The following is a 57671-nucleotide window of genomic DNA, read 5'->3' on the forward strand; positions in this document are numbered from 1 at the left end:
GTTATATCCGAGTTTTACCAATATCTGTTCTAAAAAATTTACTTCTTCTCCTCTTGATCTATACCGTAGTGTTTTCATGTGTAATTAATTTTAAATTGGTTTTGAATACTAACTCATATATCCTACTTTTTCTTATAAACTACTTTTGTACCATCATTCGTTTTTTCGAAACCAAGTTTTTTAACAAGCGCTTCGTAATCTGTATCTTCTCCGAATCCTCCCCAGTCTTTTCCATCAATCATATACTGCATTTTCAGGAACTGACCAGGCACATCTTTGATGTCTTTACTAATTTCTGAGCGCAGCGCTTTGGTCAATCGTTGTTCTGCATCATCAATTAATTTGTTATCCAATAGTTTTATATCTTTATCAGCACGAGTATCTTTTCCAAATTCTTTTTTTAATAACGCTTCCAGGTTTTTAGCATTCTGGATTTCTTCATCAATGTGCGCCGTAACGTTCATTTTGTATCTATGATCTTCTCCTAGTGGAGCAAGAAATTCAGCCATTTTATCCTCTTTACCCAGCATAAAACTTTGCCCTACATTATATTTTTCTGAAGATGGGTAAATATTCAAAGCTTCGTTACGCCCGGATCCTCCAAAGCGATCTCCTATTAAATGTGCATTATGAAATCCTGATACCGCAGAATCCGTTTGCCCTCTTACGTTTCCTTCGGGTTTAAATTTTAAGCCTTCAGCTTTTACAGTTCTTTTTTGTACCTTATTAGGTATGCCTTCCAGTGCTTCTGTGAATGACATCGCGACTTCTAAATCAGGACCTGCTTGCCCATCGTGAGTTTTTGTTTTATAAGTAGCAATATAATTTCCATCACTGTTTTGGGCAATGGTTAATTCTGAAGGAACATAATTTTTGTGATCAGGGACATATTCTCTTTCTTTTCCCATTTCTAAAACTCCATCATTGATGAATAACTGGGGAGCATTTTTTTTTACAGCCTCTGAGGTTCTTTGTATAATAAAAGTTGTGGGTTTAGCATCATTGTCTTTATTTCTTACCACGGCAGTATAATCCGTTCCCGAGGTATCTGATTTAAAACCTGCCAGGAATCTGGGATCTCCGGTTTTGGCAACAACACGTTGACTAATGTGTTTTCTAACTTTTTGAGGAATTTCGAATAGGTTATCTAATTCATCAAGTAATTGGATTAAGATTCGTTTAAGTTTATCTTGTTTACTTTCTAAAGCATCATCTCCTTTTTCAGCATCCTTAATCACTTTTTGACTCTCTGGTTTCTTTTGCGCTTGTTCTAAGATTTTTTCTACTTTTTCTCCATCTCTATCCAGCTCTCCTCGTAAGGTTTCGACCTTGGTTATTAAACCTAATTTTTCATTCTTTTTGGCTACATCATCAATTTTAGCTGTTTTTTTCTTCCAGCTATCGATCTTTTTGTCCAGAGGACCAGGTGTGCTTGCCATCATTACCTCTACGCCTTTCCCCGAAGTATCAATCCATTGCTTGTGGCTCTCTTTTCCACTTTTGAAGGTAACTACTTTACCAACTTCAGTGTCTTTCAACTTACCCGACGCAATGTCTTTGTTTTTCTGCTTTTTATTTTTCTTTCCTTTTTTCTTAGAGAACAGTTTTTTACCCCATTTTTTAGCTTTACTAATAAGCTTATCAATTGCTTTATCAATCCTCTTACGAATCTTTTTAATGATTTTTTGTACTTTTCCTGTCAGTCCGGTTATACCCGATAAAGAGGCTAAGAAACCAATCATTACAGGTAATGCCTTGGCAAGTGCCATTTCGATACCTTTGGCTACTCCCGCGACATTTCCTGCAGCAAGCTGTTTGATACTATTGGTAAAGGCAGTGACCAATTCAAAGATCTGAGAGGCACGCTCCACAAAAAACTTAACAATATCAATGATCATCATAGCAGCTTTTACAAACGCTCCTGCCGGACTCATTAATCCTAAAACCCATTTGATACCTGCCTCAACCACTTTAGTAATGATCATATCTCTAATGCCATCCATCACAGTTTCTTTAAGATCTGTAAAAGATTCTTTGATATAATCCCAGAGCCCGTTAATTCCTTTTTCTCTAATTATCTGAAACATCTCAAATCCGGTTTCTAATGCCTGTACAACGGGTTCTCCTATATGTTTTACTGCCTTTGCTCTAAAATAATCCCAGGTTAATCCCATGATCTGCATAGAAAGATCGAATATGCCACTCAGGCTAAATAAATTTTCCGGGAGTGTTATCCCAACTCCTCCCAGAGAACCGGTAAGCCATTCGATCAACCCTGTGATTAAATGTTTTTTGATGTTGGCACCAAAGTTTTCAAAGCCTTGTTTAATGCCCGAAATAAGATTGCTTAAAAAACCGATTGGATCTTGTATAATGGCACCGATAGCTTCAACCACGGCGACTAGTAAATTCACAAATAGATTTTTTATAGCGATGATTGCTTCTACCACAGCTTTTAAGGCATTAAGAGCGGCTTCTATCCAGGTGGCACTTACACTTTCTTTGATGCTATCAAAAGATTCTCTAAGAGAATCTACATTTTCTTTATAAGATGTTGCTAATTCTTTGGCGAGTTCTTGCTCTTTTTCGCGAACGGTTTCTTCCAGTGAATCATATTGCCCTTTAAATTGATCCAAGGCATCGGTCGCCAATTTTTTCTGGTCTTCACTTAGGGTATTAAAAAAGTCTTCACTATCTTTTCTTCCTTTGTTGATTAATGCGATGGCAGCATTCAATTCTTTAGCAATCAAGGTCGCAATCTTATCAAGAACGCTGTCCATTTTAGTGATGAAACGCTTCTTCTCCTCTTGGAATACTTTTTCGATCGCTTCTGTATCTTCTCCAAAAATTTTATCATCTATCGTAAAGAACCCATAAATATCACCTAATTTTTTCTCTACATTTTTCTCGAATGTTTTTTTAGCACTTTCAGCTTCAGTACTAAAATATGTGTCTACACCATCAGAAAGATCTTTTAGTTTGGTTTCTACATCAGTTTTGGTTTTGTTGTAGATACCTTCTAATTTTTTGTAGATTACTTTTTGCTGTTGTTCGTCACTCAGCTCTTTACTTACCTGATTTACTGCAACCGTAACAAAAGACCCAACTCTTCCTGTATACATTCCCTGAAGACCTTTACTACCCTGATTCGCCGCTTTTCCCTGGGCATTATTTAGGATAGCTCGTTCCTTTCCCCGGTATTTCTTAGGCGCTTCGGCGGCTTTTTGCTTTGCTTCATTAGAAGTTTGTAATGCAGTTGTAAATTTAGGTTCATTACTTTTGACTAATTGTTCATCTGTTATCTCATTTTCTGCTTTGTAATCATCTATAGACGCACTCTCGTCCTCCATAGATATTTCTGAACTATGTTTTTTCTTAGGAACAGCAGCTTTGGCATTTATTGCTTTTGGTACTTTACCAATGGGATCAAATGGAAGTTTTTCTTCTTTCTCTGTTGGCAGACCACTGGAAGGAGGGTCTTTTTTCTTGATCTCTGCTGCCATAGGTCCAGACAATTTTTTATTTTCGTCTTTTACCTGTCCGGATATATTTTCTTTGATCTTATCGATCGGTTTATCTCGCTTAAAATCTTCTGCACTATCTTCATCCCTGGGCAGGTCATTTTCCAGCTGGGTAAGGTTTTCTTTTAGTAGTGCTTTAAAGGTGCTTGCTGTAAACGGTTTTTCTTTACTTTTTTCTGCTACGGCATCCATAGCTCCTATATGTTGCCGCTGATCATTTTTCTTAGTTTGATCACTTTCGGGGAGTTTTGCTGCCTTTTCTACTTCGGTTACCTTATCGCTTGCAGGTTTGTGTGTTTGCTGTTCTGTAGCACTTTTTTTTACGTGGTTTAGGGTTGCCAGAAATTTTTTATCTTTCTTTGGATTGGTATTCGTTCGGGTAATTTTCCTAGGTGTTTTTTCTTTTTCTCCTTCAGCGTCTTTCTTTTTCTTTTCTTTTGGAGGAGCTACGTTTGGAGTAGAAGCGTGAGAAGCACTTCTAGGTACCGTATTTAATTGAATTACTTTACTACTGCCAGCACTTTTTTCCTTTATAGAAGTATCTATGGTTTTGCTTTGCTTTTTAGCTTCTTTTTGTGGAATTGTATTTTTACGGTTCTTTTTCTGCGTTTCTTTAAGTTCAGGTTTAGGCTCTTTATTGAATATTTGTTTTTTAGGAATAAAAGGATCTTCAGTTTTCTTTTTCTCTGTTTGACTTTGTTTCGTTCTTTTTTTAGCAGGAATAAAAGTCCCTTCTTTCTTAGAAGATTTAGCAACAGTTGTTGTATTTGTACGAGCGGCATTCATGATTTCCAGGTGATTTGAAAGATTCTTTTACTCCACGGCAATACTATCATACCTAATCCCCAGGGTAATTTTTTTAATAAAATATCTTGTGCCAGATGTGTTGCTTCAATACGAATACTTTTTTCTTTGAGTACAATGGTTCCTTCTCGTACTAAAAACATAGAGCGTAGCGTATCGATTCCACTTTTTTCCAGTACGATCCAATGTTTTAGAACAGCTTTTAATAATACATCACAGCACTTTTTTTCTTCATTTGATAAAGGTGCTTCTATAAAAATAGTTTGTTGAATGGGTATGCCTACTATTATTTTTTCTGTGAGGACAGATATATCCTTACACGCATCACTGCCAGTTGCCAGATAGTGTAATAATTGCACTCCTTTATTGGGGTCAATAATTTTGCTGGATTTTAACACTCTCGTTTCGGTAAAAAATTCCTTTAGGAAAGGATGTAAAATAAACAAGCCTATATTATCAGAAATAAGAGAGGCATCAATAGTTTTTACATCTTTATATATGGATTGTGGGTTTAGCATATCCTCAGAAGTAGTATCTAGTTGTTTTTTTAAGGATATTGTTTGATTTTCTTCTTCCTTATTGTCGTTTAGAGATGTATTTTTTAGAGGATGCAGTTCTTCTTGTTTTTTCCTGATTTTTTCCTCAATAGTTTTGATAGAAGAATCCAGACTTTCTTGTTTTTTTATTGTTTTAATATCACCTAAGGCATCCTTATTTTTAGAAGAAGTATCTATATTTTTACCATTAGGACTATTAGGAGGATTAAAAATATTTTTTATTGAATGAGTAATGTTCAAGTACTTTTTAGAATCTAATTGACATTTTGTATATAATAGTAATGCTGCTAATAAAAAAATGGTTTCTCTTGTATTATATCGAAAACTAACAATGGGTTGGAATATCGTATACAAGGTTTGAATACATCGTTCTAAAGAAGGACTTGATATTAAAACGGTTTTCCATATTTCTATTTGTGTATCCATAGGTTTTTCGGGAAATATAGTACGCGTAATTGCCTGAAGCAGGATAACAACAAATTCAGAACTTTTATAAAATCCTGTCTTCTTGAAGAGTAATTCATCAATTGCTTCAATTTTAGTGAATATTGAAACAAATCGTATAGAGGCAATAGGATCTGCACTTATTATATGAATACTCTTTGAAATAAAATCGTCATCTATTTTAGTTGGAGTATTTACCCATTCCTTTATCTCTTTGGTTTCATTAGTATTGGATGTATATCCTTTCTGGAGATATTGTAGAATAAAATCTTTAACAGTTGGAGATTTTAGAATTAAAACAGTAGAATTATTAGTATTGGTTTTGTTTTTCTGAGCATTTTTGGTTTTCTCTTCCAAAAGGTAATTAAATTGTCTTAGAAATAAATGTTCAATGATTTCTGTCGAAAATTCGGTACATAGTATGTTAATATTAATTTCAGGGATGATACATTTCATTCCGGGATTTCGAGAATTCCAAGCATCCAATTGCATTTCCATTTTAGGGAACAAACGATCCTGAATAATACGATTACATTTAGTTTCGATGTTTTCTTGCACCCTAATATTAGTAAGTTTCCAATTGACCGTTATGTTCTCAATAGTATGCATTAGCTAAAATTAAATATGTTTATTAATACATTTCGTAAGTCTTCAGAATTGGCATTGTACGTATCAAAAAAACCTTGAGTAATATGAGCATATTCAATACCATTTTCTTTAAAAAATGCGTGCTCTCCTTTTAGAACTCTTTGGAATCTATCAATTTGTTCTGTAAAAATTATAATATCAGTTTGTTCACAACACCTGGTTAGCTCCAAAAATAGAATAGTTAATACTTCATGAATTAATAAGAATTGAGGTAGAAATTCTTTTCTATCGGGATTTAGAGTATATGCCTCTGATAGAAAAGAGAGTAAACCTGCTATTTGATCCAAGGTAGTTTTAAGGGTATCCTTATCCTTAAAATCCTCTTCGGTAAGAATAAGTATTTCCTGAAAGAGATTGAAAGCAGGTTGAATTATTTCTATATCCAGTTTAGCACCAAATTCTGTATTTGCGGTACCTTCCTGTGCCTTTTTTAAATCATCATTAATTGGATATGTTCTTATTCGCGTTTCGAAATCGGTAAAACAAGTGCGTTCTGATAGGATTTCTATAGGTTGCTCAATTGTTATCTCATATTTACCATCACAGTTTGCTGATGCATTGTTAACTCCCATAAATAGCAGAAGTTTTTTTGTAATGGTAGTATTAACAATAGGAATATCAATTGTGAGCGTAGGTTTCCCTGGCTCTCCTATGTCATTTCCAGCTTCATCGGTCCACTGGTATAAGAGATATCCTTGACCATCATACGGAGTCAATGGAGTGATAGAGACGTTTGCACTTTCGTTTCCATCGTTTATTCCAAGAATCTGAATTTTGACATTGTTAGTATTACTAAAATGATTATTTGCAGGAAGTTTATATACCAGTGCTGTTTGTGAAACATTTTGTGCATTGACCTTGAATTTTAATGTGGTTCCTAATAATGTATCAGGAACTTTATTAGGATTAAATAGATTACCGCTTTCTATAAAAACAGATCCCTGATTTGAAGTAACGGTTCCGTTTGCTGGTGTTACTGTAAATCCAATAACATCAACGGTCGTCCCTTCTTCAAAACAATAGACATCAGGAATTAATTCTAAACCAACTTCTTCCGGAATGATATTTATTTCCTGATCAATAAGAATTTCTATGGTTGTAGTACAGCTTGCATCTGTATCATTAACTCCCATGATTAAACTAAAGTTCTGGAATATGCGCCCATCTACAATGGGCAAATTAGTATCTAATGTAGCTGCGGCATCTATTTCTACTCCAATATCATTGATCCAGCTATAGGTTAGATATCCTTTGGTGTCGTAGGGAGTTTTTGGGATGATTACAATATTTACAGATTCATTATCCGTATTGATGGTTGGTATAATTTCCAAATTTAAAGGATCATTAAAATGGTCTGTATTAGGAAGTTTATATACTATGGCAGTTTCTGCTACTTCTTTTTCATTTACTTTAAATGTGATTGGCAGACCTACTAAAGTATCAGGAATTTTATTGGGATTAAATAGATCATTGTTTTCTATAAAATCCGTCCCTTGTGGCGATGTAATAGTTCCAGCATCAGGAGTAGGAGTAAAGGTTCCTTTAGGGATTTCTTTTCCATCAATGATGCAGTATATGTTAGGTTCTAAAAATAAGTCTTCTAAAACAGCTACTTCTTGTTTTATGACTACAACATCGGGAGGGCAATCACTACAACACATATACGGCAATGCAAAATCTGCAATGACTTTATTAGAATATGCTCCAGAATTTTTATCTAATCCTCCATATACTATAATAAAGGTACCGCCTTTAGGTACGCCTGCCATGTGTTCTATACCAGGATTTTCTTTTACTAAATTGGATAAGGTAAGTGTATCAAAGATTTTCTTTTTTCGGATTTCCATTTCTTTCAGAAGCCATTCGATTTTAGATTTAAAACAACATAGCTTAGAAAGGTCGTATATCATAAACTCATACATAGAATCTCTCTTTTTACCTCCAAAAGCTTGATTGGTTCTGGCAGTTACAATATCTTCTTTGGCTTTGTTTAGATCAAAACAAAGTTTGTTTAAGAATGCTTTGAACTTATCAAGCCCTCCAGGTTTTGTATATATCTGTAAATCATCTACAAATTCTTTACCTACAGCGTACAAATCTGTCGTAATTTTGGTAGGATAGTCTACATATACAAAAGCTTCTTCTTCATTATCATAACCTCCCACTTCTCTAACCATATATTCTGTTGCTACTTTATAAAGTACATCGGGGTCTGTAGAACTTGTTTCCTGAATAGCATAATCTGTAGCTTCGCTAATTAATGATTCTACCTGATGAGGAACTAGAGCTTTAGATTTTATTGACCTAAAACCGGCAATAGATTTTTTTCTTCTTATAGAATCCAAATAACTAGTACTGGTAGCATTATCGCCAAGTGTTTTGAAACTGTATTTTTTAAAGAATTCATATCCATTTTTTACTAAACATTCGAATTCATCCCTCCATGCTTTTAGCAAGGTTTTTAGATCTTCGAACTGACAGGAATATTCACTCAGATTGATCTGTTCTAGTGCATCCCCAATACTTATAGCCTTTATGTCAAAAGCTAGATTAAAATCAGTTTTGAGCTGTGTTAGTTTAGAGAGTACTCCTGTGTATGATTTCCCTAAGTGACCTTCGATTCTATAAAAATCATACCCCAGATGATTATATTTTAAGGGACTTTGGATCGAATCAATGTTTAATAATTGTTGCTTATGATAGCTTAATTGTGCCGTTGCCCTTCTATTAACGATATCATTAAAATTCCAGTTTTTTACAAGATTGCTTAATCCTCTATAGTAGTAAGGAATACTTCTATTACTTAAAGCATGTGCATAATCTTTTGATGGAGTTATCTTTATACTCACATTTTTAAATGCATTTGTATTAATTCTTTTGTTTACTAAAAATTGTCCGCTGGCAGGGATTTGGTATTGATCTAATTGATTATAAAATCGTATCACAAGACTTAACACGTGTAATAAATGTTCATCATCTGTATCTACTATATGAGAAGGATAGAAGTTGTGTCGGGTAAATTCTCTATTGTCTGGATTTATAGCTCCCAGCAGTAAGTGTTTTGGGAATGCAGTAGTATTAGGTACGCAATCTGCATTGATGTGTAATAATAAAGATCGGATTTCATCATAAGTTTCGATCAGATCTTTTAGATGATCGTATCTGTACTGAATATCAAGAATGGGGAAATTTCCGATATTAATAAGTGAATCAAAACGCGCTTCTATGTTTTCTGGAGTAATACTAAATCGTTTAACATTTAGCCTGTTGTCCAGTTTATCTATGATTTTTATGTAATTGTCCTGTAACTGCTTAACGATGGTATTACTCTCGATACCACTTTTATACAAGGTGTAGATACTATTCTGATTTTTTGTATTTGAAGTTTTCAGGATAGGTCTTGTAACCGATAATTCTGGTAATGAATCATAGAAAGAACGCATTTTCTTATAATAGTAAATGCTGTCCATGTCTTCTGCTGTCAGCACGTCAAATCCTTCTTTATCGGTAAGTAAGAATTTTAGATTAGCATAGATATGCTCACCAGTATCATCACATCCACTACCACTACAGATACCAGGATTTTCATTATAATTTTCTACATAGATCAATAAATAATGGCTTCCTAAATTAGAGAAAGAGGAGAGCGGCTGTTCCCCATTTAGAAGTTCCGCTCCCTCTTGTGTATGAATTTCGACTATGTTTAACCCATCAAATCTTGCGTAATCCGCCCGATTAAAAAATGGATTCGTAAAATAGCGAAACTCATATGCTGTCTGCCCTGATTTAGAGGTGTCTACTACGACGAGATCACCATCTGTGGTAATACCAACTCCAGAATTTACTTTAATTATTGTATTATTTTGTTCGTCTGTTTCTACAAAGAAATCTAATCCGCAACCAATGCCTACACCAATGGTATGTACACGTGATAATCTATCCTGATCCTCAAAATAATCTATAATTTTATTGAGGTTATGGTGTGTAAGTACCTGATCCGGTACGAAACGGTCATAAACATTGTTGCTAATATTCAATGTCTTTAGGTATGGTGTTTCAAAAGAAGTATCGTTCATCACGGTATATTTTTAATTTATTGATATGAATTATAATGTACCAAGCGTGCTTCGGTTTAGTATAATTCTGTTTTTATTTTCTTCGGTTTCTTCGTTTTCGCAATCATGTAAGGTGCCACTGCCATAAATAGTATTAAGATGACTCATCGTACACCAAAGGTTTTTAGTAGCAGTAGTGGATGCCATATAATTCGTATTCTTTTTATTTTTGGAGAGCAGGAATTTTTTCCAATATTCTTGTAAGTTTTCCATATCATTTTCTGGGGCTGGTTCGCCTTCTATTTCATCCAGCATTCCTTCTATATGACCGATCCAACAGATTTTTGGTAGTATATGTGCTGGTAATTCCCGTCTGATTAATGCTTCCATATAATTTCTAAAATCAATATTAGAAAAACGAGAAGTCCAACCTGTAAATACAATGGTAACCTGATACGAGAAAGGGTCTAATGGCCCGCAACTGTTGCAATTCTCGTCTATACATAAGGGCAAGCAATCATTTAGATTATTCGGAATATTTTCTAGGTGATGTGGTAGTGTTAGTATGTTTTCTATAAGGTAAAAGCCTTCATCACTTTGTATGGTTGCTATGAATTCTAAAACCTTTTTGATTTCAGCTTGTGCATTATCTTGATTTGTAAAATATCGATTATATTGTCTCCCGATAATATATTTTTCATCGGGATCTGCATGATATTCCGGAGCGGTAAGTGCTACAAAAGTTTTGGTACCGGTAGTGGTAGGTAACAATCTAAAATTTGTAGGATCATATGCATATCTCAATGTAGTTAAGAGACTGTCAACAGCTTTTTGCTTGGTTAGGAAGTCCTGTCTTGAGGAAAGATAGGTCTGATTACTATCTATGATTAACCATCGATACTCTATATCTCCATTAGGTCTTGTATATTCTTCGATTCTAAGGTGTGTATTAAAAAGATCTTTTCGTTTATAATTAGACATTCCGGATAATAAAGCAATACGTTTCTGAAATCCCGAAACGTTATTAGTATCCCATACATCCGGATTATTATTTTTATCTTTTAATCTATAATTGAACCCCAATCCACGCTGAGAACTACTACTATCATATTGATTTAAGAAGTTGTTTTTTGTTTTGATAATATCATCATCTACATTTTTTCCAAAAAGCTTATACATCACACTGGTGTAATCTTCAAAAACTTCTGCAAAACGACTTAGCAAGTGATCCAGTAAAAGATTACGTCTTGTATTAAAATCTTCCAGATCATTAATAAGCGATAAAGTAGTTCCATCTATATTTAATGCTAAAGGAATAGTAGGATCATTTTCATAAATACTTGTATCACTGACTAATGTTTCGATATTATCAATATCATTGACAGCTTTTAAGACATAGAATCTTTTAAGATTATTATCACCTGATAGTAATGATTTGATCTGTCCAAGATGTGCAAAATAAACACTTAGAATCTGATCAAAGAATAGTAAATAGCCTTGTAATTGTTTTGCTTGAGCTTTTCTTAATTCCGATACTTTATCAGATAAGCCGTAGGTAGAAACCCCATAGTTTTCTGGAAGCTCATGCTGCATGGTTTGATACTGGGTAATTCCTGTAAAAGAACCTACGGGCATTGGCAGGTCTTCGTACGTTTTTTTTTGTGAAGACTTAAATGCTGCTTCCAATTCTGATAGATAGTCAGCAGATTTTTCTGTATCAATTCCTACCGGAAGAAATCCTTTTTTATATTTCCAGGTACTTTTATCGCAAATAGCAGGTTTGTGGTTCTCTTCTATGCAGATGATCCAGGGATCGCTTTTTGCAGTTTTTGGAGGGACACAATCAGAAGGTTCATCCTCTTTATCAGGAGGGCAATTATCCATACTGATTTCTTCAATTAAGGATATGCCTTCTATTTTCATTATAATATTGATCAGGTCACTTAAGCGAACTTCTTTGCGCAGGTTTGTGTTATCCAGATCTTCATTCGTAATAAATCCATTGGTCAATACGGGGCCATCAAAAATCTGATCTGTAGTCCATCCTTTGTCTAATAACTCTTTTAATGTATAGGTAGGCAATGAAGGAGAGAAGTACTGTTCAATTTCGAACTGTATTTTAGCATGAACTAACTCTTCATCTGCACCGTTTTCTAGTTGGATCTGAGTACAAATACGGATACATTGTTGAGGTACTTTTTTTATTTCAATTAAGTCTTCGCATAGGTTTCTATGCTTGTGATAGATTTTAAATATTTCTTTATTAATTGCTTGTTCATCAACACCTTTATCATAATCTACAAGTAGGCAATACAGTCCTTTAGCATTGAAATCAGTAGTCTTAAATATAGTGTTAAGAATAGGCTTGAAATCTATTTTGGGTGCATTGGGATTATACTCCATATACATTGTTAAGGAATAAGGAATAAGCCAGGTGTTTTTGATACCTTCTATATCGATAAACAGTTTGCGATAATCGTTTTGAGTTACGGGTTCGCAAGTCAGAATCTTTGCAGCACTTTTAAACTGTTGATGCATTTTATCTTCATCATTATCAGGAGATGCTACTAAATCTTCTATTGGTTGATTGATGCGTAATCCTAGATCAGTGATGGCATAACAGAGTAGTTCCATGATTGTAATTCCGGGATCATGGATGTTATAATCTGTCCATAATTTTCTTCCCAGATCTTCTATATGTTGTTGTCCCTGCGCTCTTAACCAGGAAAAATCAAGATCATTCTGATAATTAATGTCTTTTGGAATTTCGCTATGTTCATCTATATTGTACATATACTGGCTGTTATATATTCTATTTTATGTTCTGATGCTGGTACCGAGGTCAAAATGCTTTTTTCATCGGTCGGTGTTACTTGTTGTCTGGGAATTCCGTTATGGGTAAGGGCGAATTCTTTTATATAGTCTACATAGTTTAGGTTTTCGATGTAAAAGATCATTTCTGAAGCATATAGTGTATTATTAAATGATATCGATGCTTCAGTGTCAAATGCCCAGGGTGCCAGGAATTTTGCAATATCTTCTTTTAATATTTTGGTATATAGGTTGTTATCGTATTCTGGGTGAAATTTTGCGTATAGAGAAACGATGACAGGTTCATACACGGGAGATACAACTTTAGCATTTACCAGAGACGTGTTTAGACCGTTAATATACTCTTCAATCTCAGTAAGTTTATTAGCACTTACCTGTGGTTCATATACATTAAATACATTCTGGTTTTTAATACCCGGAACCACGACCAGAAGTATCTCTCCCGGACTTTGATTAGTGTCATATGTGCTATGATTCAGGCATTTTACTTTATGGAGATACTTAAATTTCTGTAGCATTAGATGTTCATAATCCCATAAAGTAATCGCTCTGTTTTTGTGACGAAGACGTTCACTTATTCTTCTGTAAAAGTTAGTGTCGTCTTCTTCGGGAGCACCATCAAAACTAGCAAAAGGTTGTGTAATCTTTTTTACTGTAGCAATACGATTGATTAGTTTAGATATTGTATTTGCAGGAATCCCATTTTGTAAATGTTCCAGGCTATTTTCCTGATTCAGAAATTCTGCCTTTAATGCTTGTGGATGAATTTCTATAAACCTACTTACCGTATCCGGTAAGTTGTTTCCTGTTGTTTTAGATTTTTGAGAAGCTCGCACCCAGAATAAATTGTCTGGGAGTAATGTGTTGCAGGTATCAAAGTTCTTAGGAATCTGAAATTTTACTAAACCTGTTTTCAGGAAGTTGTTTGTTTCATCTTTTAGTAGTTGTTCTTTATTGAATTTAACCCATACATTATCTTGCAAGTAATGCCATTCGATTTCTGAATACCCTTCAGAAACTATAGAGTCAGGGTTTTCTGTTCCTTCTTCTAATTGAAAAAGGAATTGGACGTTTTCGCCTTCAATACAGTTCTCTAATCCCAGAAATAATTCTCCTTTGGGGATATAATTCAGAACAATATTTGCTTCTGTAGAGGGATCTATTTTGATTTGACCATAAGGATAATTGTGAAATAACTCAATATGTTTGTCTAAAGTGTTTAAATGCTCTTTAGTGGTTATGGTTACAGATATATTTTCTGCGTATGGAGTATATGGTGCGTTCGGAGCGGCTTGTTTTGCGATAGCTTGAGCAGTAAGAACTCTCCCAAATACATCATGGAAAAAATCTTCTTCTAATTCTAATTGCAATAGATACTCATCCGATGTCAATGGGATATAACCGTTTGCGTTTTCGGCAAAGAATGAAAACTCACTATGCTCTGGAGATTTAAATAATGCATTTTCTGCTATTGTAGTATCTTGCTTAATTAATTCCAGATTACCTTGAGAAATAATCTGATTTGTAAGTTCTTCTGTATTTTGATTTAATAATGCTACTAATTGATTTTGTCTATCCACCCAAAAAGTCTGCTGCTCTCCTAAAATTTGGGTAGGTGTTTTAAGATCAGATTGTGTATTTCTATTTTCACTAATGATTGATTTTTGTACTGTAAAGCGATCGTCTCCCATCGTTTTTTTTACTATGGTGGAAGAATTATTACTATTAATTCCTTTATAAACAGTGTCTTCTGTATACAAGTCATAATAGGCAGCAAAACTATCCGGAAGATCTTTCCAATCCATTTTTAATACGGCTTGTATGATATTTTTACCAGTCCATTCATCTGCTCTGATTTTTAGTTTAGCATTCTTTTTTGCTAATGGGCCAAAAGGAAAGAATGCACTTTCTGTATTTACAGTTCCTGTATCATTTTGGACAAGAAGACTTTTATTATATAAACTAGTAGTGGTTATAATAATATCATTGATCGTAAGATTAATTAGTTTTTTGTATAATTTAAAACTGGTATTAGCTATAGTTTTAGTAACATTATCAAAGCTAATTTTTAATAGAGGGTGAGTAGCATTATAGTTACCCAGGTGTAGGGTAGTATCGTAGTTAATAATTTGATCATCGGTTTCGGATAGTTCTAATTTAAACTCTATTTCTCCATTAGAAACACTTATTTTTTCTTTTGTTATAGGTAGGGGTATCCAATCGGATTTACCTGTAATGCTAAAAACCAGGCTTTCTGTAAACTCTTCTGGTGTTGCAATCAATCCATTTTTTCCTGCAAGTTTTAGGAGTACAGTAATACTTCGGGGGCCATCGCCCATTTTTAAAGAAGGAGCACTTATGGTAAAACCAAAATTAGCATTCGTATAGTCAGAGTTCCCAAAAGGCATCCAGCTATTACTTTCATTTTTGAAATCACCACCTTGCCCATCTCCGGAGTTAGGTATTGGTGCTTCATACCAACCCTGATTATCAAGATATGTGGCTTTAAGCTGGGCAATAGCACATTTATTGACTACCAATTCTTCAATTATGGCATAATTTCTGGTTTGCCCATTTGTATCTTTTGCACCATCCAGAAGAGCGTTTTTAGCTAGCTGTTGATTATCTACATTTTTTGCGAGCTCAAATAGAGAATATACTTTATCAGGAGTAAATGGTTGCTTTTTTAATTGTAGCACTTCATAATAATAGAAGTCCAGGTGTCTTTTAGTGATCCCATCAAATTGCTTTTTAGAAGTTTCTAATAATTTAAGGAAACAAATAAATAACGTGAGATGTGGATCAATATCCCCTGTTGTATATTCCTTAGCCATAGATTTTATTTCATTGGCTTTTTCAAAAAACGATTTCCAGGACGTTGTTGTGTTGTCTGGATTATCTTTATAAAAGCTTACTTTTTCTGAAAATTTATAGGCAAAATCCATCCACTCCTCTACAGAGAAACCCATCAATTCAATACTATCAGGGTCTAATGCATCCAGATATCGTTGAAGTTGAGTAGTTCCTTCAGAGCTGTTTATTGAGTTGTTATTAGTACAATTAGTTCCCATACATTATAGATCTGTTCCTTCGTTTATATAAAATGGAAATACAATATTCCTTCTTGAGTTTGTTGCTCTTATTTTATAATCGATATGTACATAAAAAATACCTTCAAAAGCATTGTTTGTGTTTATATAGACTTTTTCTGCATCTATTCTTGGTTCGTATAATAGTATGCATTCTTCGACCATATTCTTGATCATATTCACCTGTGTAGCATTCATAGTTTCAAACACCTTACTGGTTAGATCACAACCAAAAAGCGGGCGTAAAAGTCGTTCTCCTAGTTTGGTAGTCAATATGATCTCCAGAGAACCTTTAATATCATCATTTTCTGTGGTCATCTCTACCTGATTAGCATACTGATTAAAAGCAGGAGGGAAGCTCCATCCAATTCCTATATATGGTGTTTCGTTTTTCACGTTTTTTTTGTTTTTTAATAGTAAGTGATTTAGTAACCTAAACTTTATTAATCCAAAGCGTGTCAGTTTGAGTGAAATTCTGATAAGAATTTTGTATCGAAAACAAGCGTTTTGAATTTAGACACCTATTCTCGATACACTTTTCCTTTGTCAAGGCACTCGAATTGGCAATTTTTAATCTTTTACCTTAAGTAATCGAACTCAGGTTGGCACAAAATCTTAAGTATTTTTTTAAACTTCTGATTTTCAAAATTGAACTTCTTATTTTGTTGTTGTCTTCTTCTTCTTCTTCTTCTTTGAAATTCTTGTTTTATATATTTTTATCCAATTAATACTGTAGCACATCCTGCTACAATAGTTCCGCCGTGTGCAGTAGTATCTCCCATTCTGGCGGCTGGCATTCCACCAATAAGGACAGTACCTGATCCAGCGGCAATGGTATCTGGAGGACCTGTGCAAGTTGCCATATCTCCCACTCTGGCGGCAGGTAGACCACCTATTAGCACTGTGGGCTCTCCTGTGGGTAAAATAGGACCTCCCACATGAGGTACAACACCCGTTACCATCGGGCATACATGCATATCTGTTATTCTTGCTGCTAATGACATTTGTTTGGTTTTAGTTATTGATAACCTAGGTTCCTATTAATCCCAAGCACATCAGTTTGAGTGAAATTCTGATAAGAATTTTGTGGCAAAAACAAGCGTTTTGGGTTTAAAAAACTATTCTCGATACACTTTTCCTTCGTCAAAGCATCCGAATTGACGGTTTTTAATCTTCTACATTTATAATCGAGTTGATACTATTGGTCTTTGGTTATTCTTATTTTTATGTTGTTTTTTTTATCAATTTATTTGAACTAATGACCCTTTAAGTATTGCTGTAGCACTAGAAGACATCTCGACTCCTCCTGATCCTTCTGCTTTAAAATTGGCATTGGCTTTTGCGTTAATATTAGTTCCTTCTATATTGACATCTCCAGTAGCCTTGATCTTGATATCACCTTCGCTTTCGAGTGATATTCCGTCGCTATTCATGGTGACGATGTTATTATTTTCATCTTCCAATTTTATGACATCTTTATCTTCATCAAGTATAACAGATTTACCTCCTGGTGTTTCTAATGTGATAGTTTTAGTATCATCATTTAGCAGGATTTTTATTTCGCTGTTCCCCATAATGATCTTTTCAAAATTATCATCGGTAAATGCTATAGGGGCGGTATTGGTGTTGCTGTATAATCCACCCAGCACAACTGCCTGGTTAGGATCATCATTGAGAAACCCCAGCAACACTTCATTCCCAATTTCCGGGAGGAATTGCATTCCGTAATTTTCACCGGCATATAGCGACACTACTCTTGCCCATATACCTTCTTCTTCAGGATTGATAATAGGAACTTTTACTTTGATACGATGTTCGCTATCCGGATCTCCTTCTAGTGCTGTGACAATTCCGATCTGTAAACCATGAACAGCAGGTAACATTCCCGATGCTGGCATAGATGATATTTCCTGTTGTTCTGCAAACGGTTCGGGATCGATACCGATCTGGATATTCGTAAACCAGTTTCCTTCAGTAATTATATGATGCACGCCGCCAATAAAAACGTTTCCATTAAAACGATCTCCGATACCTTCTATCTTTACTAATACTCCTGCTTTTAACTTTTCATTTCCTTGCACTTGCATTTTTCCCCGAATCATAGAGAGTTGTTGCAGCGTACTTTTGCTATCAATCCAGTTTTGTAATATTTCTGAATGTATATTTCCTGTATGATCAAGACGAACGGTTTGGTCTCCTGAAGCTTTGGCTAAAGAGCTTTCATCAAGATTTCCAGTCGTAACCTGACCAGAATTGGTGGCTTCTACAGATACAATTTCCTGATTACTATAATCCCAGCTATTTGCTTCATAGTTTTTATATTGATTGCGGGCATCAATTTCGGCATCAAATGAAAATATGGTACTCCCAAATGTTGCTGTTAACACCTCTGTGCCGCTTATTGTTGGTTTTTTGATATGAATAGCTCCATCTGATACGGTACAAATTGCTCCAATTACCTGTGCTCTGGAAATCATAAAATCCCAATCTGTACTTTGGTATTGAACTAGCTCATGATGACTAAATGTTGTTGCTTCTACTTGTGGAGAGACACCAGCATCCTGAATTAGCTTTTCTATAGCATCACTATCAGTAGCATCATAAAAGATACGGTTCTTTTTACCCAAGGTCATCTTAAAGGCTTCATCCTTGCAACTAATAATGAGAGCACTGTTTTTTTTAGTGATCTTTACAGCTTGCTTTATAATAGTTCCTTTAAAAATAATTTCTTCTATAGCATCATAACCTGCTTTTATTTCAATTGATTTTCCTGGCTCAAAAACGGTATCATTACTGGCTTTGAATTCCTGATCAGCTACAGATCCATCGATCACTGTAAGAATTGCAGTTGGGATACGATTACATTCATTAGTGATGGCAATGGATTGTATACCGAAACGCGTAGAAACTTCAGTTCCTTCTATCAAAACTTTTGAGGTAACTACACCGGTTTTTTCTTCTATGTCTCCTAATAAATTCATATACTAATTTTTCTGTATTGGTGGAAAAATAATTTTTTGTCCAGCTTTTAATTTTCTGAAATTTTGGAGTTTATTTGCCTTTGCCACTTCCAGATAGTAAAAAGGGTTACCATAAATCCTGTAGGTCATTAACGGGAGTGTGTCTCCGGCTTGAGCATACCTGATATGTGTAAGATCCGGAGATTGTTTATTCTCCAGCGCCTTACGTTCTTCATCGCTAATGGTATTAATACACCCTATGGTAGCTACTGCTCTTATAGGATATCCTGAAGCATTGAATAACTTATATTCTATGTCGAGTTTAGTGAGTTTACACTTTACTATTAAAGCACCCCAGGCAATAATCAATGAATTGTTTTGATGTGTGCTTCCATTAAAACTAATGGTGAGTTCTTTGAACTTTTCTATCTCATCAAAAACACCCCGATCTACTTCATCTGCATCACTGCTAAGAAAAGAAGGAACAAATGCACTGATATTATCCGCAATACTATTGAGAGCATCATCAAGACTATCTATAGAGCTAAAGACACCCGTACTATCAAATAGTAATCTAAACGTGAACTCTCCTGGAGTAATCTTATTGAATTTGGGCGCGTTCCCTTGGTTTCCTGCTGGCTGAGCTTCATCATACTTTACGGTAAAAGTTTCCTTATATCCTTCTGGATTGATAAGTGCTTCCATAGGTTCTCCCTGCTGCTCCTTGAATTTTTCATCTTGGTATGCAGTGATTGTAAGTTTGACTAATTTTCCTTTTGAAAACATGGGTTAACGTTCCTTTTTGTTATGTAAACTTTTTTCAATAAGTGCTATCAATTCATCCTGAGACCACTCTGAAGAAATCTCATCTCCATCATCTCTTACTTGAGACTCATTGCCATTGATCTGAATCTTGATAGAAAGGTTTTTGATTTCTACAGCCATTTTATAATGATTTAAAATATTTGTATTTAAGCTCTAAGGTCTGGATGACGATTCCCGCAGTTTCGGCATTGAATTCTCCAATTTCATACTTGACAGGATATGCTCCTAATACACTCCATCGATGCATCGGGAGGTGATTTTCATCCAGGAGCAATACAATAAGATCCAGCGGTTTAAACTTAAAATCTTCATAAACACCTTCGCACCATTTGGTGAGTGGAGAAGGAATACTTTTTAAGCCTCTTTTAAGTGTTAATGTCGAAAACTTAAGACCTGTAGGAATGTCGTGGACATACCTGTTTTCTCCTCCTTCTTTATAGCTTTCGGTTTCTACTGTTGCACTTAACCCGGTAACAGATTGAAAACTGACATCGATGGGAGTAGGAAGCAGCCCGTGAAAGTACACTGCAAAATGAAAACCAACGGCTGGATATAGAAACATAATTAATCGTTTTGGATTGTAAGCCCTTCATGTTTTAGCATCATCGTCTCAATGGCAATTTCGTTTCCTTCACCTTTGAGATCTGTAGATTGAATTTTCATAGGCCAGGCATTCTTAATCTTCCAAATGACTTCTGGCTCGTGATTTTCGTTAAGCAAGCTGATCGTTATATCTCTACGCTCTATAGTGTTAAGTTTTACAGTATTCCACCAGTTGAAGTAATCATTATCACTTTTAAAAACACCTCTTTTTAGTGTGACATCTGTATATTTAATCATCCCAGGCATATTTATTTTACTGTATTCCGGATTTGCTCCGTCTCTGTATTCCAGAGGTTCGATCTCGACATCAAGACCTGATACCTCCTGAAAACCTATTTTTGTACCACCCCATTCTACTTGAAAATGAAATTTTGGTAATGGATATTCTGCTGCCATAATATGGTTGTTTTAAAAATTAAAAATGATTTTATGATTCTTGAAGTTTATGAGAGAACTTAAGTACGATAAACTCTGCCGGTCGCACTGCTGCCATCCCTATTTCTACATTAAGAACTCCGTTGAGTATATCCTGAGCAGTCATAGTTTGTCCCAGACCTACTCTCACAAAGAATGCTTCTTCGGTTTTAGCACCAGCAAGAGCTCCGGCTCTCCATTGATTGGTAAGAAAGTTTTCGATCATAGATCGAATTCTTACCCAGGTATTGGCATCATTAGGTTCAAAAACGAATTGCTCCGTGGCTTTTTTTACAGATTCTTCAACCATATTAAAAAATCTTCTTACGGGAACATACCTCCATTCGTTATCATTTCCTGCCATTGTTCTGGCGCCCCAAACCAAATTACCTTTACCGGTAAAAGCACGGATCACATTAATTGATTTTCCAGCAACTTCATCTATATTAAGACCTTCCTGATCTTTACTGGATAGCTTTACTACCGGCTCATTGACTGAGTTTAACCCTACATTTGCCGGTGCTTTCCAGACACCTCTCAGGTTGTCTACTTTGGCATATACTCCTGCAATAGCTCCCGACGGAGGGAGTACTACTCCATATTGCTTAATTCCTGTAAGGATGGAGGAATATAATGGAGATTCTGCTTTTAAGGTATCTTCTAATGATTTTAGCGCAGTACCAGTTTCTGTATAGAAATCACTTATTATTTTGTTTAATTCATCAAAAACCTGTTGAAAAAATGGTTTTGCGATTCCATAAAGCTTATCGATAGTATTGGATGTACCTGCAATTCCAGAAACATCAACCGTAAATGTGGCGGTTGTAGCCGTAGAAGTTACGGTGGTGGCTGCAGCGACAACTTTATCGCTAGCTTTTAGTTTACTGTTTATAGCTGTAATTCCGTCTGCAAATGCTTTGTTAACATTGCTAAAAGGAGCATCATTGGCTACTACTGTGTTATAGGTGGCTAGTATGTCTGCATTCGTCATAGTCGCACCAAAGAAATCACTGAAATAGTCATTAATGAGTGCTATTTTGGCATCTAATTCTGCTTTTTGATCACCTCCGGTGGCTTCACTATATAGAGTAGCAGTATGATCGGTTACAATGATTTTTGTGGCTTTATAATCTGTAGAAGCTTCTTCTATTTTAGTTAACACATCTTTTTTACCATCACTAAATTTAGATTCGTCAATAATAGTATTAAATGCTACAGATACTGCATTTTTAGTAAGTGAGAGATCACTAAAATTAAATGATAAGGGTAAAGATGTTCTGAGAAACGGATAATAACAACCTCCATATTTAAGATTACTATTGGATGGAATCTTATTACGATAGTCTCCAATTACATCAGATGCCAGTGGATCTGTAAAATCGATATCTCCTTTGTATACATCTAGTATGGCAAAACGATCTTGTAATATTTCACATTCATCGAGCATTGTAGAATGTACATCCTTGAAATCATCAATACTTTTTAGTAGTGAAGCATCTGGAGTTACATACAACGTGGGTTCATCAAACTTTTTTAGCGCATTGATTCCATCGATAAAATTTTGTTTTGTAATACCGCCTCCATAAGTACCAATAGATACAATATAGCAATCACCACCACCATTGTCATAAAATAGCTTAAGACTGTCATACAGGTACATTTTTTCTCCTGCTGTGACATCTTTTACAGAGTTATTAGTGTCTAAAACGACCGTAAGACCGCCTTCTGGTCCTCCTCCATAGAGAAGTTCGAATTCTAATAAGGAGCGAATCTTCTTAGGTTTCATACCCAGATCGTCATTCAGTCCTTGTTTTGCTGTATACCCTATAAATGCAGGAATTGCAGTAGGGACCTGTGCTACCGAAGGAGGAAACGTACTTATTTCCTCCACGTATACTCCAGGCGATTTTAATGTGCTTGCCATAATTATTGATTTATATGATTATTGTATTTATTTTATTTGTGTTAGCAGGAATATGCCCTACTAACTGAAAATTGACCAGGGCAACCTGCAATCGATCGTAATCTCCTTTTTTCAGGCTATAATTTGTGGTTATAGGTGTACTATTAATATCCGGTGCTGATGTTGGTGCATCATATAATGCGTTATAGGTATGATAGGTATATACTAAATTCACTTCGCCATTATTTTTTTCTCTGGGACCCAAATCTTGCCAGCGAGTATTTTTGATGAATTTTTTAGTTGCCACGCAGAAAAATGCCAAGGTGATATCCAGAGTACTTATATCTATCCAGTCGATCATTCCATGAGGAGTGAAGGTCACATTTCCTTCAGTATCTTTTAGCTCATCAAAGGTTGCAGAAGTTCTATACGTGATCACAAAACCTGTAGTAGTGTGTTTAAATTGTAATTTATATTCTTCTAAAATTTGTAAAGTAGTTTCAGAAGGGATAAAACTCACATTATCGTTTAATGGTACATCATTAGGGTGCTTGATGACAAGCGCTAATAGGGTTTCATATGTATAGCTAAAATGACTCATTATTTTAGTGTTCCTGTTATAGTTTTGATTACTGGTGATAGTTGCTCTTCGGCAAATTCATGTTCTGATACTCTGGCTTTATAGAGTACGTGAGGAAATTGTTTTCCGCCCAGTGTTCCCCACATATGATTGATCTGTTCAAAAGAAGGAGATACTAGTTCCAGGGTTAACTCGATCTCACTTTCGTCTGATGTAAACTGAAAGGTTTTATGGGTCTGGAAATATTTTATAATTCTATGAATTGCTGCAATCGACATATCATAGGATACTGTTGCAGAAAAAAGCAAGAAATAGTTTAGATGTATTTTAGGAAAACGCTTGTCTACAGCATAGTCACCATTGCTTTGTTGTACTAATTTACTGTTAGGAAAATTGCGTAATGTTGATTCTTCCTCTGTTTTTACAATCGTGATAAAGAGATTAGCTCCTGCAGTTCCTGAAAAGCTGTTAGTACCAAAATCCCCGATATTAGCAATATCTGTTTTTACTACGGTAGTAATAGAGGATAACGCATTGATATAATCGTCCAGATCAGAACCGATATGATTTAAAAAATCTTTTAACATGATATAGATAATTTTAAGTAAGAGCTTGTTTGAAAACCTTACTTCCTGAAAACAAATATTTTAAGAACCGTGAGTTCACTTCAAATAATTAAAATATCTCGATATTCTCATGATTTGAAATGTACTCAGAACCTCAAGCTATTGATTTTCAATTTGTATTCTTTTTAAACATGCTCTAAGCTGCATTATGACAGTTGTTGGGAGAACTAAAATTACCGTTAGGGTAGACGGATTTGTATGTTGTATATGCTAATTACAAGAGTAAAGTTAGGTGTTGTGTTATTTAAAAATGTAAGGTGTTTAGCGGAAATTGATAAGGTATAACACGCTAAAATAATAGGTGTTAATCCTTTGATTATCAAGTGTAAAAACTCTTTTTTTTGTGTAAAGAATATGTGTATTTTATATGTACACTTCTTATTTCTCGAAGTACTCATATGATATGCGATATTGACAGGGGGAATATCCTGAATAAGAGTAGGGGGAAAACCCCCTTATTGTAAGAAATTAATATTTTATTTACTTTATGTAAAGTATTGTTTTTTAAGTATTTAATGTTTTTGCTCATATAACTTTCATAAGCAAATGGTCAGGGGTATTTGGTTGTAAAACCTTTTTTTAGATATATTAGCTTCATTAAACTCTAAAATTATTTATACAATGGGAAAAGAAATACAAAGACCCAAAAAGTGTATTACTGAAGAAGAAGCAAGGGAACTTCATGACAATTGGTGTATAAAAAGAGAAGGTCATCTTAAAAAAAGCTTAGGATTTGAAGATGCAAGAGAATTTCACTGGAGTGTCGCAGAATTAGAAGAGTATCTTGCCTATGTAAAACAGGAATCTAAAAAACAAGGAATTACAAATCCAGGGATACGTGCTTATTTTGGAGCCTATCCACAGAATAAATGTACTAAAAATAGAGGGTATTCTACTTTGTTTTTTGCGCCGACAGGAAGTAGAGCTGGAGCAAAAGGGAAAGATGGAGCAGATGATGAGAATAATTATGGGATTAGTGCTTTTAACAGAGGAGGAGGGGGTAATCCCCCACGTATCTATTAATTCCCTAATAGTAAACTGTATATTTTGAATCGTTTTATTTTTGACCAAATATTGTATAATAGTTTTTATACTAACTCAAAATGTGAAATAGGTAACTGTTTATATTTATGATATACCAGCTGATTATTAATTTTGTAGAGATAATTGCTGTTATCTCAGGTGTTAAATATATTATGAAATATCGAGAGGATAGTTCTTCTCGATATTTTGTTTATTTTCTTTACTTTACTCTTTTTGTAGAATTAGTTTTTGGTTGGTTACCTACAATTATTGAGAATTTAGAGACTCTAAGGTTTTTAGAAAGTTCTATTTTTTTTAATAATCAATGGACTTACAATATTTATGATATTATAAGTTTTTCTTTTTATCTATTTTTTATCACTCTTCAAATTAAATCATCTAAATTTAGAGGTATTGGTAGGTTGTCTATTTTTATTTTTATAGCCTTTTCTGTTGGTAACCTATTAATTACCGATGTTTTTTTTAAGACAGTTTCATCGTTTAATTACATTTTAGGATCAATATTAATATTTTTATTTACTAGTTATTATTTTTTTCAATTACTTTTATCCGATAATATCTTGGCCTTTTATAAGTTAATTCCATTTTATGTAGTGTCGGGGAGTTTATTATTTTACCTGATTGTAACTCCTATATTTATTTATGGGGCTTATTACAATAAGATAAGTCCTCAATTTGTAAATATTCATGCATTGATACTTACTTTAGCAAATATTTTTATGTATACTTGCTATACGATTGGCTTTATAGTATGCTCGAAAAAGAACAAATCTTATTAATAGTTTATTTTACCATTATCATCTTATTTTTTGTAATATTTGGTATTATATTCTTTATTGCTTTTCAACGACGTAAAAACAAATTATTACTAGATAAGTTTAAAGCACAGCAGCGTTTTGATGAAGAGTTGCAGAATTCTAAAATAGAAATCCAGGAACAGACCTTAAAGAATGTAAGTTGGGAGTTGCATGATAATATTGGTCAGTTATTGTCTGCAGCAGTAATGCAGATTAATATGCTTAATACCAATCTCGATCCAAAAATTACAGAGTCGATTACAGATATTCGTGGATTGGTGGGTGACAGCCTTCAGGAAATTCGTAGCTTATCCAAAACCTTAAATCATGAAGTGATCGAAAATATAGGCTTGGAAAAATCTATAAAAGTAGAATTAGACAGGTATAAAAAGCACGATTTTTTGCATACAGAGTTTTCGGTTATTGGCGAAGAAGTGCATATCAACCCCAAAGACGAGATTATTTTGTACCGTATTATTCAGGAGTTTTTTTCGAATACAATTAAGCATGCAGAAGCTTCTAATTTGATAGTGGAATTAACGTATACTACCGAGGATCTAAACATAAAAATACAGGATGATGGAGTAGGTTTTGATATGCAATCTGTTCAGGCGAATTCTGGACTATTAAATATGAAAAGCAGAGGTTCATTGATAGATGCAGAAGTGTCTCTTGATGCTAGTCCGGGAAAAGGGGTTTTGCTTACTTTGAACTATCCATTTAAAGAAATGGATAAGCTTGGTATGCAAGAGAATGGGTAGTTTTATAGGTAATACGAGGCAACTCTTATTTTTGCCAGGCATATTGAGGAGACAAACAGAATTTTAGGATCTTAGATGTACTATGTAAATAAGATAACGGAGTACTAAATTTATTAACGTTTTAAAGGAATCAAAGTATATTGTTTTGATTATTTTTGATCCTGATAAACCTAATAAGATGAAGAAAAAAACAGTTGTAGTTGTAGATGATCACCTTCTCTTTGCGCAATCTCTGGAAAGCCTTATCACTAATATCGAAGGTTATGAAGTTTTGGAGATACTTAAAAATGGAAAAGAACTTACGCAATACTATTTACATAAAAGAAAAAAACCGGATCTTATCCTGTTGGATGTAAAGATGCCGATAATGGATGGCATTCAGACCATGCAGTGGCTCAAAGAAAACCAATCAGAACAGAAGGTGCTGGCACTAACCATGGAAGATGATGAAGAAACCATTATCAAAATGCTTAGAGCCGGGGCAAGAGGGTATTTATTAAAAGATATTCACCCGGAAAATTTTGAGTTTGCCATGAAGATGGTCATAGAACAAGGTTTTTATTATTCTACTAAAGTAGAGACAGCTCTTAAGTATTCTGGCTCCATGGATGATCAGAATGAGAACCTGGCAGATAAACTTACGGATAGAGAATGGGTATTCTTAAAATATGCCTGTTCTGAGTTGACCTATAAAGATATTGCTAAAGAAATGAAGTTAAGCCCTAAAACTATTGAGAACTATAGAGAAGCAGTTTTTAAGAAATTACAGGTGAGAACAAGGGTGGGATTAGTCATATACTGCATGAAAAACAAATTTTTTAAGCTTTAATAGCTGTTGGAAAGCTAATTTTATTATATTTACTACCAGATTATATGAAGAATAAAAACATACATACAATAAATGTCATTGAGGTCGTGGTGATTATTTCATCCTGAGCAAGGGCATTTTAATATCATAAAATAAAATCCCTTTGCGAAAGTAAAGGGATTTTTTAGTAAACTTATTTTACAATGAAATTTAATACAATTAGTACGATCAATGTCATTCGTGTCATCGTCATTCTTTTATCAGAATGAAGGGATAGTAATGCTATAAAAAATATAAGATACCCTTCAAGATTTTGAAGGGTATTTTTTTGGTTAAAAAAACTGGTATTATAAAAATATTAACAAATAGTGATTGTAAATAAAAGAAGTGTAATGTATTGGTTATCAGTAGTTAATTGCTTTTTGTTAATAGTTGGATATTGTAAGGATATTGAATAAAGTATAATCGTTTAGTCATTACAGAATAGTTTTATACTGCGGTTTGTTTTTTAAGTATGAATCACATAAAAAAACAGTTAAAATTTTGAATAATTAATAAAAAAACAACATTCATAGAGGATGGATATTAATAAATTTAGTAAACAGGTTACACAAGACGATACTCAACCAGCAGCACAAGCAATGCTGTATGCTATTGGTTTTTCTGAAGAAGATTTTAATAAACCATTAGTCGGTATTGCTAGTACGGGATATGAAGGTAACCCTTGTAATATGCACCTTAATGATCTGGCTAAGCTAGTAAAGCAAGGAACACAAGAAGAAGATGTTGTAGGATTGATATTCAATACGATTGGAGTAAGTGATGGAATTTCTATGGGAACACCAGGAATGCGCTTTTCATTACCGTCCAGAGATGTAATTGCCGATTCTATGGAGACTGTTGTACAAGGAATGTCTTATGATGGAATGATCACTGTAGTAGGTTGTGATAAGAATATGCCTGGTGCTTTGATGGCAATGATTAGAGTCAACCGTCCTGCTATTTTAGTATATGGAGGAACCATCGCATCTGGTTGTCATAATGGTAAAAAGTTAGACATCGTATCTGCATTTGAAGCCTGGGGAGAAAAGGTAGCCGGTACTATGGAAAAGGAAGAGTATCGATCTGTAATCCAAAAATCAATCCCAGGTGCTGGAGCTTGTGGAGGGATGTATACAGCTAATACCATGGCTTCTGCTATAGAAGCTTTGGGAATGTCGCTACCCTATAACTCTTCTAATCCTGCCATTAGTAAAAATAAAGAAGAAGAAAGTATCGCTGCAGGAAAAGCAATACGAACATTATTAGAAAAAGACATCAAGCCATTGGATATTGTAACCAAAAAATCGCTGGAAAATGCGATCCGACTGGTTACTATTTTGGGAGGTTCTACCAATGCCGTATTACATTTCCTGGCAATTGCCAGAGCAGCAAATGTAGAGTTTACACTAGCTGATTTTCAGAAAATTAGTGATGAAACTCCATTTCTTGCGGATTTAAAACCAAGTGGGAAATATTTAATGGAAGATGTTCACAATATTGGTGGAATACCAGCAGTATTAAAATATCTATTAAAGAAAGGATTGTTACACGGTGATTGTTTAACAGTTACAGGAAAAACATTAGCAGAAAATTTATTGGATGTTCCGGATCTGACCGAAGGTCAGGAAATTATAAAGCCACTGGAAAATCCTATAAAGGCTACCGGTCATCTTAGAATTATGTTTGGTAATCTTGCAGAAGAAGGGTGTGTGGCAAAAATCACAGGAAAAGAAGGATTACGTTTTCAGGGAAAAGCCATTGTATTTGATAGTGAATATGATGCCAATGATGGGATAAGAGATGGTAAAGTCCAAAAGGGAAATGTGGTCGTCATTAGGTACGAAGGTCCAAAAGGAGGTCCCGGAATGCCGGAAATGTTGAAACCAACAGCTGCGATTATGGGAGCGGGCCTTGGTAAAGATGTAGCATTGATTACAGACGGAAGGTTCTCAGGAGGGACTCATGGATTTGTAGTTGGACATATCACTCCAGAAGCTCAGGAAGGCGGTTTAATAGGTCTCGTAGAAGATGGAGATGTTATTACAATCGATGCAGAATCAAATTCTATCACAGTGGCGATAGATGATGACGAAATCAAAAAGAGAAAAGCTTCCTGGATTCAACCTCCTTTAAAGTTTAAAAAAGGAGTGTTATATAAATATGCCAATACAGTATCTTCTGCATCACAAGGATGTGTAACAGATGAATTTTAATAGGTATTCTAATACTCATCAAGTATAGATGTCAATAAATTGTCATTCTGGCAAAAGCCAGAATCTAAAAATATAGCGTAATGGAAACACAGACGCAAACAGAAAAAAAAGAAATAAAAGTGACTACAGGAATAATGACCGGGGCAGAAGCAGTAATACATTGTCTGTTGGCAGAGGGGGTTGACCTTATTTATGGATACCCTGGAGGTGCTATTATGCCCGTGTATGATGAATTATATAAATTTCAGGATCAATTACGTCATATATTAACAAGACATGAACAAGGAGCAACACATGCAGCGCAGGGATATGCAAGAACCAGTGGTAGAGTAGGTGTAGCAATTGCGACATCAGGTCCTGGGGCTACTAATTTTGTAACAGGAATTGCAGATGCTCAGATTGATTCTACTCCTATGGTATGTATTACCGGACAGGTAGGCTCACATTTGCTAGGATCAGATGCATTTCAGGAAACTGATATAATTGGGATTTCTACACCTATAACCAAGTGGAATCATCAAGTAACAAAAGCAGAAGATATTCCTGCTGTATTAGCAAAGGCTTTTTATATCGCACGTTCAGGACGTCCTGGGCCAGTGCTTATTGATATAACAAAAGATGCACAGTTTGGAGAACTTGATTTTAAATATGAGAAGTGTAAAGGGGTACGTAGTTATAAACCAGTTCCACTGACAGACCCTAAAACATTAGATCAGGCAGCAGCACTTATCAATACGGCAAAAAAACCAATGATTGTTTTTGGTCAGGGAGTGATTCTTGGCAAAGCAGAAGTAGAATTGAAAAGTTTTATAGAAAAATCAGGAATACCTTCTGCCTGGACAATACTGGGGCTTTCTGCATTACCCACAGCACATCCGCTGAATGTCGGTATGGTAGGAATGCACGGAAATTATGGTCCTAATAAGCTTACAAACGAATGTGATCTGTTATTAGCAATAGGAATGCGTTTTGATGATCGTGTAACAGGTAATTTAGAAACCTATGCCAAGCAGGCAAAAGTAATACATTTTGAAATTGACCCTGCAGAAGTAAATAAGAATGTAAAGGCAAACGTTGCAGTGATGGGAGATGTAAAGAAAACATTGTCTGAGATACTTCCGCTTGTACAGTCTAACACTCACGAATCTTGGTTACAGGAATTTAAAGATTTTGATACTATAGAATATGACAAAGTCATTAAAGAAGAATTATACCCTTCTAAAGAAGGACTTTCTATGGGAGAAGTTCTTAGAGGAATTAATGAAGAAACAAAAGGAGATGCTGTAATCGTATCAGATGTTGGACAACATCAAATGATTGCGTGTCGTTATGCAGAATTTACCAGAACTAAAAGTAATGTAACTTCTGGAGGTCTGGGGACTATGGGATTTGCTTTGCCGGCAGCAATTGGAGCAAAAATGGGAGCGCCAGAAAGAGAAGTGGTTGCTATTATTGGCGATGGAGGGTATCAGATGACGATACAAGAATTAGGAACTATTTTCCAAACCAGAGTACCCGTTAAGATTGTGGTTCTTAATAATGACTTTTTAGGAATGGTACGCCAGTGGCAACAATTGTTTTTTGATAAAAGATATGCGTCTACAGAAATGGTGAATCCTGATTTTGTAACCATTGCAAAAGGATATCATATAGAAGCCAAAAGGATTACCAAAAGAGAGGATTTACAAGCTGCAATTGCAGAAATGATAGCTTCACAAGAGCCATATTTCTTAGAAGTATGTGTAGAAAAAGAGAATAATGTATTTCCGATGATTCCTACTGGAGCATCAGTTTCAGATATAAGATTAGAATAGTAAGGTTTTGTCATTCCGGCACAGACTGGAATCCCTAAAAGAATACAAGAATGGAGAAAAAAAGTTATACAATATCAGTATATACTGAGAATAATATAGGACTGCTGAATAGAATATCGGCAATTTTTTTAAAACGTCATATCAACCTGGATAGTATGACGGCGTCGGTATCAGAAATAAAAGATGTTTTTCGCTTTACAATTGTTGTAAAAATAACAGAAGAACAGGTCAAAAAGCTGGTAGGTCAGATAGAAAAACAAATAGAAGTGATAAAAGCTTTTTATCATACAGATGATGAAACAATCTATCAGGAGACTGCATTGTTTAAGATAGATTCTAAGCTACTGTTTGAGGAGCGACAAATTCAGAATGTTATAAAAGAAAGTAATGCAAATATTGTCACGGTAACGCCTGAGTTTTTTGTATTAGAAAAAACTGGAAGACGCAATGAGGTCGAAGCGCTATACGATGCATTAGAACCTTTTGGGTTAATGCAGTTTGTACGTTCCGGAAGAATTGCCGTGACTAAGGATAAGATGCATATCTCTAAAATATTAGAAACTTTTGGAGCAGAAGCTTTTTAAGTAAAACAACTAAAAATCAATACTAAATAGATTTCCGATAAAACGGAAGTAACCACAAATTAAGAAGGAAATGGTAAATTATTTCAATACGCTATCATTAAGAGACCAATTAACACAATTAGGAAAATGTCGTTTTATGGATTCTTCTGAGTTTTCAGAAGGAGTAGCAGCATTAAAAGGAAAAAAAATAGTGATCGTAGGATGTGGAGCGCAAGGGCTGAACCAGGGATTGAATATGAGAGATTCTGGTTTAGACGTATCATACACACTTAGAGAAGGGGCTATCAAAGAAAAGAGACAGTCCTATAAAAATGCTACAGAAAATGGATTTACCGTAGGTACTTATGAAGAATTGGTTCCTGATGCAGATGTAGTTATTAATCTTACACCAGATAAGCAACATACTCAAGTAGTGAGTGCTGTTATGCCATTAATGAAAAATGGAGCTACTTTATCATATTCTCACGGATTTAATATAGTAGAAGAAGGAATGAAGGTTAGAGAGGATCTTACCGTGATCATGGTGGCTCCTAAAAGCCCAGGATCAGAAGTGAGAGAAGAATATAAAAGAGGATTTGGAGTGCCTACACTAATTGCAGTTCATCCGGAGAATGATCCACAAGGGCATGGGCTCGCGCAAGCAAAAGCATATGCAGCAGGAACAGGAGGTGATAGAGCAGGAGTATTAGAGTCTTCTTTTGTGGCAGAAGTGAAATCTGATCTTATGGGAGAGCAAACAATTCTTTGTGGATTGTTGCAAACAGGATCTATCCTTTGCTTTGATAAAATGGTAGAAAAAGGAATTGATGCCGGATATGCTTCAAAATTAATTCAATATGGATGGGAAACTATTACAGAAGGATTAAAGTATGGAGGGATTACCAATATGATGGACAGACTATCAAATCCGGCCAAGTTAAAAGCATTTGAGTTATCCGAAGAATTAAAAGATATTATGCGGCCATTGTTTGAAAAACATATGGATGATATTATTGGAGGTCATTTTTCTAAAACCATGATGGAAGATTGGGCAAATGATGATAAAAATTTACTATCCTGGAGAGAAGCTACCGGAGAAACTGCATTTGAAAAAACAGCAGCAGGTACCGTAGAAATTTCTGAACAGGAATTTTATGATAACGGAGTGTTGATGGTAGCCATGGTAAGAGCAGGAGTAGAATTGGCTTTTGAAGCGATGACAGCATCAGGAATTATTGAAGAATCAGCATATTATGAGTCACTTCATGAGACACCATTAATAGCAAATACGATTGCACGTAAAAAATTATTCGAAATGAACCGTGTAATTTCTGATACTGCAGAATATGGCTGTTATCTGTTTGATCATGCTTGTAAACCACTACTAGGAGACTTTATGAAAAAAATAGATGTTGATGTCATTGGCAAAGCATACGATGAAGGAAAAAGTAATGGAGTGGATAACGCTAAGTTAATAGAAGTAAATGCAGCATTAAGAAATCACCCAATCGAAGTTGTTGGAGCAAGATTAAGAGCTTCTATGACGGCAATGAAGCCAATAGTATAATATAAAGAATTTTTCTAGCTGGGTCTGTTGGAGTTTTGAGATGTGTATTGTGTAATCTTTGATGGACTCAGGCTAGGGAAAAGAAATCGCTTCATTTTACTATAAATTCTACCTATTAAAACAAAAAAAATGAACGATTCAACTATCCTTGATATTCCAAAAGTCTATCCCGAAATAGTGACAAAATCCAAAGAAATTGGCTTTACCATGCCTTCTGATTTGTATATAGGGTCTTTATTAAAAACTTTGATAGCATCAAAACCAGCAGCAAATATACTGGAGCTTGGTACCGGTATTGGCTTATCGTTATCCTGGATGATTGATGGTATGGATATAGATTCTAAAATAACCACAGTAGATATTGATCCGGAATTAATAAAGATAGCACAAACCAATTTTGAGAAAGATAAAAGAGTAAATATCATATGTCAGGATGGTACAAAATGGATCAAAGAATATACAGGTAAAAAATTTGATCTGATCTTTGCCGATGCGTGGCCCGGAAAATATAGTGAAATTGATGAGGTTCTGGATTTTCTAGCTATCGGGGGAATCTATATAATTGATGATATGTCTTCACAGCCTAATTGGCCGGATGGGCATCAGAAATATGTTGATAATCTTATACTGTATCTCGAAGAAAGAAAGGATTTTAGTCTTACCAAATTAAGTTGGTCAACGGGGATAGTTATTGCTGTTAGAAAATATTAATCTCATAGAAAATACACTTTATGGAAGAAGAGACAAGATATTTTCCTGCGTTAGAAGATATTCAAAAAGCAACTTCTGTAATAAAAGAGGTTTCCATGGTTACTCCTTTGATGAATTCTCTTAGATATTCAACAAAATACAAGGCTGATATCTTATTAAAAAGAGAAGATCTGCAACGAGTTCGGTCTTTTAAGATTCGAGGTGCTTTTAATAAGATTAGTTCGTTGTCTAAGAAAGAGTTGGCAAAAGGAGTCGTTTGTGTCATTGCGGGGAATCACGCTCAGGGAGTAGCTTTTGCCTGTCAGCAATTAGGAATAGATGGTTCATTTTCCTTCACCTGTTAAAGGAGTAGTTATTCCAAAAAGAGGCGGTAAAACACGTCCGTTAGGAATTCCTACATTTAGCGACCGAATCGCCCAGCAGATTATCAAAAAGTATATTGAAGCTCGATTAGAGTCTGAATTTATGGATAACTCTTATGGTTATAGACCCCATAAGAGTACACACCAAGCAGTACAAAATAGCGTACGGCAATACAGTTGAGTTATAGATTTAGATATTCAAGAGTTTTTCGAGAATGTAAACCATAATTTACTCTTTAAAGCATTGGCAGTTCATATTTCCGAACCTTGGGTAGAGATGTATATTAAGAGATGGCTAGAAACTCCTATCCAACTTGAAGATGGTACATTACTTTTCTCAAAAGGAAAAGGGACTCCCCAATGCGGAGTACTAAGTCCTTTGCTTTCTAATTTATTTTTGCATTACGCAATAGATAAGTTGTTGGCAAAAGAGTACTCGGAGATTAAGATGGTTCGTTATGCAGATGATATGATTATTCATTGCCGTAAAGAATTGGAGGCAACTCTTGACTTTGATAGTTTAAATCATTAATATATTGATAATGAGTATTTAAAAAAAAACAAGGGTGCACTACCTTATTCAGATCACTACAATCTACAAAAAAACTAGGGGGAGTAGAAGAATTTCATAAATTCATAAAAGGATATGTGTAGTCTCCGGATATATTAAATAGATTTTCGATATGTCCTTCTCATCTTATGTTGTTCGTGTTCATAATCATTCCAGAGCGCCTGTATTGCCTTGTTTTCTTCTAATTCTGGATTTGTTTCTACCATTTCTATACCGTTACGAAGAAAAGTTTCGTTCATTTCCTTGAATATAAGAGCTGTTACTCCTTTATTTTGATATTCTGGGTCTACACCAATAAGATAAAAGGCAGCGGTATCATTTCTACGTTGCGCTTTGAGGATATGTAAAAATTTAAGAGGATATACCTTACCGTTCATTTTTTTTAATGCTTTTGAAAATGAAGGCATTACAATAGAAAAAGCAATAAGTTTACCTGTGTTATCCGTAATACATGTTATATAATCAGGATTGAGATAAGGTAGATATTTTTTCTTATACATTTCAATTTGATATTGCTGTATAGGAACAAAAGTTTGAAGACTGCTATATGTTTTATTTAGTAAATCAAACATATCATCTACATAGGCTAATATTTCTTTGCTTTTATTGAATTTAAGTAACTTTAATTGATAACGTTCCTTGATAAGTCTGGCGAATTTTACAACTTTTTCTCTGGTTTTCTTTGGAACTTTTATTTTATATTCTACCCAGGTAGCTGCATCTTCGAGCCCCAGTTTTTCCATATGCTCTTGATAATAAGGATAATTATACCAGGTAATCATAGTATTTAACTCAGTAAACCCTTTGATTAGAATTCCTGCTTTATCCATATTCGAAAAGCCAACAGGGCCTTCCATATATTCTAAAGAATATTTTTTACCGTAGGCTGCAACTTTTTTTAATAATGCTTTTGTTACCTCTATATCATCAATTACATCGAACCATCCAAAACGTACTTTGGGTTTTTTCTGTTCTTTTACTTCAATCCAATTAATGATAGCAGCTATTCTGCCAACAATCTTATTATTTTTATAAGCGAGATAATAGGTGGCTTCAGAATTTCTAAAAACTGGATTTTTCTCCGGATTCATTACATCTAGTTCTTCTTTTATTATAGAAGGAACATAATAGGGAGAGTCTTTATATAGTTTAAAAGGAAATTTAACAAATGTGGTCAAATCTTCCTTGGAGGTAGCTTCTTTGATTGTAATCATACATCTTCTCTAATTCCTAACAAATATATAACCCTTTTATTAAATAAACTTAATGAAGAACGATCATTTTATGAACCAATTAATGGTTGAACGTTATTCATTTCCCAATTGGTCTTATATAAAAATACTCCAATAATCAAATTAATGATTTATGGAGTATCTTGTGTGTTAATAAATCATAGATAACCAAATATTATACTATGAATAATTTTTGCAAATCAGGTTTTTTACGACACTATCCCACTATTTTTATATCTCATCTTTAGCCGCATGCGGATCGTATATCCCTGAGTTGGTTGTTAGAAAAAGGATGCTTTTTTATTCATCATTACCTTTGTTTTTCTCTTCCTTTTTCCTTTGTTTTTCTTCTTCTTTTCTACGTTTTTCTTCTTCCTTCTTTTTCTTTTTTTCCTCTTTTAAACGCTTTTTATCATCCTCTTTTCTACGTTTTTCTTCTTCTTTTTTAGCTTTCTCTTCTTCTTTACGAAGTTTGTCATAAGCAGCATCTATATCCTCTTCTTCTTGTACGCTCTCTTTCTTTTCTTTTTTCTTCTTCTTCTTTTTCTTTTTCTTTTTTTCAGATTTTTTCGGTTCTTCTTTTGTAGGCTCTAAGTTTAGATCCTCTTCAAGTTTTTTTAATTCTTCATCTATTTTCTTGAGTTCATCATCAGCACTATCATCCTGTTCCATTTTATCAAGCTCAGCATCAATATCTTCAATCATTTTTTGTTTTTCTTTCTCAGCTTTGACACGAGCCTTTTCAGCTTGTTTGGCTTCTTTAGCTTCACGTTTTAACCTTCTTCTTTCTTCTTTCCTTAACTTTTTATCGTTCTTTTTGTCTACTTTTTCCTGTTCGAGTCGTTCTCGTTCCAGACGTTCAGCAGTTCTTCTTTCATCCAGATCTTTTTCCATGTCTTCTCTAAGGCTGCTATCTTCAAACTCGTTAATAAAAGGAGTCTTTTCTAATTTTATGCTATCGTTCTCGATTTCTTCAATTTCATCAATTTCTCCTTCTTTTTTCTCAATACCTTCTTCGTTTTCTTCCTCGTCATCTTTAATACCTCCTTCAAAACCAGGTAATTCGATAATCTCGTCTTTGGTATGCCAATCAAATCGGTAGGAACCTCCAAAACTAAAGGTAAATACAGAAGGAGTATCTTTAAAATTGGTAGCGATATTGGCATCTATTTGTAAATCATTATTAAATAAATATGCACCACCCAATCGTAGTATGTTATCACTATAAAAGTCACTTTTTTGTCCTTGATATTCGCCAAATATTGCCCATTTATCATGAATAGTATGGGTACTTGTTATAATCCAGCCATAGGTAGGAATATCTGTAGTGATCTTATCTATAATTAAATTAGTAACCAACACCCAGCTTCCGGCATTACTGGTCCACCAATTGTTCTGAGTAGCAATTACAAATTTTGGACTAATCGTTTTGTCTGTAGGGAATGTAAAAGGGTTATCAGAAGTTACATAATTCATACCGACATATGCCGATACTGCTGGAATCAAAGATTTCCATCTAAACTTATACGTTTTTTTCCAGCTTTTTAATTTTTCGAGTTCTAAAGAATCATTTTCCTTTGGTTTTTTATAAGGGTCATAAATAAGGTATTTTGCACCAATAGTATTAAACTCAAAATTACTTCTTTTAATTTTTTCCTCATTAGCACCTATTGTTTGAGTAACACCATCACTTCTGAATCTACCATTCAGAATAATTTCCAGCTGCTCTATTAATAGTCCGTATCTTACACTATAATCAAAATTAAAAAGATTGGTTTTGGTATCGAGAATTTTATGTTTTTCTTTACCGAAACCAAATCCACCTTCTAGTTGTAATACATTATTACCAACAGAAAAGGCTCCTTGAGAAGTACCGGGTCTATTTGTATTAATTTTTTCGGTGTATTGTGCAGTTACAGTTAGCCCCAGTAGGAAAAGGCTAATCGTTAGCAGCATAGATTTTGGGTTCATATACAATAGATTTGGTTCAAATATAGCAGATTTTATCATTTTTTTAGGACTGCCATCACGTAATTGTATAGAGAGTTCCCTATTTTTGAAAAAAAATGACATGCAGGTGGCTTCTTTATCAGGGGTATTAAAGGTTATTCTCATTCTATTATTAATATATTACGGATTAAAGATATTAACGCGTTTATTTGGTCCTCTATTGCTCAGATATGTAACAAAGAAAGCAGGAGAAAAGTTTCAGCAACAATTTCAGCAATATCAACAACCTCAATCTTCGACAGAAGAAGAAGTAACAATCGACAAAAAATCAAAACAAAGTTCCGGTAATAAAGATGTTGGAGAATACATCGATTATGAAGAAATTGATTAATTTGGCACTTTATATACAAATAGTCCCACACTTATGTCTTCTCTAAAAAGATTCTTACCTCATTTATTAGTTATAGTTGGTTTTATAATTGCCTCATTAGCATATTTTAGCCCGGTGCTGAGTGGCAAAATGTTATACCAGAATGATATCAAGCAATACGAAGGTATGGCTAAACAACAAAATGAGCATCGTACTGAAACAGGAAAAGAGACCTATTGGAACAATGCAGCTTATTGCGGGATGCCAACCTATGCTATAGGAGCAAAATTCCCACACGATTATATGGATAAGCTGGATAGATTGCTTCGTTTTTTGCCCAGACCAGCAGATTATTTATTTTTATATCTTACTAGTTTTTATATTTTATTATTGGTAATGCGGATTCCCTGGAAACTGGCTATTCTTGGCGCTCTTGCTTTTGGTTTTTCGACCTATTTAATTATTATTATTGGTGTAGGACACAATGCAAAAGCACATGCAATTGCGTATTTCCCTTTAGTACTTTCCGGGATTTTACTGGTTTTTCAAAAACGATATGTTTGGGGATTTATACTTACTTCTTTGGCGATGGGATTAGAAATTCAGGCGAATCATTACCAAATGACTTATTATCTGGGGTTATTAACTGTTGTTATAGGTATTACCTATTTTATTGATGCATTCAAAAAAAAGCAACTTCCTCATTTTATAAAATCATCCTTGATATTGATTGTAGCTGCTTTTTTGGGTATTGCTACCAATGCTACTACCTTATTGTCAACTTCAGAATATGCCGATACCAGCATACGAGGTAAAAATTTATTGGCAGAGGAGACGGCCTCCTCATCAGAAAAAAATGGATTGGATTATGAATATATTACAGCGTATAGTTATGGTAAATTAGAGTCGCTAAACCTTTTTATCCCTAAACTTATGGGATTAGGACGAGCTTCTGATCTGGGTAAAGATTCTGCTTTTTATCAAAAACTTATTGCATTGGGGCAACCGGCTGATCAGGCTAATTATTATGCAAATGTTACCGGATTATATTGGGGAGCTCAGCCTTTTGTTGAAGCACCTCCATATCTCGGGGTTACTGTGGTATTTCTGGCACTATTAGGATTGTTATTGCTCAATGGACGATTGCGATGGTGGCTTATTGGCGGTATGGTATTATCACTGACATTAAGTTGGGGTAAGAACCTGGATTTCTTAACGAGGTTTTTTGTAGACTATGTTCCTTTATATAATAAATTCAGAGCGGTTTCCAGTATCCAGGTGATTCTGGAATTATTGATTCCTATTGCTGCCGTATTTGGTTTGTATAGACTATTCAATGAAAAAATTCCATTTATAGAGAGACAAAAGAAATTTTTAATATCCCTTGGTGTTTTTGGAGGATTGTGCTTGCTTTTCTGGTTGTTTGGAGGAAGTTTATTCAGTTTTAAATCACCTTCGGATGTACAATTAGCTATAGAGCAACCTGCGATTTTTGATGCTATTAAAGAAGATCGTATTACGATTATGAAGAGTGATAGTTTACGTTCTTTAATTTTTATACTTCTTATTGGTGGCTTTCTCTGGTTTACTCTGAAAAAGAAAATTTCAGAAAATATTGCTTTGGTAGGCATAGGAATACTGATTGTGGTAGATTTGGTCAGTGTAGATCGAAGAAGTGTGGATAGCGAATCGTTTATCTCTAAACGTACGTATTCGTCCTATTTTCAACCAACAGAAATAGATACTAAAATTCTGAAAGATAAATCCTACTATAGAGTATTAGATCAGGCAAGGGGATTTAATAATTCTCATACTAACTATTTTTTTAATTCTGTAAATGGATATTCTGCGGTTCGCCCAAGAAAAATGGAAGATATATTCTTCAAACATATTTCTAAAGGAAATCTGCAAGTGGTAAATATGCTTAATATCAAATATGTTATTCAGCAGAACGAAAAAAGAGAAATGGATGTTCAGCAAAACCCTTCTGCCAATGGCCCAGCCTGGTTTGTAGAAGAATTACAGTTTGTGGATGGGTATACATCAGAATTTAAAGCACTGGAATCTATAGATACTAAGAAGACGGCAGTTATCAGGAAAGAGTATCAGGAACAACTAGCAGGGTTTACACCTGAAAAAGATAGTATTTCTACGGTTTCGATTTCTAAAACTACGCCAGATCATCTGGCATATAATGTACACGCCAGGAATCCAGGTTTTATCGTTTTTGCAGAAACGTATTATAAGGATGGATGGAAAGCGTTTATAGATGGAAAACCAGAAACCATATATCCTGTTAATTATATGCTGAGAGGACTAAAAGTGCCTCCAGGAAAACATACGATTGAGTTTAAATTTGAACCACAAGTTGTAAAAACGGGAAGCAGTATTACATTGGCAAGTTCTATTATTTTTATGTTACTTTTCTTTGGCGCTTTGTTTTTAGAATTTAAAAAAAATAAAAATAGTACTTCTGTTGAAAAAGAAGTATAGGAGAAATTATTTTGAAAGTATTGATTATTACATATTATTGGCCTCCTGCGGGTGGACCTGGAGTGCAGCGATGGCTTAAATTTGTAAAATACTTCAAGGAGTTTGGCATTGAACCCATTGTATATATTCCTGAAAATCCAACATACCCATTAGTTGATGATTCTCTGCTATCAGAAATACCGGCAGGAATTACGATTCTTAAACACCCGATTTTTGAACCGTATCGATTTGCAGAATTCTTTTCTAAAAAAGAAACCAACACCATAAGTAAAGGGATTATTACCAAAAAAGAGAAGCAATCTTTTGTCCAAAAGCTGTTGCTCTATATACGAGGTAATTTTTTTATTCCTGATGCCAGAAAGTTTTGGGTACGACCCTCTGTACATTTCCTAAAAGAATACCTTGTTGATACTAAGGTTTCTATGATCATTACGACAGGACCTCCTCATAGTGTTCATCTGATTGGACAGCAATTAAAGAAAGTCCTCGGTATCAAGTGGATTGCAGATTTTAGAGATCCGTGGACTACGATAGGATATCATACTAAATTAAAACTTTCTAATCGTTCTGTAGCTAAGCATAAAGGATTAGAAAAAAAAGTGCTTACAGAAACAGATCACATTGTAGTAACAAGTTTTACAACAAAGACTGAATTTGAGGCTATTACTGATACGTCTATTGCTGTTATTACGAATGGTTATGATGTGGAATCGGTTTCTATAGTAGATCTAGATTCAAAATTTACGATTTCTCATATTGGATCTTTATTATCAGGAAGAAATCCCAAACAGTTATGGAAAGCTCTATATGATCTCACAAAGGAAAACAAAGATTTCGCAACGCAATTTGAGTTAAAATTAGTTGGTGCTGTGAGTGACGATGTTTTATTTTCTATTAAAGAAGCGGGTTTATCCGATTATTTAGAAATTAAAGGGTATGTTTCTCATACCAAAGCGATAGAAATTCAACGAAGTTCGCAGGTTTTATTATTGGTAGAGATAGATAGCCCGGAGACAAGATGTATTGTTCCTGGGAAATTGTTTGAATATATGATTTCTAAAAGACCTATTTTAGCACTGGGACCTGGAGGTGCTGATGTTTCCAGATTAATACGAGATACTAATTCTGGTAGTTTTTTTGAATATACCGAGTACGAAAAAATTAAAAGTACAGTTCTTGATTTTTTTATGCTTTACAGAAAAGGAATTCTAGTATCAAATGCAGTTAATATTGAAAAGTATAGTAGGAGGGAGCTTACTCGCGAGATGTCTGAGGTGCTAAAGAGCTTGTGAGTCTTTATTGTATGTCGATTTTTAGGATAGGCATCGGGCAAATGACTTGTGAATAGGGTAATTAAATGTCTGCGTCAGGGATAGTAGTGTAAATCCCGCAGTCTGACTGTAAGGAAGTGCGAGGAATTGAAACGGATAGCCCGCCCGGACGCCATAATTTATATACTAAAATAACCTTGAATAACCTGAAGTAATGGGAATAGTAGTCAATCAATCCATAAAAAATGTAATCATTACCTTTTTGGGTTTTGGTATTGGAGCGATTAATACATTGTTTTTGTTTACTAATTTTATGGAGGAACAATATTATGGATTGGTTTCGTATTTGTTTTCTACCTCTAATATCATCTGGCCATTAATCGCATTTGGTGCTCAAAATACCATGATAAAGTTTTATTCTTCTTATGTGAATAAGGATCAGCAAAATAAATTTTTGAGTTTGATGCTTTTTATGCCATTGTGTATTGCATTGCTTATTGGTGCAATTGGGACTGTCTTTTATGGATATATTCTTGATTTATTTAGTGAAAAAAATACGATTGTTCAACCTTTTGTCTGGACAATATTTATATTGGCAATAGCACTGTCATATTTCGAAATATTTTTTGCCTGGGCAAAGGTGAAATTGAAAAGTGTATTTGGGAATGTAATGAGAGAGCTATTTCTGAGAGTTTGTATTATGGCACTTTTATTTATGGTGTATTTTGAAGTATTATCAATAGAGCAGTTTATATATGGGATCGTTGCCGTGTATGTGATCCGACTGATTGTTATGATGGTGTATGCGTTTAGGTTGCATGATTTTACCTATAAATTTTCGGTTCCAGATAATTTTGTTTCGGTTTTTAAGTATTCGGTATTGATACTTATTGCAGGATCTGTCGCTACTTTATTAATAGATCTGGATAAGACAATGATAGAAAGGTACTTGCCTATAGAAAATGTAGCCAAATACCAGATTAGTGCTTATATCGCGAGTGTTATTATTATTCCTTCCAGAGCAATGCATCAGATTACATATCCTTTGACGGCTAAGTTGCTGAATGAAAAAGGGTTTGATCAATTGCATGCGTTGTATAAAAAAAGCTCTTTGAATTTATTTGTTATTAGTGGTTTATTGTTTGTATTGATTATCTGTAATGTGCATCAGCTTTTTGAATTTATCCCCAATGATTATGAGCTTTTTATATGGGTAATTCTTCTTATTGGTATTAGTAAGTTAGTTGATAATCTCCTGGGTAATAACAATTCTATTCTGTATAATTCTGATTATTATAGAATTGTATTATTTATAGGAGTGGCTATGGCAGTACTGTCGTTTGTGCTTAATATAATCTGTATACCAATGTATGGAGTCACAGGAGCTGCTATTGCTACCTTTGGTGCAGTTTTTTGTTATAATCTTTCTAAGGTATGGATTGTAAAAATAAAGTTTAAGATGCATCCTTTTTCTAAGGAAACTTTTATGACTTTAGGGTTGATTACAGCGTGTGCATTTGGGTTTTATTTTTGGGATTTTCAATTTCATCCTATAGTTAATATAGGGCTTAAAAGTATATTAATAGGGGCTTGTTATATGGTGTTTATATATGTATTTAAAATATCTCCTGATATTACTAATATACTAAAGAAAATCCCTCGAGGTGCTTAAGCATACAACTCTAGAGGGATTTTCCAACTAACCAACCAAAAAAATAAATTCTTTATATTTTTCTTAACTTCGACTTCTTGCCGCACGAGATCTGGAATTATTAGATCTTGCAGTTTTATTAGTGGAAGTACTTCTTTGTCTTTTTACTGTATTCGATCTGGAATTATTTTTAGTACTTCTACTTGTATATTGACTCTTACGAGCACGATTTGTTACATTTGCTGAACGATCATTTCTTGTAGCACCTTGCTGCCTTTTTACAGCTCTCTGGTTTGTATTATTTCTTGTCGCTCTTATGTTGTTATTATTACTTCTGTTAGCGCGATTTGCAACAGCATTTCTTCTCGTATCTCTTGATTGTGATTGCGCTCGATTTCTATCCTGAGTACCTCTTGTATTAGATTGTACTCTATTTCTGGTTTGGGTACTTCTATTTACAGTTCTTGTTCTTGAGTTAGGAGTAACTGCTCGATTTCTAGAAGTGTTTCTGGATACATTAGTATTGGATCTATTTCTATTATTTGTAGCATTTTCTCTACTTCTGTTGTTTACTGTATTAGCCCTACTTCTATTAACAGTACGATAGTTACGATCATTTCTTCTGTACATCTCCGTTCTTCTATCACGGGTTCTGTAATCTAAACTTCTGGCACGACTAGTTCTTGCTCCTCTATGATAGCTTGCTACCCTGTTATTAGGTCTGTAATAATTACGACTTCTATAAGGCTTGTGATAATATCCATCATAATAGTTGTTTCTATATACAGTATAAGAGCATCTATACGGAGTATAATATCTTCTGTATGGTCTCGCGTATACAATACATCTTGCTACAGGAGGTATCGTAAAATATGCATGAAAAGGTCTGTATACATACTGTCTGTTATAGTCATTGATATATCCAGAACAGTTTATAAAGTTTCCATAACTGTTATAGTTTACATACAATCCACCCACTCTAGCCACTCTGCCATAGTCATTATAATTTATATATATATCTCCGGCCTGACTTATTCTGCCATAATAATCATAAAATATAGGTACATTTTCTATTTGTACTACAGCACCATAATCGTCATATTGCACATATGCATCATAATCATATCCTGCATTAAAACTAATATTTACTCCAGGTCTATTAATATTTACACGTATTCCACTTCTTGGGGTATTTACATAAAAATCAAATTGCCCATCAGCATATACAGAAAATTCAACACCATTTTCACTAAAGATGAAAGATTTTCCGTAATTATATCTTCTGGATAATTCTTCACTAGTATCATATGCATCAGCTGCGAATGATGTAAATAATAAGCTTGTAAAAAGTAAAACAATATTTTTCATAATCTGTGATTTTAAAAGAAACAACAAAATTAATTTTTGTTATTCTCTTTTATAGTATCAAGCAGTGTGCCAAAAACAAATTTTATGATGCATAAATAATTGTTTTGACTAGTATGAATAATTAATGCAAGCTGTTTTTAATAGTTATATTATTTAAAATCAGTTGTTTGTGTTTATTTTTAGATTTTGCCTGATTTCATGTTAACCTTATACTAGAAATGATCACAAAAAGGTAGTAATTCATCTTAAAACAAAAAAAATGAAATCTTATTTCTTAACATTTACAGGCTTACTAATCTTATTCACGGGAGTATTGACAAATAAAGTTTATGGACAATGTACTGTCGGACAACCAAATATTTCGGTACAAGCAGAAGCTTTTTCGAGTATTACGATAGTCGAAGGAACATCTACCACCTTAACGTCTCCAGTAGCCGGAACCACGTATCAATGGACACTGGATGGTATCAATATTAGTGGAGCAACATCTGCGACATATACTATACATAGTTTTGCGAATTCAGATATTGGAGATTATAATGTAATAGTTGATAGTGCGATACTTCCTAACGGAGTTAGTTTGAGTATTTTCAATGCAGATGTCAGCGATTATGATCGTGATCGTCAGGCGTTGATTGATTTTTATAATAGTACTGATGGTGCTTCCTGGACGAATAATACGAATTGGCTGACAGGTCCGATAGAAACATGGGAAGGTGTCAGAGTAGAAAATTGCAGAGTAACAGAATTACGCTTATCGGGTAATAATATATCCGGAACAATTCCTTCTTCTTTTAAAAACCTAACAGGATTAAAACGATTAAGTATAAGAAATAATACTATTTCCGGTATTTTGGATATTACTGAGATGCCATCTCTTCTTCATTTATATGTATCAAATAATAATTTGACGGATATAAGATTTGGGAACAACAATTTATTGCAACGAGTTCACATCCAGGATAACCCTTTCGTTTCTGGTAAAACAATTGATATTTCTAATATGAGAGGGTTGATAGATTTTAGAGCAGCTCGGTTAAACCTGGGTGGACTTACCGTTTCTGGGGATTATAATCGTTTATTGTATTTTATTATTTCGGAGAATCAAATTCCTGGGACATTGGATATTTCCAGAATGCCTAATCTTATATTGTGTTATGCTCACGACAATCAGTTTACCAATTTTAATATAGGAATTGGGGAAGCGCTCAGCAGGTTCTATTTTTATAACAATCCAGTTGCTGCCGGAAAAACGATGGATATTTCCGGGATGAGAAAGCTACTGGATTTCAGAGTTCAGGGATTAGGATTAAATCAGTTAATAATGTCTGGAACCTATGATGAGATGTTATATTTTATTATCAGAGATAACCAAATAGGAGGGACTCTTGATATTTCTATGATGCCAAAATTAAGATTATGCTATGCATTTAATAATCAATTTACTGATTTTAGATTAGGGAGTCATCCTGAGTTAGGAAGATTTTACTTTTACAACAACCCTGTAGTACCAGGAAAAACGATGGATATTTCTAGTATGAGAAAGCTACTGGATTTTAGAGTACAAGGGTTAGGTTTGAGTGAGTTAATAATGTCTGGAAGCTATGATGAAATGTTGTATTTTATAGTAAAGGATAATCAAATAGGAGGGACGCTCGATATTTCTATGATGCCAAAAGTTATTTTATGTAATGCCGAAAATAATTTCTATGATGATCTGATACTACCGTCTAATGTTACCGGAGCAGATCGTACATTAACTCATTTACATATTAGAAATAACAATTTACATTTTGATGATTTGCTACCTTACAGTACCATATTTGATAGTTTTAACTTTTCATATAATAGACAACGTACTGTTCCTACTCTAGTATCAGGAAGTACTGTTTCTGTACTTGTAGGCGGAGGGATTGATTATATATGGACTCCTTCTGCTTCTAATACTTCTTCAGTTGTTGTTACCGCAAGTGACACTTATTCTTGCGAAGTGAGAAATGCAAGTGTTCCGGGACTGGTAATAAAGAGTGATCCTGTTTTTGTAACAGCTTCTTCATCCAGAAGATCTAATCATACAGCAAAGACTACAAAGAGATTAGCTAATTCTGAAGATATGATGCAGGTATTTCCGAATCCAATCTCTGTTGGAGAGCCTATTAAGATTGCATTAGATATGGGAGAAAACCAAAATGCACATATAAATATTTATACAATTCAAGGAAAAAAAGTAATAAATCAGGTTATTGACAGAAAAGAAAAGAATTCACTGTACAGTATCCATTCTGATGGGCTTGTACCTGGAATATATATCATTTCTATGGAAATGGGATCAAAAAAAATAAATCAAAAGATTATTGTGAAATAATTGGATAGCCAGCGATTCCAACTTTACTTTATATTAGTGTAAAGTAAGGTTGGAATTATGCTGCTTGCTTGCAACTCCAAAAATTTGAATCCGTCTTTAATAGCTGAATGAATACTATAGAAGACCTACATATCCAAAAGGAAATACTTCCTTTATTTGACAATACTCTAAACAAATTTTCTAGAGCCAAAGTACTAGAAATATTAACTCATCCACTAAAAAGTATAGAGGAGATTAAGTTCAGGCAGCGTATTTTCCAAGGGTTTTCTGAGAATAAAAAAATTCTAAAAGAATATTCCTATTCCGTTTCTTATCTTTTAGAAGTATATCACTTTCTAAACAATTATGATTTAGATGAATTATCTCAAAAAAAACTGAGTTATAAGTTGTTGACCTCAAAAAAAGTGAAAGTAGAACATAACGCCAGGCTTTCACAAATGATATTACTTTTTAATCGTCTAAATACTTTTTGTTTTTCTAGATTGAACCTATGTACTTTTCCTAAAGCTTATGAGAAAAAGCTTCGTGAAATTATTAATTACTTTTCGATATTCAATCTGGCGCATTATGAAAATTTAATTAGAGAATATAAGTTTAAAGACTATGAGGTCATTGAAATTTTCAGAAAGATTAATAAACTAAAATCAAAAGGTGAGATTTCATTATTTTGGGAAAATTTATTTTGTTTTGAAGCATATTTTTCAATAAATCAAACTATTGAACAAAGAAATTTTGTGTTTCCAGAATTTGGAAAAAAGATTGTTTTAGAGAATTTTTATCATCCCTTGCTTGAAAAACCGGTAAAAAATGATTTCAGTACAAGAAGTAATGTCATATTGTTGAACGGAGCTAATATGTCTGGAAAATCAACGTTTCTAAAAGCTGTCGGTTTATCAATTTATTTAGGACACTTGGGAATTGGAATACCTGCTTCAAATGGAATAATTCCGTTTTTCAAGAATTTTTCTATTGGTATAAATCATAGAGATGATATTTTGAATGGATATAGCCATTTTATGACAGAAGTCCAAAACCTTAAAAAAGTTGTTGTAAAATCATCTCAGGAAAACTGCTTTGTAATTTTTGATGAACTTTTCAGCGGGACGAATGTAGAAGATGCGTTCGAAATTTGTAAAATTACTATTAACGGACTGGCAAAATTTAAAGACTCTTTGTTCTTCATTTCGACTCACATCCAGCAATTAAAAGAAATAAAACTAGATGGAGTATCTACGTACCATATAGAATGCAGGTTGATTAATAATTTACCTGCTTTTACTTATAAATTGAATGATGGCTGGTCGGATGTAAAAATCGGAAGAATATTATTTGAAAAAGAGGGTTTGAATGAATTGTTAACAAAATAAAAGTCATACAATCGATTAGAAAGGTGACTATTTAATGACAATTAGTCCTTGGATGATGCTCAGGATAAACTAAGCATGAAGGTTCGTATACCATTTTTTATTTCTCTATACACAAATACACCAATTGTTATGCCTACATAATTTTAATGTATTGCTTTATGAAACGATCTTCAATTTTATCCCAGACCACTTGTTTTGGATATGTATATAGTACGAAAGGAATTAAACCCATCATATTTTGTATTTATCGAAGAGAAATTATAGTTCAAAGCATTCACCAAATCTCGGATAGTATTTATAAGATGGTGAATTTTGAGGCGTTAATTTATAATTTGAAGAATCAATTTATAATTTTACACTACATAATTTTAAAGAAAGTCGTACGTTAAATCTATACCTTACAAAAATTTATTAATTTATTTGAAATTATTTTTTTGGTAGCTTTTTACTCCTCCTCTGAGCCAATTCAGATACTCACTTTTATCTGGAGTATATCCAATGGGTTTAGCTATACTTGATTCTTTATGATCTATAACAACATAATAGGGTTGTGCATTTGCTTTGTATCTGGTTATCTGAAAATCACTCCATTTGTTCCCTATCGTTTTAATCTTCTTTCCAGTTGTTTTTGATATATACTGTTCTGATTCCGGAAGTTCTTTTTTATAATCTACATATAAAGATATTAGAACCACATCATTCTTTAAAACTGATAGTACCTCTGGCTCTGACCAAACATATTCTTCCATCTTTCGGCAATTTACACAGGCATATCCTGTAAAATCAATTAAAACAGGTTTATTTACTTTTTTTGCATAGTCTAATCCTAATTGATAATCGGTAAATGTGATGATATCATGTTCTCCATATTTTGCCCCCTCAGGAAGTTCTTTTGTTGATTCTGTTGCACTCCCTGATCCTCCAAAACCTCTGGGTGATTCACTATATGTTTGCGGAGGAGGAAAGCCACTTATTAATTTTAATGGAGCTCCCCACAGTCCTGGTATCAAGTATATGGTAAAAGCCATTGTCAAAAGTGCTATTGACAATCTACTTACAGATATGTGACCTGTACCAGCATCATGCGGAAGCTTTATTTTCCCTAGAAGGTATAATCCTAATGTTCCAAAAATAGCAATCCATATCGATAAGAATACTTCTCTCTGCAGCAGCCCTAGTTGCAGTACTAAATCTGCGTTTGATAAAAACTTAAATGCAAAAGCCAATTCCAGAAAACCAAGAAAAACTTTTACAGTATTCAGCCAGCCTCCACTTTTTGGTAATGAATTTAACCATCCGGGAAACATAGCAAAAAGTGCAAAAGGCAATGCGATAGCTAACGAAAAACCAAACATACCAATAATTGGTGCTATTCCTCCTTTTGATGCCGCTTCTACTAATATTGTTCCCACTATGGGACCAGTACAACTAAATGAAACAATTGCCAGTGCCAGTGCCATAAAAAACATCCCAAGTAATCCGCCTCTGTCTGCTTGGCGATCTACTTTGTTAGCCCAGGAATTAGGAAGCATAATCTCAAAAGCTCCTAAAAAAGACAAGCCAAATACTATCAAAAGTGCAAAAAACAGTAAGTTAAACCATACATTAGTCGATAATGCATTAAGCGCATCCGCACCAAAAATAGCAGTGACTATTGAACCTAATCCCACATAAATGATAATGATAAAAATCCCATATAAAACTGCATTTCTAATTCCTGCCGCCCGGTTTTTACTCTGTTTAGTAAAGAAACTTACAGTCATAGGTATCATAGGGAACACACAAGGTGTCAATAATGCAGCAAATCCTGATAAAAATGCCAAAATAAATGTACTCCATAAGCCTTTCTTTTCTTCCCCATTTTGATTATCTGCTACATTTGTATCTGATGAAGTTGCATAATTCTCTTCCTTAGTTTCTTTTGAATTTAAAAATTCCAAATTCCCTTTTGATTCCTCATTTTCTAGTACTTTACCAGAAAGACTCAGGTTAAATTCTACGGTATCTGGTGCCAGACATTTTTCATCATCACAAATACCAAAAAAAACTTCTGCTTTTATAGAAGTAAGAGCGCTATCAAGTCTTTTTATCTTTTGAGAAAAAGTAACACTCTCTTCGAAATATTTGATCTCCATTTCAAACACTTTATCAAACTTTTGTATACCCTCAGGTTCCTCAGTTTTTCCTATAAGTTCAAATGCTTTATTCTCGTTATAAAAAGTAAATTCTGTTGCTGTCGGTGCAATTTCTTCGGTTTCTACCTCTCTTTGAGAATAGATATGCCAACCTTTATCCAATGTCGCTTCAAAATATAAAGTATATTCATTTTCAGACGTCTCTTTTACACTACTTTTCCATTTTATAGGCTCAAAAATTTGAGAAAAAATGGTTGTTGAAAATAATAAAGTGATTAATAGCAGTAAAATATTCCTCATCAGGTTATAGTAATTTTTAGTATTTGCTTAGTATGGGGTTCTATTTTAAACCGGTTATCTGCTCTATAATTTATAATCCAAATAATAGTATTGTCAGAACACAATAACCATATTCTTTCTTTGGCTAATAAAGATAATTTTTCATCCTTAAAATATTTACTTAGCTTTTTTTTTCCGGTCATTCCTATAGGGTAAAAATAGTCGCCTTCTTTCCATTTTCTTACTATTAATGGATATTTTAACTTTTTTTTATCTACATAAATTGTTTTAAGATCAATATCAGTAACCTCTTCAACTTCTTTGATTTTGATCATTCCAGAAGGGATTATGATCATTCTTTCTTCTTCAGGAATGGTATAACTCCGATCCGGTATATCTGCAACAATCGGACTTAACAAAATATCTACTCTGTCTTTAACCAATCTATGAGTATGAGAAAATATTTGTTTTCCGGATTGGGCTGTTAGCATTTTTAGAATGTCATTCCAGGCTGTAAAACCATAATCCTTTAGCAAAAAGAACAAATAAATTTTAGGGTCTTCATATCGCTGGAGTTTATGGATTGGTATTTTAATTGTATCTGATTCAGAATATTCAAAAACATCACTACGTACTTGTTCTATTTGCTTTTTGACAAATGTACTTACCTGTTTAAGATGCTGTAATGTAGTGTCAAAATTCTGTAAAAGCTCTGGATTAACAGTTTTAAACGCTGGAATTACATCATGCCTCAATTTATTTCTCAGGTACTTGGTACTACTATTACTACTATCTTCTCTCCATGCTAATACTGCTACTTTTGCATATGCTAAAATCTGATGTCTGGAAAAAGGTAATAATGGTCGAATATATATATCATTAATTTCTGGAATCCCTGTCAATCCTTCGATACCGGTACCCCGAGAGAGATTAATCATAAATGTTTCCAGATTATCATCCCGATGATGTGCTGTAATCACATAATCATAATTTTTCTCCTGTAGCAGTTCCTTAAACCAATTATATCTCAATTCTCTGGCAGCCATCTGAATTGAAATTTTATGAGTTTTAGCATATTTTTCTGTTTTAAAACTTTTTGTAAAAAAGGGAACATTGATTTCATCAGCAAGCATCGCCACAAATTTCTCGTCCCGATCACTTTCTTTTCCTCGTAGCTTAAAATTACAATGAGCAATCCCAAGATCTAACTCAAAAGAATGAAGTAACGAAGTAAGTACAACGCTATCTAACCCTCCGCTACACGCAATAAGTAATTTTCCTTCTTTAAGGAATGCTAAATTATTGTCTATATGTTTTTTAAAATCTTCTACCAATATTATTAATTCTTATTTTACATGGTATTCAAATATACGATTTTGAAAGCGCAGGGCAATTTTTCTTTTGTCTATCTTTGTGTGTTGATTTACAGCTTTTTAACATATAAATTCATTCATTTTTGTTATTTTTAAACAACTCTTAAAATTTTGATATTATGAATATGATAGATAAAATGCCTAAGCACTACGAAAATGATCGTAAAAAAGAGTTTGGAAAAAAAATACTATCTGTAGTTCCTCATTTACATCCGTATGTAAAACATCGGCTATATATTGCAGAAAGTACCGGAATTTTGCCCAGAAATATGTACTGTTCTAATGGAATAATTGACGATGCTATCGTTATTCTATACAATGAAGAACATCTGGATATAGAAATGGATACGTTATCACTGGAATTGAAATTGTTTAGAATTTCTGATCATCTAATAGATGAATTATACCTGAGAGAAGGTTGGCATCAAAAATCAATCAGTACCAATTATTTTTTAAATGAAGAACTCGAAAGGCTAGAAGAACATTTTACATCTGAGGCTGGCAGCAATCTTATTATGAATGAAGAACTAAATGATATTTCTTATCATCAAAACTCTGAAAGCAAAGAATTTTTTATATATGATGATGCCGATTCTGCTATCCTAAAAATAATTGATACTGAAGAATCTTCTGAGAATAAAAAGCAGAAATTATTAGGTAAATTTTACAGTTGGTTGCCATTAAAGACTTCCAAAATTATAGATCTATTTGTTTTTGGGAAATTAAATTTTGATGAAATAGCTAAGATTATTGACATCTCTGAAAAAGAAGTAAAAGAGACGATTATTGGCGTTCGAAAAAGTTTTAGAAAGAATCTTATCTAATACGATTTATAACTAAAAATTTCGCATATTCATCGTTTCTTTTTCCTTTCTACTTCGTTTAAAAAATAAACCGTAGCTATAGCTATGCTTGATTTTTTTGCCTTGCATAAAGAAAAAATAATTCAATGAATTTATACGAATTTTTTAATCGCAAATCGTATAATACCCATCCTTTGAATTTTCTTTTACAATAAATAGAAATAGCAAATGGTATAACTGCCTGAGCTTGATTGTTATTGTAGAAGATTAAAACCTGTCAAATCGAGACATCCAATAAAAATTTTATCCAGTGTTTAAACTGACGAGTTAAAGAATACGTCAATGGTAGTACTTTTATGAAGGAAGAGTGTATTGAGAATAGGTTTTTAAGCCCAAAAGACACTTGTTTTCGAGCACAAAATTCGTATCAGAATTTCGCTCAAACTGACATGCCTGGGATTAAACTCAGGTTAATGTTTTAGAAACCTGATAATGATTCTTTCTTTTTTCTATAAAACTATACTTTTTCTAATACCTCTCGCATCGCTTTAGCCTTGATCAAACATTCTTCATATTCCTTATCGGGATCAGATTTTGCCGTAATAGCGCCTCCAACAGTATAAGAAATATATTGCGCATCTTCATTATACAAGATACTTCTGATTATTACATTAAAATCAAAATCATCTTCTGGAGTAAAATATCCTATAGCACCGCTATACAGCCCTCTTTTTGATGTTTCTAATTCTTCGATGATGTTCATAGCAGAAATCTTGGGAGCACCCGTCATACTCCCCATAGGAAAAGTGGTTCTGATTATATCTACAGGAGCCGTTTCTTTATCAACTCGGGCAGTCACTGTAGAAATCATCTGATGTACTTGCTTAAAAGAATATACTTTACATAATTCTTCAACATTTACAGAGCCCCGAACTGCTGTTCTTGACAGATCATTTCTGACCAGATCAACAATCATTACATTTTCTGATCGTTCTTTTGGATCATTCTCTAAAGCTGAAATTAAATGTCTATCCTCTGCCGTTACTGTAGATCTCTTTGCTGTTCCTTTTATAGGTTGAGAGATAATCTTACGACCTTCTTTTCTTAGATATCGCTCTGGTGAAGCTGATAGTAAATATTGATGATTCATTCTAAAAAAAGTAGCAAAAGGAGGTGTGGATATCTGATTTAAATGATAATATGTCTCTAATGGCGATATATAGCTATTCTCTGAGAAAAATTCCTGACAAAAATTAGCCTCATAAATATCGCCTCTATGAATGTGTGAAAGTATTTGCTGTATTTTTTCTTTATATACATCTTTGGTTATTCGCAAACTTATTTTAATCTTACTGCAATTAGATACTCTTTTTGAAGAAGTTATAGCCCCTGAGAAAGTATTGATATTTTCAAAATCCTCATTCATCTCATCTGCCACCATATTCAGATATTTAACTTCTAATACATCATCTTTAAGAAGAAAAATTTTTTTTGGTTGGAAAAAATACAAATCTGAAAAATCTAAGTGATCCCGATTTCTGGAAACCAGTTGTTCAGTATCGTTCTTAAGATCATAGGATAAATAACCAAAAATCCAATCAGCAGTTTTTTCCTGATATTCTTTCAATTGATCAAAACCAGTATGATAATCCGTTTTTATGAGTGTAAAGGCGTCAACAGCTAATATCGCATCATAACTAGAGTATTGTTGTGTGTATTCATTAGAATCCAGCCATATTATTTCTTCAAACTGCTGCGCCCATTGTAATAGCTTAACTTTAAAAACAGAAGAATGTTCTATACTATATTTTTTAGTACTTCGCACAGATTACTTAATTTGATGTGCAAAAGTAGTTAGAACTTCTTTTAATCCCAATAAAAGTGTTTCATCTGTAATTTGATTTTCTTCTTCAGAAAAATTTGCATAAAAGGAAGGAAAACTAAAACTTTCCACTATTTCTCCTCCAAATCTTGGTAGCACATTTTTTGCATATTCTAATGCGCTTATTCCTCCTCGCTGACCAGGAGAGGTACTCATCAATAATATTTTTTTATCTTGTAAAAAATTGCGATCCAATCGAGACAACCAATCCATTACATTTTTAAAGAATGCACTCCAGCTTCCGTTATGTTCGCTTACAGAAATGAGTAAAGCATCAACTTCTGATATTTCTTGTTTCAATCCCATGGTCATCCCGGGGAATCCATTATTTTTTTCTTCATCCTCGCTATACATTGGCATCGGATAATTAACAAGTTTTAAGACCTTTATTTTGTGATCTACTATTTCAGAAGCGACATATTCTACAAGCTTATGATTGATAGAAGTGCTGCTATTAGAACCTGCAAAGGCAAGGATTTTTTTCATGACGAATTGTGTTAAAAATCAAAAATAGCCAAAATCAGAATAGCCACAAAAAAACACCTGTCATAATATAAACAACAGATGTTTTTATATGCTCTTCATACGAAGAACATCCCAAATATTTTAATTCTTTACAATAACTATCCAATCAGCCAAAGAAGGATCAAGTACTCCAACTGCCGGAGCATAAGGTAATAAATAAATCTTGGCTTCCGGGTTACTAATTCGATATTCTTTGAGTAACGTTATAGAATTAATAGCTTCCCACAGTTTTTCATATTCGATAATCTCTGGAAAATAAGACTCATCATACACTATGTGTCGAAAAATAGTAATATCCGGCATCTTTAAAGGAGTGTCCTCTTTTTTAAAATTACTTGACGGAATAAAACTTTCAGGATAATTTATAGCTCCAATGCCATTCCAAATAATTGATCCTGAGAATATTTTTTCTTCTGTCTCAGCATATACTAATTCTATAGTACCAAAATCGCCAGGAGGCCTATATCTTGTTGTAATACTAAAATCTTTATCTGTTTCGAATATCAGTTCTTTTCCTTCTTCAAAAGTATTCGTTTCAAAATCAACTTTTAATAACAACACTTTATTATCAATAGGTACAACCGAAGTGTCGTCATCATCTTTGCATCCCAAAACTGATATCATTAAAAATAAAAATAGTATAATTTTTTTCATAAATAAGTAAGATTAAATTGAACTCATTTTGGCTCTTTATTTTTAACCGAAAATGTGTTGAAATTTGAACAGATGAGGCACTTTTTGCAGTCTATAGTAGTTTTACAGACAAAAAAGTAACTAAAATGGACAAATTTCAGCCATTTTTTAGGAAATAGAAAATGTCAAGATGAATTCATTGTACAGTAATTAGATAAAAGAATTCCATAAGGTTGCGCCGATCTTGATATTTTAACTAAAAAAGGTATATTTAGGATAGAATCATATTTTTTATGATCAAATACAATTACCTTCGTATTTAAAATACATAATAGTGACTTTTAGAGATCTAAATTTAAGCACACAACTTCTTAGCGCATTAGATGATTTGGGGTTCGAAACTCCAACTCCCATTCAGGAACAGGCATTCTCAGTGGTAATGTCTGGAAAAGACGTCGTAGGAATTGCACAAACAGGAACTGGTAAGACATATGCCTATATGATGCCAATCCTAAGAATGCTTAAATACTCGGTACAGCTAAACCCAAGAGTTTTAGTTCTTGTGCCCACACGAGAATTAGTTGTTCAGGTAGTAGAAGAAATCGAAAAACTTGCTACATACATCAATTTACGGGTGATTGGCGTTTATGGAGGTACTAATATAAATACTCAAAAACAAGCTGTTTCTCAAGGATTAGATATCGTAGTAGCAACACCTGGTCGCTTGTATGACCTTGCAGTAAGTAGGGCTTTGCAATTAAAATCTATTCAGAAAATTGTAATCGATGAGGTAGATGTCATGCTCGATTTGGGATTTAGACACCAACTTATGAACATCTTTGACATTCTACCAAAACAGC

General features: G+C 33.9%; 41 protein-coding genes and 1 pseudogene (2 of these 42 cut by a window edge). 18 read left to right on the forward strand and 24 right to left on the reverse strand.

The window, feature by feature from the left end:
* The 16 genes from F0000_RS00180 to F0000_RS00250 form a co-directional block, all read right to left on the reverse strand.
* Positions 1 to 78, reverse strand: partial view of an N-acetylmuramidase family protein gene (locus F0000_RS00180; RefSeq protein WP_149622668.1) — the 5' portion only. It extends 750 nt beyond the left edge of the window; 78 of the gene's 828 nt are visible here — the first part of the coding sequence; the start codon lies at positions 76 to 78; its stop codon lies off the left edge, out of view.
* A gap of 44 nt (positions 79 to 122) precedes the next feature.
* On the reverse strand, positions 123 to 4307 hold the full coding sequence (locus tag F0000_RS00185) for a hypothetical protein (protein WP_149622669.1): 4185 nt from the start codon (positions 4305 to 4307) through the stop codon (positions 123 to 125).
* Positions 4304 to 5935: a contractile injection system tape measure protein gene (locus F0000_RS00190; RefSeq protein WP_149622670.1), complete on the reverse strand. Its 1632-nt coding sequence runs from the start codon at positions 5933 to 5935 to the stop codon at positions 4304 to 4306. Before F0000_RS00190 ends, F0000_RS00185 begins: the two co-directional genes overlap by 4 nt.
* Positions 5935 to 10050 (reverse strand): hypothetical protein, encoded by a 4116-nt coding sequence (locus tag F0000_RS00195; protein WP_149622671.1) that lies wholly within the window; start codon positions 10048 to 10050, stop codon positions 5935 to 5937. The genes F0000_RS00190 and F0000_RS00195 overlap by 1 nt, the downstream gene beginning before the upstream one ends.
* A 30-nt stretch (positions 10051 to 10080) precedes the next feature.
* Positions 10081 to 12822, reverse strand: coding sequence for a hypothetical protein (locus F0000_RS00200; RefSeq protein ID WP_149622672.1), 2742 nt, complete (start codon positions 12820 to 12822; stop codon positions 10081 to 10083).
* On the reverse strand, positions 12810 to 15932 hold the full coding sequence (locus tag F0000_RS00205; RefSeq protein WP_149622673.1) for a baseplate J/gp47 family protein: 3123 nt from the start codon (positions 15930 to 15932) through the stop codon (positions 12810 to 12812). Before F0000_RS00205 ends, F0000_RS00200 begins: the two co-directional genes overlap by 13 nt.
* Positions 15933 to 15935: 3 nt before the next feature.
* Positions 15936 to 16346 carry a GPW/gp25 family protein gene (locus F0000_RS00210; RefSeq protein WP_223148862.1) on the reverse strand — a complete coding sequence of 137 codons (411 nt, stop codon included), beginning with the start codon at positions 16344 to 16346 and terminating at the stop codon, positions 15936 to 15938.
* A gap of 320 nt (positions 16347 to 16666) precedes the next feature.
* Entirely contained in the window at positions 16667 to 16954 is a 288-nt protein-coding gene (locus F0000_RS00215; RefSeq protein WP_149622674.1) for a PAAR domain-containing protein, read from the reverse strand.
* A 237-nt stretch (positions 16955 to 17191) separates the two neighbouring features.
* On the reverse strand, positions 17192 to 18931 hold the full coding sequence (gene vgrG / locus F0000_RS00220; protein ID WP_149622675.1) for a type VI secretion system tip protein VgrG: 1740 nt from the start codon (positions 18929 to 18931) through the stop codon (positions 17192 to 17194).
* Between the two features lie 3 nt (positions 18932 to 18934).
* Entirely contained in the window at positions 18935 to 19696 is a 762-nt protein-coding gene (locus F0000_RS00225; protein ID WP_149622676.1) for a LysM peptidoglycan-binding domain-containing protein, read from the reverse strand.
* Between the two features lie 3 nt (positions 19697 to 19699).
* Entirely contained in the window at positions 19700 to 19855 is a 156-nt protein-coding gene (locus F0000_RS27565; protein ID WP_188111981.1) for a hypothetical protein, read from the reverse strand.
* Between the two features lies 1 nt (position 19856).
* Positions 19857 to 20297: a phage tail protein gene (locus F0000_RS00230; RefSeq protein ID WP_149622677.1), complete on the reverse strand. Its 441-nt coding sequence runs from the start codon at positions 20295 to 20297 to the stop codon at positions 19857 to 19859.
* Positions 20298 to 20299: 2 nt separating this feature from the next.
* Positions 20300 to 20734, reverse strand: a complete 435-nt coding sequence (locus F0000_RS00235) for a phage tail protein (RefSeq protein WP_149622678.1) — start codon at positions 20732 to 20734, stop codon at positions 20300 to 20302.
* A 31-nt stretch (positions 20735 to 20765) separates the two neighbouring features.
* Complete coding sequence (locus F0000_RS00240; RefSeq protein ID WP_149622679.1) at positions 20766 to 22676, reverse strand: phage tail sheath C-terminal domain-containing protein; 1911 nt, start codon at positions 22674 to 22676, stop codon at positions 20766 to 20768.
* Positions 22677 to 22686: 10 nt separating this feature from the next.
* Positions 22687 to 23256 (reverse strand): hypothetical protein, encoded by a 570-nt coding sequence (locus F0000_RS00245; protein ID WP_149622680.1) that lies wholly within the window; start codon positions 23254 to 23256, stop codon positions 22687 to 22689.
* Entirely contained in the window at positions 23256 to 23822 is a 567-nt protein-coding gene (locus tag F0000_RS00250; RefSeq protein WP_149622681.1) for a Pvc16 family protein, read from the reverse strand. Before F0000_RS00250 ends, F0000_RS00245 begins: the two co-directional genes overlap by 1 nt.
* Before the next feature lie 660 nt (positions 23823 to 24482).
* Between F0000_RS00250 and F0000_RS00255 the strand changes: the two genes are divergently transcribed.
* The 10 genes and pseudogenes from F0000_RS00255 (at position 24483) to F0000_RS00300 (ending at position 35075) form a co-directional block, all read left to right on the forward strand.
* Positions 24483 to 24884 (forward strand): hypothetical protein, encoded by a 402-nt coding sequence (locus F0000_RS00255; protein WP_149622682.1) that lies wholly within the window; start codon positions 24483 to 24485, stop codon positions 24882 to 24884.
* 772 nt (positions 24885 to 25656) lie between these two features.
* A complete protein-coding gene (locus tag F0000_RS00260) occupies positions 25657 to 26463 on the forward strand; it encodes a sensor histidine kinase (RefSeq protein ID WP_149622683.1) in 807 nt (268 codons plus the stop codon).
* A 178-nt stretch (positions 26464 to 26641) separates the two neighbouring features.
* Positions 26642 to 27292 carry a response regulator transcription factor gene (locus tag F0000_RS00265; protein ID WP_149622684.1) on the forward strand — a complete coding sequence of 217 codons (651 nt, stop codon included), beginning with the start codon at positions 26642 to 26644 and terminating at the stop codon, positions 27290 to 27292.
* A gap of 557 nt (positions 27293 to 27849) precedes the next feature.
* Positions 27850 to 29526 (forward strand): dihydroxy-acid dehydratase, encoded by a 1677-nt coding sequence (gene ilvD / locus F0000_RS00270; protein ID WP_149622685.1) that lies wholly within the window; start codon positions 27850 to 27852, stop codon positions 29524 to 29526.
* Between the two features lie 80 nt (positions 29527 to 29606).
* Positions 29607 to 31340 (forward strand): biosynthetic-type acetolactate synthase large subunit, encoded by a 1734-nt coding sequence (ilvB, locus tag F0000_RS00275; protein ID WP_149622686.1) that lies wholly within the window; start codon positions 29607 to 29609, stop codon positions 31338 to 31340.
* Positions 31341 to 31390: 50 nt separating this feature from the next.
* Entirely contained in the window at positions 31391 to 31924 is a 534-nt protein-coding gene (gene ilvN, locus F0000_RS00280; RefSeq protein ID WP_149622687.1) for an acetolactate synthase small subunit, read from the forward strand.
* A gap of 70 nt (positions 31925 to 31994) precedes the next feature.
* A complete protein-coding gene (ilvC, locus tag F0000_RS00285) occupies positions 31995 to 33470 on the forward strand; it encodes a ketol-acid reductoisomerase (protein ID WP_149622688.1) in 1476 nt (491 codons plus the stop codon).
* Positions 33471 to 33599: 129 nt separating this feature from the next.
* A complete protein-coding gene (locus F0000_RS00290) occupies positions 33600 to 34181 on the forward strand; it encodes an O-methyltransferase (RefSeq protein WP_149622689.1) in 582 nt (193 codons plus the stop codon).
* Positions 34182 to 34201: 20 nt separating this feature from the next.
* Complete coding sequence (locus F0000_RS00295) at positions 34202 to 34525, forward strand: pyridoxal-phosphate dependent enzyme (RefSeq protein ID WP_149622690.1); 324 nt, start codon at positions 34202 to 34204, stop codon at positions 34523 to 34525.
* Positions 34500 to 35075 (forward strand): annotated as a pseudogene (locus F0000_RS00300) (reverse transcriptase domain-containing protein). Before F0000_RS00295 ends, F0000_RS00300 begins: the two are co-directional and overlap by 26 nt.
* Before the next feature lie 134 nt (positions 35076 to 35209).
* Here the strand turns inward: F0000_RS00300 and F0000_RS00305 are convergent.
* Positions 35210 to 36328 (reverse strand): GTP cyclohydrolase, encoded by a 1119-nt coding sequence (locus F0000_RS00305; RefSeq protein ID WP_149622691.1) that lies wholly within the window; start codon positions 36326 to 36328, stop codon positions 35210 to 35212.
* 318 nt (positions 36329 to 36646) lie between these two features.
* Positions 36647 to 38317 carry a transporter gene (locus F0000_RS00310; protein WP_188111982.1) on the reverse strand — a complete coding sequence of 557 codons (1671 nt, stop codon included), beginning with the start codon at positions 38315 to 38317 and terminating at the stop codon, positions 36647 to 36649.
* A gap of 100 nt (positions 38318 to 38417) precedes the next feature.
* On the opposite strand from F0000_RS00310, the gene F0000_RS00315 reads away from it, so the two are divergent.
* From F0000_RS00315 to F0000_RS00330, 4 genes are all read left to right on the forward strand, one after another.
* Positions 38418 to 38687 carry a DUF4834 family protein gene (locus F0000_RS00315; RefSeq protein ID WP_149622693.1) on the forward strand — a complete coding sequence of 90 codons (270 nt, stop codon included), beginning with the start codon at positions 38418 to 38420 and terminating at the stop codon, positions 38685 to 38687.
* A gap of 33 nt (positions 38688 to 38720) precedes the next feature.
* Positions 38721 to 41159 carry a YfhO family protein gene (locus F0000_RS00320; RefSeq protein WP_149622694.1) on the forward strand — a complete coding sequence of 813 codons (2439 nt, stop codon included), beginning with the start codon at positions 38721 to 38723 and terminating at the stop codon, positions 41157 to 41159.
* 8 nt (positions 41160 to 41167) lie between these two features.
* The gene (locus F0000_RS00325; protein ID WP_149622695.1) at positions 41168 to 42451 is read left to right on the forward strand and encodes a glycosyltransferase family 4 protein; all 1284 of its coding nucleotides are present in this window, start codon (positions 41168 to 41170) and stop codon (positions 42449 to 42451) included.
* 193 nt (positions 42452 to 42644) lie between these two features.
* Entirely contained in the window at positions 42645 to 44102 is a 1458-nt protein-coding gene (locus F0000_RS00330; protein WP_149622696.1) for a polysaccharide biosynthesis C-terminal domain-containing protein, read from the forward strand.
* A gap of 63 nt (positions 44103 to 44165) precedes the next feature.
* Here the strand turns inward: F0000_RS00330 and F0000_RS00335 are convergent, their stop codons facing one another.
* Positions 44166 to 45449, reverse strand: a complete 1284-nt coding sequence (locus F0000_RS00335) for a hypothetical protein (RefSeq protein ID WP_149622697.1) — start codon at positions 45447 to 45449, stop codon at positions 44166 to 44168.
* A gap of 259 nt (positions 45450 to 45708) precedes the next feature.
* On the opposite strand from F0000_RS00335, the gene F0000_RS00340 reads away from it, so the two are divergent.
* Positions 45709 to 47814: a T9SS type A sorting domain-containing protein gene (locus F0000_RS00340; RefSeq protein ID WP_149622698.1), complete on the forward strand. Its 2106-nt coding sequence runs from the start codon at positions 45709 to 45711 to the stop codon at positions 47812 to 47814.
* Positions 47815 to 47921: 107 nt separating this feature from the next.
* Positions 47922 to 49181: a hypothetical protein gene (locus F0000_RS00345; protein WP_149622699.1), complete on the forward strand. Its 1260-nt coding sequence runs from the start codon at positions 47922 to 47924 to the stop codon at positions 49179 to 49181.
* A gap of 416 nt (positions 49182 to 49597) precedes the next feature.
* On the opposite strand, the gene F0000_RS00350 is transcribed toward F0000_RS00345, so the two are convergent.
* Positions 49598 to 51616, reverse strand: coding sequence for a thioredoxin family protein (locus F0000_RS00350; RefSeq protein ID WP_149622700.1), 2019 nt, complete (start codon positions 51614 to 51616; stop codon positions 49598 to 49600).
* Positions 51616 to 52929: a tRNA lysidine(34) synthetase TilS gene (tilS, locus tag F0000_RS00355; protein WP_149622701.1), complete on the reverse strand. Its 1314-nt coding sequence runs from the start codon at positions 52927 to 52929 to the stop codon at positions 51616 to 51618. Before tilS ends, F0000_RS00350 begins: the two co-directional genes overlap by 1 nt.
* A gap of 158 nt (positions 52930 to 53087) precedes the next feature.
* Between tilS and F0000_RS00360 the strand changes: the two genes are divergently transcribed.
* Positions 53088 to 53792, forward strand: coding sequence for a hypothetical protein (locus F0000_RS00360; RefSeq protein WP_149622702.1), 705 nt, complete (start codon positions 53088 to 53090; stop codon positions 53790 to 53792).
* A gap of 496 nt (positions 53793 to 54288) precedes the next feature.
* Here the strand turns inward: F0000_RS00360 and pabB are convergent, their stop codons facing one another.
* The 3 genes from pabB to F0000_RS00375 all read right to left on the reverse strand — a co-directional run bounded on the left by pabB (position 54289) and on the right by F0000_RS00375 (position 56832).
* Positions 54289 to 55596: an aminodeoxychorismate synthase component I gene (gene pabB / locus F0000_RS00365; protein WP_149622703.1), complete on the reverse strand. Its 1308-nt coding sequence runs from the start codon at positions 55594 to 55596 to the stop codon at positions 54289 to 54291.
* Between the two features lie 3 nt (positions 55597 to 55599).
* A complete protein-coding gene (locus F0000_RS00370) occupies positions 55600 to 56139 on the reverse strand; it encodes an NADPH-dependent FMN reductase (protein WP_149622704.1) in 540 nt (179 codons plus the stop codon).
* A gap of 120 nt (positions 56140 to 56259) precedes the next feature.
* Positions 56260 to 56832 carry a hypothetical protein gene (locus tag F0000_RS00375; protein WP_149622705.1) on the reverse strand — a complete coding sequence of 191 codons (573 nt, stop codon included), beginning with the start codon at positions 56830 to 56832 and terminating at the stop codon, positions 56260 to 56262.
* Between the two features lie 313 nt (positions 56833 to 57145).
* Between F0000_RS00375 and F0000_RS00380 the strand changes: the two genes are divergently transcribed.
* Positions 57146 to 57671, forward strand: partial view of a DEAD/DEAH box helicase gene (locus F0000_RS00380; protein WP_149622706.1) — the 5' portion only. It continues 833 nt past the right edge of the window; the window shows 526 of its 1359 coding nt (coding positions 1-526); its start codon is at positions 57146 to 57148; the stop codon falls past the right edge of the window.

The sequence above is a fragment of the Aquimarina sp. RZ0 genome (genome assembly GCF_008370685.1).
In the GTDB taxonomy this organism is placed as follows: domain Bacteria; phylum Bacteroidota; class Bacteroidia; order Flavobacteriales; family Flavobacteriaceae; genus Aquimarina.

Coding starts and splice junctions, on each gene's coding strand:
- F0000_RS00185 (WP_149622669.1), bottom strand. CDS start 4,307: ATGAATGCCGCTCGTACAAATACAACAACTGTTGCTAAATCTTCTAAG.
- F0000_RS00190 (WP_149622670.1), bottom strand. CDS start 5,935: ATGCATACTATTGAGAACATAACGGTCAATTGGAAACTTACTAATATT.
- F0000_RS00195 (WP_149622671.1), bottom strand. CDS start 10,050: ATGAACGATACTTCTTTTGAAACACCATACCTAAAGACATTGAATATT.
- F0000_RS00200 (WP_149622672.1), bottom strand. CDS start 12,822: ATGTACAATATAGATGAACATAGCGAAATTCCAAAAGACATTAATTAT.
- F0000_RS00205 (WP_149622673.1), bottom strand. CDS start 15,932: ATGGGAACTAATTGTACTAATAACAACTCAATAAACAGCTCTGAAGGA.
- F0000_RS00215 (WP_149622674.1), bottom strand. CDS start 16,954: ATGTCATTAGCAGCAAGAATAACAGATATGCATGTATGCCCGATGGTA.
- vgrG (WP_149622675.1), bottom strand. CDS start 18,931: ATGAATTTATTAGGAGACATAGAAGAAAAAACCGGTGTAGTTACCTCA.
- F0000_RS00225 (WP_149622676.1), bottom strand. CDS start 19,696: ATGTTTTCAAAAGGAAAATTAGTCAAACTTACAATCACTGCATACCAA.
- F0000_RS27565 (WP_188111981.1), bottom strand. CDS start 19,855: ATGGCTGTAGAAATCAAAAACCTTTCTATCAAGATTCAGATCAATGGC.
- F0000_RS00230 (WP_149622677.1), bottom strand. CDS start 20,297: ATGTTTCTATATCCAGCCGTTGGTTTTCATTTTGCAGTGTACTTTCAC.
- F0000_RS00235 (WP_149622678.1), bottom strand. CDS start 20,734: ATGGCAGCAGAATATCCATTACCAAAATTTCATTTTCAAGTAGAATGG.
- F0000_RS00240 (WP_149622679.1), bottom strand. CDS start 22,676: ATGGCAAGCACATTAAAATCGCCTGGAGTATACGTGGAGGAAATAAGT.
- F0000_RS00245 (WP_149622680.1), bottom strand. CDS start 23,256: ATGAGTCATTTTAGCTATACATATGAAACCCTATTAGCGCTTGTCATC.
- F0000_RS00250 (WP_149622681.1), bottom strand. CDS start 23,822: ATGTTAAAAGATTTTTTAAATCATATCGGTTCTGATCTGGACGATTAT.
- F0000_RS00255 (WP_149622682.1), top strand. CDS start 24,483: ATGGGAAAAGAAATACAAAGACCCAAAAAGTGTATTACTGAAGAAGAA.
- F0000_RS00260 (WP_149622683.1), top strand. CDS start 25,657: ATGCTCGAAAAAGAACAAATCTTATTAATAGTTTATTTTACCATTATC.
- F0000_RS00265 (WP_149622684.1), top strand. CDS start 26,642: ATGAAGAAAAAAACAGTTGTAGTTGTAGATGATCACCTTCTCTTTGCG.
- ilvD (WP_149622685.1), top strand. CDS start 27,850: ATGGATATTAATAAATTTAGTAAACAGGTTACACAAGACGATACTCAA.
- ilvB (WP_149622686.1), top strand. CDS start 29,607: ATGGAAACACAGACGCAAACAGAAAAAAAAGAAATAAAAGTGACTACA.
- ilvN (WP_149622687.1), top strand. CDS start 31,391: ATGGAGAAAAAAAGTTATACAATATCAGTATATACTGAGAATAATATA.
- ilvC (WP_149622688.1), top strand. CDS start 31,995: ATGGTAAATTATTTCAATACGCTATCATTAAGAGACCAATTAACACAA.
- F0000_RS00290 (WP_149622689.1), top strand. CDS start 33,600: ATGAACGATTCAACTATCCTTGATATTCCAAAAGTCTATCCCGAAATA.
- F0000_RS00295 (WP_149622690.1), top strand. CDS start 34,202: ATGGAAGAAGAGACAAGATATTTTCCTGCGTTAGAAGATATTCAAAAA.
- F0000_RS00305 (WP_149622691.1), bottom strand. CDS start 36,328: ATGATTACAATCAAAGAAGCTACCTCCAAGGAAGATTTGACCACATTT.
- F0000_RS00310 (WP_188111982.1), bottom strand. CDS start 38,317: ATGAACCCAAAATCTATGCTGCTAACGATTAGCCTTTTCCTACTGGGG.
- F0000_RS00315 (WP_149622693.1), top strand. CDS start 38,418: ATGCAGGTGGCTTCTTTATCAGGGGTATTAAAGGTTATTCTCATTCTA.
- F0000_RS00320 (WP_149622694.1), top strand. CDS start 38,721: ATGTCTTCTCTAAAAAGATTCTTACCTCATTTATTAGTTATAGTTGGT.
- F0000_RS00330 (WP_149622696.1), top strand. CDS start 42,645: ATGGGAATAGTAGTCAATCAATCCATAAAAAATGTAATCATTACCTTT.
- F0000_RS00335 (WP_149622697.1), bottom strand. CDS start 45,449: ATGAAAAATATTGTTTTACTTTTTACAAGCTTATTATTTACATCATTC.
- F0000_RS00340 (WP_149622698.1), top strand. CDS start 45,709: ATGAAATCTTATTTCTTAACATTTACAGGCTTACTAATCTTATTCACG.
- F0000_RS00345 (WP_149622699.1), top strand. CDS start 47,922: ATGAATACTATAGAAGACCTACATATCCAAAAGGAAATACTTCCTTTA.
- F0000_RS00350 (WP_149622700.1), bottom strand. CDS start 51,616: ATGAGGAATATTTTACTGCTATTAATCACTTTATTATTTTCAACAACC.
- F0000_RS00360 (WP_149622702.1), top strand. CDS start 53,088: ATGAATATGATAGATAAAATGCCTAAGCACTACGAAAATGATCGTAAA.
- F0000_RS00370 (WP_149622704.1), bottom strand. CDS start 56,139: ATGAAAAAAATCCTTGCCTTTGCAGGTTCTAATAGCAGCACTTCTATC.
- F0000_RS00375 (WP_149622705.1), bottom strand. CDS start 56,832: ATGAAAAAAATTATACTATTTTTATTTTTAATGATATCAGTTTTGGGA.